Origin of the sequence: Algoriphagus antarcticus (assembly GCF_002150685.1) — a bacterium.
GTDB classification, from domain to species: domain Bacteria; phylum Bacteroidota; class Bacteroidia; order Cytophagales; family Cyclobacteriaceae; genus Algoriphagus; species Algoriphagus antarcticus.
In genome coordinates this window covers 1-57,253 of record NZ_MSSW01000032.1, presented here as the reverse complement: position 1 = coordinate 57,253, position 57,253 = coordinate 1, and the positions used below count along the sequence as shown (strand labels likewise).

Here is a 57,253-nt window from a genome sequence, read left to right as displayed (position 1 = left end):
CTTTTATTTCAGTCCAAAATAGATCCGAAGGATTGAAACAATTCATAACCCTCGGCAGATCCGGGGGTAAAGCAAATAAAACAAAAAAGAAGCCCTGAAAGGGCGAAACTTCACAATTTCACCCTTTCAGGGCTATACGGCCGCGATTTGTTCTCTTCCCTGCATTGCGCAAAGGGTTATAAATGGTTTGGCTTCTTCGGAACTATCTATAAGGGGGGTTTTGAAATTTTATAGAAAAATCTAGTTTTGCCAAATTTTATACTGGTTCCATCTCAATACTGCTACCATTGAGGGTGAATCTACTGAAGTAGAATTTTAAGAGACAAAGAGTTATTCATCTCCTTCATTACTGAACTTGAGCTTTTAGTTTTTCCTACCAATAATCTTCCAGAGGAAACTCTAATTAAAGAATTGATTGATAATTACCGTATCATTTAATTTAATCATGAAATCAAAAAACCAGCTATTGAAATCAGAAGAAGCACTAAGTTGAAATTACCTGACTCCTTTGTTGCAGCTACTTCAGTTTTTTTTAAATATACCGCTGGTATCATCAGATAAAGGTTTTAATAAACTCAAATTAGCGAATACGCTACTAATGGATCTTGAGTAATCGAACTTTCTATATCATTTTTACAGCTTAACATTCATTTCTACTTGCCTCAATATCCTATTTATTTCCTTGATAATTTTTTTAAGCTATCTTAAAGAGTTCTTAAATCTTTTTATAAATGAGCTTTCAAATTAAATCTTCCGGAGATTCTTACGATGTTATAATTGTAGGATCTGGAGCAGGCGGCGGAATGGCCTCCAAAATCCTTTCAGAGGCCGGACTCTCAGTTGCAATAGTAGAAGCTGGCGGGGATTTTGACCCTGCCAAAGAAGCCGATCGCACCCAACTCAGGCCACCTTGGGAATCTCCACGAAGAGGAGCTGGAACTCAAATCCGTCCTTTTGGAGATTTTGACGCAGCAATTGGTGGCTGGGAAATCGAAGGAGAACCGTATACACGAAAGGACGGCTCCGAGTTCGACTGGTTCCGATCCAGAATGGTCGGCGGCAGAACCAATCACTGGGGAAGAATTTCTCTTCGCTTTGGCCCCAATGATTTTAAGAGAGCAAGCATAGACGGTTTGGGAGACGACTGGCCAATTGGCTATGACGATGTCAAGCCATACTATGATAAAGTAGATAAATTGATCGGTGTTTACGGCTCCAAAGAAGGAATTTACAATGAACCTGATGGTTTTTTCCTCCCTCCTCCCAAACCTAGACTTCACGAACTATACCTGAAAAAAGGAGCTACCAGCGCCAGCATCCCAATGATTCCGTCTAGGCTTTCCATACTCACGAGGCCAATCAATAAAGATCGTGGGGTTTGTTTTTTCTGCCGTCAATGCAACAGAGCATGTCAGGTTTACGCGGATTTCTCGGCTGGAACATGTCTTGTCCATCCAGCCATGAAGCAGGGAAAAGTAGATCTTTTCACCCACAGTATGGTTAGAAAAGTCACCACGGATGATTCTGGCAAAGCAACAGGTGTTTCTTTTGTCAATGTAAAAGACATGAAGGAATACAAACTGCAGTCCAGCGTAGTCGTACTTGGTGCATCAGCCTGTGAGACTTCACGGATCATGCTGAACTCCAAGTCAAAGACACATCCAAACGGAATCGGCAATAGCTCAGGTGTATTGGGGCATTTCCTGCATGATTCTACAGGAGCAAGCAGATCAGGAATCATCCCAGACATGATGGGACGCGAGCGCTACAATGAAGACGGCACAGGTGGAATGCACATGTACACGCCTTGGTGGCTGGATAATAAGAAACTTGATTTTGCGAGAGGCTATCACATAGAATATGGTGGGGGCATGGGCCAGCCTGGCTATGGCGCTGGCGGTAATATGGAGTCCATGAGAAAATACATCACGGATGAATTTGGCAAACCAAGTCCGAATGGTGGCTATGGTCAAGGATTGAAAAAGGACATTCGCCAAATCTATGGCTCCACTGTGGGTATGTCTGGTCGGGGAGAAAGCGTACCAAGATTTGACAACTATTGCGAAATTGATCCTGCTGTCGTAGACAAATTTGGTATTCCTGTTCTTCGATTCAATTACAAATGGACGGATCAGGAAATCAACCAAGCCAAGCACATGCAGGACACTTTTGAAGAAATCCTGACCGGATCCGGAGCACAATTATTAGGAACCAAACCTGGAGCCGATTCGCTCTATGGACTTGCCGCTCCCGGAAGAATCATTCACGAAGTTGGGACGGCCAGAATGGGCAACGACCCAAAAACCTCGGTGCTCAATTCCAATTCCCAAGCGCATGACTGCAAAAACCTATTTGTGGTGGATGCAGGATCATTTGTGTCCCAAGCGGATAAAAACCCGACCTGGACAATCTTAGCCTTGAGTTGGAGAACTTCAGATTTCATCGTCTCAGAACTCAAAAAGAAAAACATTTAAGCCATGAACAGAAGAGAAAACCTCAAATTACTCTTTACCGGCACATTCAGTACGGGATTAATACTTACCGGGTGTTCACCTGAAGAGCAGGCTTCACCAGAAAATGCACTGTTATCCGGCGGCACAATTGGCGGTAGAACTGACGAAGAAATCCAACGTGACAAAGAATTGTTTTCTGAAACCTTTTTCACTGATACAGAGCGAAAAAAGCTAAGCACATTGGTGGATATCATTATGCCAAAAGACGATGAATCACCTGCTGCGTCTGAAATCGGCGTGGTGGATTTCATGGAGTTTATGATGAAAGATCAGCCGGGAAATCAAACCCGTATGCGTGGTGGACTGATGTGGCTGGATTACGAGGCAGACGAGAAATTTGGCAAAGCATTCAATGAACTAAGTGAATCAGAAGTGATGGGGATTGTGGATGAGGTAGCTTGGCCAGACACTGCAAAACCTGATTATGAAGGTGGCGTTCGCTGGTTCAACGCGCTCAGAAATCTAACCTGCTCAGGTTATTTCTCTACGGAAGCCGGCTGGAAATACATGGGCTATGTAGGCAACACCCCAAATGCTTGGGATGGAGTTCCTCAGGAAGTGATGGATAAGCATGGATTCCAGCTGGAAAAAAAATATCTGCCGGTATATCTCAAGCCTGAAGATCGGGGCCGGGTAGCCGAATGGGATGCAGACGGAAATCTGACTTAACTCTACCAATCTCCAGACCATAAGCACCTTCAATAATTATTTTTGGAGGTGCTTTTTTTTAACAAAATTTTAGTTTTTAAAGAGTGGCGCAGCCGCATTCTTGATAGGTTTTTTTTATCTTGATAGAAAATCGCATCCATGAAAAAATACCTTCCACTCTGTTTCGCTTTGATTTTTGCGGGTTTTGGTTGTTCAGCGCCTGAAAAATCCACTGATTCAAAAATACCGGCACTCCATCTGGAAATCTTAGACTCTCTGGACTTGCAGATGCTTGGAGATCCTTTGATCACGTCCGTGAGTGAGTCGGGAGATTCATTTTTATTCTATGATTTCGCTTCGGGAGATATTATACTCACTGATAAGGATGGAAAAGTTCAGAGTCAATTCAACAAAAGCGAGGATACGCCAGATTCCTACGAATTTATGGTGGAAGCACCTGGATTTGTGGGTGAAGATCAATTAGCGATTGTAGGTATGGCTGGAATCTTCCTTTACGATAAGGCTGGAAATATGATCAAAAAAATCAACCACCCTGAGTCTCTTGGTGGAGGTGGTTTTATGGCTTTCCCAGGCAAATCTGTGGAAACAATTGCTCTGAATGGCCAAACCTACTTGGTGACGCGATCCCTGCGCTCAAGAGACACCTATCCCGGTGAACAGAAATACTATGATACTTTTAAGCATTTGGAGCTTGTGGATATAGAACAGGAAAGTTCCATCGAAATCATTCCTTTTGAGCAAAATAGTCGCTTTTTGGATGGAATGGGTTATTATGAAAGTGATTTTTGGCCAGCCTTGGAAGCAAATGACGACAAACTTTACCTCGCGCTGGCAGGCGAGCCTACCCTGTATCGGTACAGTTTGAGTCCTGAAGGAGCAACCTTAGATACCCTTATCAACCTTACTATTCCTGGTTTTGCAGGGATTGAAGGCACATCCAGAGCTGAGTTTGCAGAAGGCACCGTTATGCTCAATGGCAGCACTTCTTCCATCCAAAACATTCATGTTTTAGGAGACAAACTGATTCTCAATTATTATGGAGGAATCTCCACAGAAGACAATGAGGCGCTCTCGAAGCTTTACGATGAGAACAAAATGGAAGAAGCGGAGGAATTATATGTCAAATTGGATAGCCAAGTATCAAGAGGGATGTTGGTTTTTGATCTGGATAGCTTGACCTTCTTGGGAAATCTGTCACTTCCCGAAAATGCTGATCTGGAGTCTTTTGCTTCCGGAGGAGGATATTTATGGATGCAGAAAAACAGAAGTGTGGAAGAGGAGGAGGATTTTTTGAGGATTTATAAAGTGAAATTGATTGAGAAATGAAATACATCCAATTTTTAGCCGTGGGGGCAATTGCGAGCTTTTTTGCCTGCTCATCTTCGGAAAACACCAAAGAAGAAGTATCAGCAGGCTCCAATGAATGGGAACTTCAAATCGTTGACTCTATTCAGGTGGATTATTTGGGAAGTGTAAATGGAGGTGAATTCAGGAATGGTAAAGGTGTAATTTTTGATTTCAAGACAAATGGACTAATTGAATTCGATAAAACTGGAAAAATCTTAAATCAGCATACTTATCCTAAGGAAGGTCCCGGGGCAGTACTTTATCCTACAAGCCAACGGTACTCAGATTCTGGCAAGCTATTCGGGATGAGTTTTATGAGTTGGCTGTACGAATTCAACTCAGACCTAACTTTAAAACGTGAGATAACGCTACCCTTTCCAACAGAGTCACATGATGGTTCAAGTTTTGCCCGCACATTAGAACTGTATAAAGACGACTTGATTCTGTGGTATCCAGGCAGAGATGGAGTAAATCCTTATGACCCTTTCTTTTTCAGAGACAACTATTTATTGGAAAAGGTCAACCTCAAAACAGGAGAGGCAGAGCCAATTATACGTATTGCCCCCACCTCCCGCTATGCATCAGACAAGTATTATGAGCGCGCTAGAGTCATTTTTGGTATAGTTGGTGACAACCTCTATTTAACCTTAACCAAGGAACCAAAAATCTACAGTTATGATCTATCTAAAAATGGGGCATATGTGAAAACGCTTGAATTCAATCCTAGTAAGTTTTTGGATAACGGTGAGCATTCTAAAGAAAATGAATCCGTTTCTGGGGTTAAAATGATAGATGGTCGTATAGATAGCTTTTACCCTTGCGAAGATGGCTTTGCTGTAATCTATACGGAAGGCATTGAAGAAGATATTTTTGCTCAATACGAATTAAAAAAACCCGAAAACTTCCCATTATATCCTGAGCATCAGCGGAGAATTATCAAAATAATGAACACTGATTCTGTCTGGTCAAACGAGATCGTCATCCCTAACCGCATTAGTCATATCCTGAATATAGAATCAATCTCAAAACCCTTTTACGCACTCAGAAATGATGAATACATAGGCGAAGAACAGGATTATCTTACTTTTTATAAACTTCAATTGGTACATAAATGAAAGCTATTTCAGCACTTCCAGGCGCAATTTGTATTGTATTCTTCTCCTGTTCGTCTGAAAAAAATTCAGACGCAGTCCACCTTCCTGATTACGAGTTTGTAATTGTGGATTCTTTACAAGTGGATCACTTAGGCTCACTCGCTTTATTGGATATACACGAAGAAAAAGAGCTTTTTTTATTTTCATCAGGAGATGACAACAGGCTATTTCTCACCAATCAATCTGGAGAAATAATTAGCACATTTGAAGAGCCTGGAGATTCACCTACAGCGTTTGGAAGCAAAACAGGCTCAGGAACATTTGTCGGAGACCAGATCGTGATCATGGGAAGGACGCGGTTTGCTATTTATGATCTTGATTTCAATTTCCAACACGGATTCAAGTTAGGCTACCCGAGTTCTGGAATGTTTTATTTAAGTTTTGACCATTTGCAGCCTGCCATTCAAAATGGAAAGGCTAAGCTAGTTGCCTTCACAGGTGGAGCACAGACAGAAGCTTCTTCCAATCAACCCGAATATTACAGCGAGTACAACACCTTTGATCTCATAGATTTGGATAGCGGCACATTCACGCCGGTCTTACCATTTCATCCCAAAAGTCGCTTTCTATCTGGAAAGGCTTTTGACTTCATCGCTCCTATCTATCAAGTCAATGGAAATGAAGTCTCATTTGTACATAAGCGAGACAGCTTACTTTACACCTATAATCTAGACCAACCTGATTCATTTACTGCTACCAGAATCCCTTTTGATGATTTCATTATGAAGGAAGGCTATCCCATGAAGGGGAAAATAGATTACGAGACACCTAGCGGCAGAGAAGGTATGATCCAATCCTATTTCAAAGTTGGCGATCTAAATCTCGTCATCTACTACTCAGGTATCAAACTCGAAAACATGCCCGATATGACGTTGGAAATAGATTCTCTTGTTAAGGTGTTTGGAAAGCTCAATCCTGAGAAATGGCTAGTGTTGGATGATGCTGGTCATAGTTCAGCTCCCCGAGCTACCTATGATAAGTTTAGGCCATCCCGAGTTGACTCAGAGGGAAATCTCTGGGCAATGCAGAACACTTACATTCTCGATGAAGAACCGGACCTAGTGACCTATTATAAACTGAAACTTGTTCAAAAATGAGATATATAACTCGCCTATTCTTTTTCACCTTTACGCTCAGCATCCTAGCCTGCTCAGGTGAGAAAGAAGAAACCAAAGCCGCCACTCCTATTGCTGAGCAGAGCTTTGAATTCGAAATCTATGATTCGCTCGTGGTGGACTACCTCGGGAATTTAGCCTTGATGGACATCAGTCCTGATGGAAATACTTTTTTACTTCAAGATGGCAATACCAATACATTTCTGCTAAGTAACGAGTCCGGAGAACTTCTCAATCAATACAAATTAAGAGGCGCGGGGCCAAATGAGTATAATGAAAACCCGTTGGGAAAAGCCAAATTCCTCAACGACCGAGAGTTTCTGATTCCCACCACAGGAGGTATTTACAGTTATGACATTGACGGTAAACTTGAAAAAAAATATGATCTTGATTTCAAGTGTGCTCCACAGTTATTGATTGGTGGTGCAGATAATTTAATGGTTAATGGAAATCAGATTTACACCACTACTCCAGGTCGTGGCACCGATGAATATGGTTCACTGGGTATCGAATTCCAAGAAAAATCTCAGCAAATTGAAATCCTCAATCTTGAAAATGAGAAATATTCTCCTGCAATTCCGTTTCCTACAACTTCCAAATTTAACAGCAAAGAAAAAGCTTATCCCGGACTATCTTTTTACACCAATATTAGCCTAAGGGCAGACACACTTTACCTTAGTTTTCGCAATGAGCCTAAAATCTTTGCTTACCACATTTCAGATCTTGAAAAATTGGCGTCAACGAAAACCATTCCTTTCCCAACATTTCGAGAGGATGAGCCCAAGGATGACAAGACACCAGATTCATTTGACATCAAAGATATCTTCGTAGGAACTATAAATCGAGTAATTCCCATGTAAGACCATCATTTTCTAGTGGATTACCTTTCTGGCTTGACGGACGAGCAATATAACCAAGCCAATGCTAATGCAGGAGAAGAAATGAGCAAGCTTTGGGGTGAAACAGAAAAATTGAATGAGGGCGGTACTGTGCTATTCGATGGAAAAGAAATAAGTCAACTGATTACCAAACCCGAAATTCTGGGGAATTTAAACAAGTACATTTCCAAAGACGAAATCTGGTTTTCGCTTAATTTCTCTGAAGCTGAAAAAGACTACTCGGTGATTTATAAAACAAGACTGGTCGCTAAATAAATGTAATATCATTACTAAAAACATTCGTTACGCAAAGTGAGAGTAGTATGGATCAAGTCCAGTTTCTGGAAGAGCAGGATAACTAAAACTTCCAATACTAAGCTTTGTCCTCTTTGTTACTTTGTGGTGAAAAATCGTAGCTATTGGAATTTCAGCATAAAGTCATAAAGGAAACAAAGAATCCGGTCTGCGTTCAATGAGAATTCATATGTAGGATAAAACTGTTATGTGATTCAATTTTTTCTACCTAAACATTCTAATAACTCACTTTTAAGTCCTGCTTCTGGAGAAGCAGGACAAGTAAAAGACCTGCGCCCTCTGCGAAAAACTCCGTGTCCTTCGTGGTAAAAACCCCATAAAAAAGCCCGACTGAAATCATCAATCGGGCTTTTTTAAACTACCTAAAATCGCTTAGAACAATCTAAAACCTACCGAAAGAATCCACTGATTCATCCGCTGATCTGTTTTGAAGTTCCCGACATTTCCAGAGAATTTATCCAAAGAGCTCTCGTATTTAGCATCAATAATCAGATTGCCTATATCCAATCCCAGCCCAGCTTGATAGCCTAAAGTTGCGCTCTTAAAGTCAACGTCCTGCACAGTTTCGGCAGCATCTCTGATCTCCGAGTTCACATTAATACTCGCTATTGGTCCAGCCTGAATCCTAAGAAAATTGAACATCTTAAAACCCAGCATCACCGGGATGTCCACTCGATTGAAATCCGCATCATATTCCTTGATAGGCTGATCATCTCCATCAAAAGTAAATTGCCCTTGGGTCTGAGTGTACAGAACTTCAGGTTGAAGATACAATCCGCCCAAGTCTATGCGGGCAAAAATACCCACATGATAACCGTATTTGGATTCTCCGTTTTTGAATTGATCACTTTTGAGATCCAGTTCGGTTTGGCTTAGCCCTACTTTTGGACCTAAAGAAAAACCTTGTGAGTAACTTGTCAACGCAAATGCCAACAGAGCAAAAGATAAAATGAGTTTTTTCATGGTTATTGGTTTAGTAAACTTTGTAACGACAGATTTTAAGAAAAATTAGCAATTCCTTTGCCAATAGGGAAAATTAGGAACTACATAGAAGGCTTAATGTGAAAGTAAAAAGTCAGAAGTGATCAGTCTAAGGAACCAATCCACAGTACGATGGCCTAATCCATACGGTAGATCCCATTTATAAAAGTTGGAATTGAGCTGTGCCCAGCTGTCCAGCTGTTCGAGATTTGCAATCTCAAACCCCTATCATAGGATTTGTAATCCCTCTTCCACTTGATAAGCCATCAGTCAAAAAATAGCATCACACCTTTTTGACGAAGCGTTATATCTTTGCTTGACATTGATCCTGCCAAAATAAAAAACAATGAAAACCTTATTTAAAGGGTTCAAACCTCAGGCTATAGATGAAGCGTTTCTAGGGGAAGCATGTCCGACGAGGTCAAATCTATATTAAAGCGATTTTGCTAACCTGGAATAGCTGCGTACTCTGCGTGAACTCCGCGGTTTACAAAAAACATTATACCGAGGAAATTCATAGCGCCGTACCTAAAGGCACGGCTCGAAACTATCTGATCATTCTATCTTTCTACCCATAGTTTGTCCCTAAAGGAACGCATAAACTTGGCCGTGGTCTTTGTATGAGAGAATACTCACCCCGCTGGGAAGAAAATCTTTATAGAATCGATTTGCTAAACTGAAATAGCTGCGTACTCTGCGTGAACTCCGCGGTTAAAACAGACTTCCTTTTCTATTCATTCACAACCAAGTAACTCTTAAGCAGCTTGGGCAGTACCAAACACACCCACCAAATTAAGAATTAGCAAAATAATCACGATTGGACAAATCCATTTTACAAAGAAAATCCAACCTACCCTGACAGGCCCCTTAAAACCTGGTGCTCCTAGTTTGAGTTCATCTGCATAATCTGAGATCTTGGAAGCCCAACCCGTATAAAGTGCAAGCATCAAACAAATGACAATCACGGCAAACGTACCAAATACAAAGTCCATTATCCCGAAGAACCCTTCGAGCTTATTTCCAAAGAAATTGATATGTAAATTGGCAAAGAAGGTACCGGGAATCTGAGATAAAGCGGAGGGAACAGAAAGTACCATTGCAGCCAGACCAATTGTCCATGTAGCGCGTTTTCTCCCCCACTTTCTATCATCGATCATATAAGCTACCGGTACTTCAAGCATGGAAATAGTGGAGGTCAACGCCGCAACCATCAGAAGTATAAAGAAAAGAGCTCCTACTATATGACCACCTGGCATCGCCGCAAAAACTTTTGGTAATACATCAAAAACCAAGGCTGGCCCAGCTGCAGGATCCTTGCCCGGAAGCAAAGCAAATAGGGCAGGAAACACCATCAATCCACCTAGTAAAGCGACTGAAGTATCCATCCCAGCAATCCATCCCGCAGATTGTCCAATGTTTGATTTTTTAGGCAAATAAGACCCAAAAGTGATCATCAAACCCCAACCTACAGACATAGAAAAGAAGGCTTGACCAAGTGCCTGAAGCACTACTGCTCCATTGATTTTGGAGAAATCTGGCTTCAAATAATATTCTATTCCAGCGCCTGCCCCTTCTAGCGTTACAGCTCTACCGGCAATGAAAATAATGATGATAAACAATACAGGCATCAGAAATTTTGATGCCTTCTCGATACCTCCAGATACTCCACCCAAGACAATCAGTATGGTCATCAAAATAAATAAGAACGTCAGAGGAATAACATACAATGGTGTCTGCACAAACTCTGCAAAATCTACCGGGACGTTGATTATTTCAGTAATAATATATCCTACTGTCCACCCTGCAATCACTGAATAGTAGCTAAAAACGAAGAAACAAACTAGCACACAAAGTACACCAGCAAGCTGCCAGAACTTATTCCCCCCTGTATCTCGGATCGCTCCAATCGGGTTTTTACCTGATTTTCTACCTAGGGCAATTTCATTTAATAATAATGGTAATGCGATAAGTACTACACAAACTATATAGACAAATACGAACGCACCGCCTCCATTCTGACCAACTAAATATGGGAATCTCCATATATTCCCAAGACCTACGGCAGATCCAGCTGCGGCCATGATGAATCCCAGACTAGAACCAAATTCGCCTCTTTCTTCGGTATCGTTGCTAACTGCCATAAATTATTCTAAAGTTAAGCTAAGGGTTTATAAACTACTTTTTAAGAGCGGGCTAAGATAATTTGTTTTGCTAAAATACCAATTGCCGCTCGGAAAGTTTTCGGCTCAAAACCAAGCTGTTCTCGAGCCTTGTTGATCACAAAACCAGTTATTAAGGGTCTTTTTGCTGGCTGAGAGAAAGTGCTGGAGTCAGCACGCTTGATTAATTCTTTGTTTAGCCCAAAAAAATCGGCGGTGATGTTTGCCATTTCATAAGCACTCAAATAGTCTGGCCCAGAAATATTAAAAATCCCCTCTGCTCCTTTCTCGGCTATCAATATACAACCTGCTGCCAAATCCTCAGCGAGCGTAGGCGTACGGAACTGATCATCTACTACTTGAATTTCTTTCCCGGCTTCCAGAGATGATTTCACCCATAGAACGATATTCGTTCGGCTCATATCATGGGCTATCCCAAAAACCAATACTGTTCGTGCAATTGCCCATTTAGTCTTAGAACCCATTACCAACTGCTCAGCTTCGAGCTTGGTTTCACCGTAATAATTGACAGGGGCAGCTTCTGCATTTTCATCCAGAGGGCCTTCTTCTCCTGAGAAAATAAAGTCGGTGGACAAAAAAATGAAATGTGATTCGCATGCCTCAGCTGCTTTGATCAAATAAGCTGTGGCGTTGACATTTGAATCGTAGCAATCCTCCTGATTCAGCTCACATTGATCGACATTAGTCATAGCTCCACCATGGATGATGATATCCGGATGGATACTAGCCAAAGATTTTTCTACTTCTGCCGCATTGGTGATATCCAGAGGCACATATTCGAATCCGTCACCCGGCAATCTGCATTCTCCTTTTCCGCTGGCAACTATCTGAAAATCTCCTTTTTCGACCAATTGGGCAACAAGTTTTTGCCCCAGCAAACCATTGGCACCAGTGATAAATATTTTTTTCTTACTTTTCATCTGAGTAGCTGTAGCCATATTCTTTTTCGATTTTCTTTCGGGACATTTTCTCCACTTTCACATTCATAAATACAGGCTCATTAGGCGTGTCTCTATTGCCAGTAGGAACATTGGATATCTCATCCGCCACTTCCAAACCTTGGATCACTTCTCCAAAAACCGTATACTCCTTGTCCAAATGAGGCACCCCGCCTACGGTCGTGTAAGCTTCTAGTTGTTCTTTGGTGAAGTCCTTGGTCAAATTAGTATTTAGCGAAGACTCCAGTTCTTCCCGCTTTGAAAGAAGCAGCGTAGTCAAGCTATCATACTTTTGCTCATTGTATAGGCGGATATAGGTATTCTTCACTTCTGCCTGACTTCCCAACTCCATATATTTCATAAAGGCCGTTTGAAGTGCCTTCATATCCGTAGTCAATTCAAGCTCATCGTAGACCTTCCCTATCACAATATAAAATTGCGATCCGTTGGATCTCCGCTCAGGATTGATGCCATCCCCTTGGCGGGCAGCTGCTATCATGCCTTTTCTGTGAAAGTGGTTCGGTCTAATTTCCGCAGGTAAAGTTGGCCACTCTTGCGGTGGAAGATCCTCTTTAGTGAAAACGTCCCCACCCTGAATCATGAAATCTTTCATCACACGCTGGAATTCGGTGGAATCAAATCTCCCTGCTTCTGCCAATTTGATGAAATTGGATTTGTGCTCTGGCGTATCGTCAAAGAGCACAGCCACAATATTCCCGTGACTGGTCTCTATTGTAATCACATAATCTTTCTCCCCAGCACAGGCAAATGAGCTGGCGCACAGGAAGACCAAAAGTAAGGTTCTTAGAAATCTCATTTATTCAGCGTTAATTTGATTTGATCTAATATCACTTTTCCGCCTGCGGCAAAAACTTTGGCAGCAAGCTCCTGTCCCAGTTTTTCGGGCTGATCAGCATTTCCTTCTACCAGAATGGAAATCCGTTCTTTGCCATCCAAGCTCACAATTCCGCCTTTTAGACTAAGCTGGTCCCCTGTGAGATTTGCTAGCGCAAAAACAGGAATGCTACACCCACCTTCCAATACTCTCAAATAAGCTCGCTCAGCACGTAGTCTCAACGAAGTCTCCAGGTTATTACAAGCTGATGTGATTTTAATCTTTAATTCCAAATCCAATTTTTTTGCCGCTTCGACGGCCACAGAACCCTGCCCAACTGCCGGCGTGAATTCATTCAAATCCAATTCCTCCACGATCATATGATCATACTCCATGCGATGCGCACCTGCGTATGCAAGCAATAACCCATCACAAAGACCTTCTTCCATCTTTCGAATTCGAGTTTGCAGATTTCCACGAACGTCCACTGTTTTCACATGTGGATAAAAATGCTTCAATGTAGAAACCCGACGCGTAGATGAAGTGCCTAAAACAATGTTGTTCTTCAGAGAAATAGATGTATCATGAGAAACAAGCACATCATTTTCCTTTTCTCGCTCGGTAAAGGCAATAATTTCAAAGCCTTCTGGCAAATTGGACTGCAAGTCCTTTGCACTGTGGACAGCAATATCAATTCGTCCATCCAGCAATTGATCTTCCAACTCCTGCGTAAAAACACCTTTGCTTCCAATCTTGGCTATGGAGACGTCAAGGATTTGATCTCCTTTGGTATCTATGATCACAATCTCTGTACTCAGCCCTGCTTTTTGCAAAAGTCCCTCCACATGATAAGCCTGCCAAAGCGCTAATTTGCTTCCGCGAGTACCTATTTTCACTAACTGACTCATTGACTTGAAATATTTAATGGGCGTTTGTTCATCCCATCTTCTATAAACTTTATGATCGCGCCAGCGACATCTATCCCGGTAGCTTTCTCTATGCCTTCCAGTCCTGGCGAGCTATTCACTTCCAAAATCAATGGCCCTCTCGCGGACTGAAGCATATCTACACCAGCTACATCCAGTCCAAGTGCTTTTGCCGCACCTAGAGCAGCTTGCTTTTCAGCCCGACTCAATTTGATAATTGTAGCTTTTCCTCCACGGTGAAGATTGGATCGGAATTCGCCCTCTGCACCTTGGCGCTTCATGGCTCCTACCACTTTTCCATTCACTATGAAAGCGCGTATATCAGCGCCTTTGGCTTCCTTGATAAATTCCTGAATAATAATTCTCGCCTTCAGCCCGTGAAAAGCTTCAATCACAGATTGACTGGCTTTTCGAGTTTCAGCCAAAACGACTCCAAGGCCCTGAGTTCCTTCAAGTAATTTTATTATCAAAGGCGCTCCGCCTACATGCTCAATAATTTGCTTTTCTCCGCCTTTGGAAAAGTTGGTAAAAGCGGTTTTGGGCATTCCCAATCCAGCACTGGATAAGATTTGCAAGCTTCTCAGTTTGTCTCTGCTCCGCACGATAGCCTGAGAATGAACCGCTGAAAAAGCACCCATCAACTCAAACTGACGAACTACAGCTGTACCGTAAAATGTAACTGACGCTCCGATTCTAGGAATAATCGCATCTACATCTGTAAGTTTTTCGCCTTTATAAATAATCGAAGGCCCTTCTTGCTCGATTATCAGATCACAAATACTGTGATTTACTATTATCGCTTCATGCCCGGCTTTCTGAATCGCTTCAAAAAGCCTCCTGGTAGAATATAAATATGGATTCCTGGAAAGTATTGCAATTTTCATGAGAAAATTATTAGATGGTTTAGGTCTCTTTTATGACCTCTATGGTCTCGGAGGTTATTTATTTATGTGATTATACGGAATCTTGCCAGTAGAAAATTTATAGGATCGAAGGTCCAAAGACACATTGAATTCTGGTTTACTTCGGTCTTACTTATTTCTGTATTGTCTAGCCAAATTGACTTTACAAACATTTACAAGAAAACGATTTCTTAGGATTTTTCGCCCGAGGAGAATAGCATTTCTCATACTCGACCGATCCGATAGCGTAAACTCCGCCGAATATATTTCATCAGCAAGTTCAAAGGTAGTCTCGATCAAATAGCGAACCTCTGTCTGACCGAAGGAATTTTTCACTTTCTTCTCTCTGAAGTGCTCAAAGGTAACCACTTCGCCTGTATATGATTTGTGTCCCGGAAGTAGAGCTTGGAATTGCAACATGCGTTTTCCGTTGATTTCGACTACATCCAAATTCTCAGCATGAATGCTGCTTGTGTAGGCACCTGTATCCACTTTCGCCCAGACCAACTTCAGCCCCAGATCCGGAAGAGACACCTTTTCTTTTCTACCAATAATTTTTTGATCCATATCAGCTGATTTTAGCCATCAATCTGGTCACATTCATAGACAGATCTGTAAAGATAAATTTAGCATTGCCATTTCTTTCCAAATGATAATGCGCCATGTTGAAATCACCATAGAGCTTACCGACATGCTCTTCCTTCAGGACCTTCCCACTGATTTTATTTACAAAATCACGATCCTCGTCATGGGTACGGAGAAGCTCATCCAAACCGGCATTCTTCAGAAGAATCTCCCTCAGTACATTCAATCCAGTCAATACAAGTGATTTTTGCGCCTCTTTATCTGATTTGTGAAAATCATCCGCTAGTCCAAAAATACTTTTGAAATCTGCTTTATAACAGGACAAAAACCACTCTCTGATTTTTTTGACCTGAAGATCTTCTACCCGATCCACTAATCTGTATGCTTCACGAAGATTCCCATCTGCCAGCATGGCTATCTGATCAGCGGACGCTTCGTCACAAAGTCCCTTTGCGATAAGATGATTTTTCACTTCCTCATCTGAAAAACCTCGAATCGTTACTTTCTGAGTTCTGGAAAGAATAGTAGTGAGTAACTGATCAGCATGACCAGTGACCAGGATGAAAAGAGTCTTAGGCTGAGGCTCTTCTAGAATTTTCAGCAGCGCATTTGCCGCAGAAGGGTGAAGAAATTCTGGTGCCCAGATCATCATGATTTTGTAGCCACCTTCGAAAGACATCAAAGAAAGTGCTTGAATGATTTTGCGTGCGGCTCCCTTGGAGATATTCAGTTGCTTCTTTTCGAAGCTGTTGAAATAGATAAAATCATGAACATTTCCGTATGGTTGCTCAGTTACAAATTTCCTCCAGCTCGTCAACACATCTACCTTTTCATCTTCTTCCTTATCATCTTCTTTTGCCTTGGCAATAGTCGGAAAAGCAAAGTTCAAATCAGGCAAAACCAACCGACTCATTCTCTGACATGTGGAGCAAATTCCACAAGAGTCTGTAGCACCTGGATTTTCGCAGTACAAATAGGTGCACAACGCCAGCGCCATTGTCAAATTAGCGGAACCTTCAGGCCCGTGAAATAGTAATGCATGCGCCAAATGATTATTTTTGACGGCATTGACAAGGTTTTCTTTAGTTTCGGGAAGCCCCGGTATCTCTGCGAATTGCATGAATTAATTGATCAGGATGTGGTTTCCCAAATTCTATAGTTTTTGGACATTTCGAAAATCGTACGCAAGATTTCCTGTTCTTCCGTATTCAATTCCAGTCCTCTTCGTGCCACTACGGCTTTTGCTGTCTCTAGAAATTTTGGAAACAAAAAGGTAGAGAATCCTTCTTCTCCACCCCAAGCAAAGGAAGGAATAAATTTACGTGGAAATCCTGGGCCAAAAACATTGGAGCCTATTCCGACCACCGTCCCGGTATTAAACATAGTATTGATACCACATTTAGCGTGATCACCCATCATAAGTCCACAGAATTGTAAACCCGTGTTGGAGTAATTCCCGACTGTATAATCCCAAAGTTTCACTTGCGAATAATTATTTTTCAGGTTACTGGTATTCGTATCAGCTCCCAAATTGCACCATTCTCCGATCACGGAATTGCCCAAAAAACCCTCATGACCTTTGTTGCTATAGCCGAAGATCACCGAGTTGGACAGTTCCCCTCCTACTTTAGAATGAGGGCCGACTGTGGTATCTCCTTTTATTTTGGCACCCATGTTTACCGTAGAGTTATCGCACAGTGCAAATGGCCCCCTTATTAATGCCCCTTCCTGGATCTCAGTATCTTTCCCTATGTAAATAGGCCCACCGTCTGCATTCAAAACTGCTGCGCGAATCACCGCACCCTCTTCGATGAAGATATTTTCGGGTGAATATAATTTGGAGTGAGGATCCGTGACATTCGCCGACTTTCTTCCTTGGGTGAGTAGATCAAAATCCTTTCTTATTTCAGCACCATTGAACTGGAAAATATTCCATGTTTTTAGCAGAAGTGTTGGCTCAGAATCCATCTGAACGATTTCTTTGCCCTTTACAGCGCCGAGATTCCTTTCCGTTTCGCCCATGTAAGTAGCGATCAGTGTTTTGCCGAAATAAAGTGCTTGATCTGAAGAAAGAGATTTTAATACGCTAAGACTTGCACTATCGGGTAGCCAAGCGCCATTTATTGCTAGCGTATTGCCTGACTTGCGAGGAAATTTCTTTTGGAGATAATCTTGAGTGAGAAAGGAAACCGAAGACCCGGTTATCTTTTGCCATTTCTCAGAAATCTTCAGAATTCCGACGCGGATATCCGCCACAGGTCTGGTAAAAGTAAAAGGGAGCAATGACCCACGAATGGCGGGATCATCAAACAACAAAATCGAGTCCATGTGGCAAAAATAAAAAAGTCTCCCGGAATCCATGCTCCGGAAGACTTTTTAGCCTGAGATAAGGAAGAATTACTTCTTCTGAGCGTATCTTCTGTTGAATTTCTCAACACGACCCGCAGTATCAAGCATCATTTTCTTACCAGTGTAGAACGGGTGAGACTGAGAGCTCACTTCCACTTTGAACAATGGGTATTCGTTGCCATCTTCCCAAGTGATTGTTTCGCTTGTTTCGATAGTTGACTTAGTAAGAAATTTAAACTCGCTAGAAGTGTCGTAGAAAACGACGTCTCTGTAGTTTGGATGGATATCAGCTTTCATATTATTGCTAGTTATATAGTACCTCTTTCAAATGAGGCACAAAGTTACCCTTTTTCAGAAAACCCACCAAATGTTTGCCAAGTATTTCTAAGTCAATTGATCAAAAGGATCCCAAAAGCGGATTTCAGAACACAAAAGAAGGGCTTTTTAAACAAAAATAATATAGGAATCAAAGCCTTTGGGATTCAAAAATGCTAATTCAGCTTATTGAAGCAGTGAATTGTCCTAGTTTCAAACCTCTTTATTAGTATTCCATTTTCAGGAATGTTTTCTAGATTTAGCCAATGCTAAGACCACCTTACTTTCGCCTGCTTATAGTTATAGGCATATTTTTACTTCCACTTTTTGCCTTTGCACAGGGAAGCTACATCCCATTCGATAGGGATTACTACCACAAAATCGAGCGGTATGAAATTCTTCAGGGAAAAAACAATCCGGTGTTTCATACGGGAACAAAACCCTATCGAAGGGATCATGTGTCCCAGTTCCTTGACAGTATTGCCAGTGACGCGGTTATCAGCACAAGTGTAGATCGCTTCAATCTGGCTTATTTAAGTCAGGACAATTGGGAATTTGTGAGCCGCGAAACCCCTGAGTCCAAAAAACCTTTCCTGAAAGGACTGTACAGAAGACCTGGGGATTTTGCACATTATTATAGTGAGGAATTTGACATACATGTGAGCCCAGTCTTGTATTTGAATGGCGGAATGGAACCAGACAATGTTCAAAACCCTAACCGTCTTTCTCGTGGTGTAGTTTTACGGGGTTCGATTGATAAGAAAGTAGGCTTTTACACTTACTTCACTACTTCAGAAGCATTTTTCCCTTCTTGGGTAAAAGGCTATGCTGAGCAAAATGGCGCTGTGCCCGGCGAAGGTTTTTGGAAAGAATATAATGCAGATGGCTACAGTTATTTCTCAGCTTTGGGACATGTGAGCTTCAATATCACCAAGCACATTCAAGTAGAAGTTGGTCACGACCGAAACTTAATAGGCGAAGGCTACAGATCATTCTTGCTGTCTGACTTTTCCAATCCTTACATGTTTGTGAAGTTCAATACGCAGGTATGGAAATTCCAACTGACCAATATCTGGACACAAATGACTGCCGATGTAGATTATAATCGTGGAAGGCCTACCGACGGCCGATATCCTCAGAAATGGTTCTCCTTTCACCGTCTAGGCTTTAATGTGGGCAAAAATCTAAACCTGGGATTATTCGAGTCAGTGATGACGGATAAAGTTGACTTCAACTATTTCAATCCAATCGTATTTTACCGATGGGTGGAGCAGTCGCTGGGAACGCCGGACAAAGTCATGCTGGGAATAGATTATAAGTGGAACCTCTATCCTTCCATGCAGCTTTATGGTCAGTTTGCACTGGATGAATTTGTGTTCTCCGAGTTTTTCGGTCAAGACGGGAAAGGTTCAAAGCGAAACAAATACGGTATCCAAGCTGGATTTAAATACATAGATCTTTTCAGCCTGTCAAATCTTGATTTGCAATTGGAGTACAATTCTGCAAGGCCCTATACATTTCAGGAGAAAATCGATTATCAATCGTATAGCAACTGGCGGACTCCACTCACTCATCCAAGAGGAGCTAATTTCCGTGAAATGCTGGGCATCATTCGATATCAACCTATCCCAAAGCTGAATCTTACTTTCCTCACCATGTACCAACTCTATGGTGCAGATCCAGATGAGGCCACCAACTGGGGTGGAGATGTTTTGAAAAATAGACTAGAGGGCAGTCCAACAGGCTTATTTGGAAATGAAATCGGACAAGGAATTGAGAACAAGGTAATTCAGACCAATCTGAATGCAAGCTATATGCTTCGTCACAACTTCTTCATTGACGCTTCCCACACTTTCCGAAGAAGAACTGCACAGGATCTGGACAGCCCTGCGACCACACAATACCTGCAATTAGCCTTCCGCTGGAATTTCATTCGACCTGATTACAACTATTAACCAGGAACCTCTGCTGCCATTTTTGCGTAACTTGCGAGATTATTCCACGAATATTAGTTTATGAAGACTTACCTGCGAATTCTTTCCTATGCCAAGCCATACGGGAAATTCGTGCCTACTTATATCATTTACGCATTTCTTTCCATTGTCTTTGGACTGCTGAATTTTACTCTTCTGAAGCCGCTCTTCGATGTGATCTTCGAGCAAGTAGATCCTGAGTCGCTGGCCAAATACATCGAAAAGCCTGAATTCAGTTTTTCTCTGGAGTATTTTTCACATCTTTTCAATTACAATTTCCTACAGGTCGCTGAAGAGCATGGCAAAATGGGGACGCTTTATTATGTCTGTGCTATCATTGTTGTTTCCGTTTTCCTCGCCAATTTGTTCACCTATTTAGCAGGAGTTGTTTTAGCAAAAGTGAGAGCTACCGTGATCAAACGCATGCGGATGGATATTTTCGGGCAGGTCAGCAAGCTTCACATTGGTTATTTTTCCAATGAGCGGAAAGGCGATCTGATGTCAAAAATGACTAATGATGTACAGGAGGTAGAAAATACGATTGTGCAATCGCTCCGAGTCGTATTTCGTGAGCCAATGACCATTATTCTATATTTTTCAGTACTCTTTTTTATGTCTCCTAAGCTGACGATTTTCACCATTTTGATCATTCCGATCACTGGAGCGATTATCGGTGGCATTACCAAAAGACTTAAGAAAAAAGCGGTGCAAAGTCAGGAATCCCTGGGCAGGATAGTGAATATTCTGGACGAGACGCTAGGCGGAATGCGAGTAATCAAGGCCTTCAATGCGGAGCTGTTTATGAGGGGGAAATTTGATCAGGAAACAGATTACTATGCTGGAGTGAACGTGAATATGGCTCGAAAGAATGAGCTTGCTTCTCCGATTTCCCAATTTCTCGGTGTATTTGTTGTAGCTGGGATTTTAGTCTATGGCGGTGGGCTTGTACTCAGCGGCAATTCTGATCTGGGTGCTTCGGACTTCATTACCTACATCATTATTTTCACCCAAGTTTTGAACCCTGCCAAAGAAATATCGCGAGCAGTGAGCAGCATTCAACGGGGAATTGCATCAGCAGAGCGGATTTTCACTGTGGTAGATACACCATCGCAAATCAGTTCACCAGTCAATCCAGCTGTATTGAGTTCTTTTGAAAAATCAGTCGAAGTCAAGAATGTAAGCTTTGCGTATCAGGATGCGATCGTACTGAAAAACATCAATTTCACGTTAAATAGAGGAAAAACTATTGCGCTTGTGGGGCCATCTGGGGGTGGCAAATCGACACTGGCAGATCTTGTACCACGCTTTTATGATCCCACTGAAGGTGATATTTTGCTCGATGGAAAAAATCTAAAAGACTTTAACCTCAAAGATTTGCGTAGCTTGATGGGAATAGTGACGCAAGAATCCATCTTATTCAATGACACAGTATTCAACAACATCGCCTTCGGAGTAGAAGGTGCTTCAGAGAAGCAAGTAGTAGAAGCTGCGAAAATCGCCAACGCGCATGAATTTATCGAAACTATGGAAGATGGCTACCAAACAAGCATAGGCGAGCGAGGCTCGAAGCTATCTGGCGGACAACGTCAGCGCTTGAGTATTGCGCGGGCAGTGTTGAAAAATCCCCCAATCTTAATCCTTGATGAGGCAACCTCCGCCTTGGATTCAGAATCAGAATTTTTAGTTCAGGAAGCTTTGACTAAATTAATGAGCAATAGAACCACACTTGTCATCGCACACAGACTGAGTACCATTCAGCATGCAGATGAGATTTTGGTCATTGAGCGCGGAGAAATCGTACAGAGAGGAACTCACTCTGATTTGAGTCAAATTGACGGCTTGTATCAGAAACTTTCTAGTATACAGTCGGTTTAGTATATTCGTTAAAACTAATTTCAAAACCCATGAAAAAACTTCACCAAATCCTTCAAATAGCCCTTTTGGTATATTTTGGTGCTTTTCTTATTTTCTTCGTTGCCTTCGATACCCTTGGTGGAATCTTTGGAATGGAAGAAATCACATCAGATTCCATGGTAAAAATCACTTTAATTGGCTTGATTCTTTTTCTTGCCGCTTGGGGAAGCAGCTATGCAGCATACAGCAGTCTAACCTCTCAAATCAAGAAGATGGAAAGTGAGACACATGCCCTTAAGGCAAAGATTTATGACTTTGAGCATCCAAGAGTTCCCTCTAATACTTCTACGAAACCAACATTACCATCTGACAAAGATCCAAGCAACATTGCACCGAGACAAAATTTTACTGATAAGTAAGATTTTAAGTTTGTCAAACTAGTATATTGAGGAGACCAATCAGGTCTCCTTTTTTAATATTATGGTAGCTAAAACTTTTGGAAGCGCAGTATCTGGAGTAGATGCAAACATCATCACGATAGAGGTGAATGTAGGGCAAGGGACCAGTTTTTTCATGGTGGGTCTTCCCGATTCTGCCGTGAAAGAATCCCAGCAAAGGGTAGAGAGTGCCCTGAAATACTTTGGTTATAGAATGCCTCGACAAAAAGTCGTGATTAATCTGGCTCCAGCGGACATTCGTAAAGAAGGTTCTGCCTATGATCTTCCTATTGCGATGGGGATTTTGCAGGCTTCCGAGCAGGTAGATTTTCCAGCATTAGGCGACTATGTCATCATGGGGGAGCTTTCTCTGGATGGGAATCTCAGACCTATCAAAGGCGTTCTACCCATCGCAATAGAAGCAAGAAAGAAAGGATTTAAGGGATTTATCCTTCCTGTAGAAAATGCCAAGGAAGCTTCGATTGTCAATAATTTGGATATTATCGCAGTAGAAACAATGCAGCAAGCCACAGATTTTTTGCTGGGCGAATTGGAAATTGTGCCTTTAGTAACGGATACTCGAGAGATTTTTTACCATTCGCTGGATGATATTGAGTTTGACTTCGCCGATGTGCAAGGTCAGGAAAACATCAAACGAGCAATGGAAATCGCAGCAGCCGGAGGGCATAACGTGATTATGATCGGTCCACCAGGTGCAGGCAAAACCATGCTTGCCAAACGACTTCCGTCCATTCTTCCTCCATTAAGTTTGGTAGAAGCATTGGAAACAACTAAGATTCACTCCGTCGCTGGCAAACTTGGTAAAAACGGATCATTGCTTGCAAATCGTCCTTTTCGCTCACCGCATCATACGATAAGCGATGTGGCGCTAGTTGGTGGTGGCGGAAATCCTCAGCCAGGAGAAATCTCTTTAGCGCATAATGGGGTTTTGTTTTTAGACGAATTACCGGAGTTCAAGCGAAGCGTCTTGGAAGTCATGCGCCAGCCGCTGGAAGAGCGACGGGTAACAATTTCCAGAGCGAAAGTTTCGGTGGATTTCCCTGCCAACTTTATGCTGATTGCCAGCATGAACCCATGCCCTTGCGGTTACTATAATCACCCAGAGAAAGAATGTGTTTGTGGGCCAGGAATCGTGCAGCGGTATTTGAACAAAGTTTCCGGGCCACTTCTGGATCGCATCGATCTGCACGTAGAAGTGACGCCGGTGAAGTTTGACGAAATGACCTCCACAAGAAAGACAGAATCGAGCAAAGAAATCCGAGAGCGTGTGATCAAAGGCCGCGAACGTCAAAAGGAGCGATTCAAAGACAATCCTGAAGTTTTTTGCAACGCCATGATGCCATCGCATTTAACAAAGCAAATCTGCCAAATCACCGACGCGGGGAAAATACTTTTAAAAACTGCCATGGAACGGTTGGGCCTATCAGCAAGAGCTTATGATAGAATTCTGAAAGTAGCCCGAACCATCGCTGACATCTCAGGAAGTGAGGACATCAAAGTCGAGCATTTGGCTGAGGCTATTCAGTATAGAAGTTTGGATAGAGAAGGCTGGGCGGGGTAGAAATTTAAAATGAAGGAATTGAAAATTTAAAATGAAGGAATTGAAAATTTAAAATTGAATAGGGCTGTACCTAAAGGCACAGCGGAAACATTTATTCAAATATATTCTACCCATAGCATGTCCCTAAAGGGGCGAATTGCCAGTAACAAAAAGTAAAATCGAAATATTTCTAAAGATTTTTCCGGTTTGCTCGAAAACGTAAATATTTATTGGCAGACATTTTAGACAACATAATTTCACAGAGCAAATAATGACCCCTGCGAATCGTCCCGTTAGGGACCTACTAAGGGACCTACTATGGGTAGAACTTTAAGCGATCGTGAACCATGCCGTGCCTTTAGCTACGGCGCTAATCCCTCATTTATGACCACCGAAATCCTACTTCGCTACCTTCATTTTATCAGCATTTTTGCAATTGTGGGTTCATTGGTTGCTGAGCATCTTTTGCTGAAAAAGGAGCTGACACGAATAGAAATAAAGCGAATTGCCGCAATAGACGGGCTTTACGGAATGGGAGCCTTGACGCTGTTAGGGGTTGGTCTCACGCTATGGCTTGGAAGCTATGGAAAGCCTGCAGAGTTTTATTCACAGAATTTCATCTTCCATATCAAAATCACACTTTTTGCTACAATTGGGATTTTATCCATTTACCCGACGGTATTTTTTATCAGAAATGCGAAAGGTAATCCTTTGGACATTATTCAAATCCCAAAAACAATCTTTATGCTTCTAAGGTTAGAACTCGTCATATTAGTTATCATTCCTCTTCTTGCTGGCTTGATGGCAAAAGGAATTGGGTATTTTGGGTAATTCGATTCAATTTCACATCGCCTCTCCTTTTCAATATACTATTCAATAAAATAAACGATCACTTTGCGACTATGAAATATTTCACTTTACTCATTCTATTCATCTCATTCAGCGCATTTTCACAGGATAAAATTCCTGCCAAAAATGGCGATATCACCATCAATCCAATTACACACGGAACGCTGGTTTTAGAACATAATGACCAAGTTATTTACGTGGATCCTTATGGAGGTGCTGATTCTTTCAAAGGACAGAAAAAACCGACTATGATTCTCATCACTGATATCCATGGTGATCATCACAATCAGGAAACCTTGGATGGTCTTGACCTATCTGCAGCCATTATCATCGTACCACAAGCTGTAGCTGACAAACTTACTGCAGGTATAGGAAAAGCGGTTGAAATCATTGGAAATGGCGAATCCAAAACTTTCAATGGAATGAAGATCGAAGCGATCCCGATGTATAATCTACCTGAAAGTGCGGATTCCCCTCATACCAAAGGACGTGGAAATGGCTACATTATCTCCTTAGGTGGAAAGCAAGTTTATATTTCTGGTGATACTGAAGACATCCCAGAAATGCGCTCTTTGAAGAAAATTGATGTGGCTTTTGTTTGCATGAACCTGCCTTACACTATGGAAGTGGATCAAGCAGCAAGTGCTGTTGCGGAGTTTAAACCAGCGATCGTATATCCCTATCATTACAGAGGAACGAACGGATTAAGTGATGTCGAAAAATTTAAAACGCTGGTAAACGAAGCTGCTCCAAAAGTGGAGGTTAGACTTAGAAATTGGTATCAATAAGAGTTACCTACAAAAGAATTTTGCCATTTTTCTATACCGGCCAATTTGCTTTTTTTGAACTTTAACTAATTAGTGAATTGTGCTAAAGCTCGAAAAGAATATAGCGTTATGGTCAAAATGTGGTTCTTAAATCATAATTAATAAGCATATGGCTGAGCCCGAAAATCTGATCTCACGAGTTGAACACTTTTTTCAAGGTCCTCACGAGAACATAAACTCCATGGATAACTTACTTATGGATGTGCAACAAGCAATTCAAACCACTCCTGATTTAAGCAAGACCCTTGGTCCTTACATTGGCAAAATAAAAAGCTTTCAAAAAATGATCGCCCAGATGGAGCTTGTTGAATGGATACAACTTGGAGGTGGTAGTTTATCGATCGGTCATCGACCAAGTATTAAATTAGTTTCTGATCTCAAAATGCAAGCGGCGACACATATTTTCACACTTCTTTCTGAGAAGGAAAACTGTCGAGCCATCGGAAAACTCACCAAAAATGCCGGATTGAATTGGCTATGGTTCCCTATGGAATCTGCCAGAAACCCAGACTTGGATCGCTACGCAGAGCTCAAAATGGTTTTTGAAGAAATAAAGGAAATACTAGAAAATGAAGGAAAAATCTACCTTCATTGCTCCGCTGGAATTCACCGCACCGGTATGATCTCCTTTGCTTTGCTCCGCTTTTTGGGCTTTGATCCTGAATCATGCGCCGCCAAATTAAAGTCATTGCGAATAGAGACTAGTGAAGGTGTAGGTAAGAATAGAATAGCTTGGGCAAATTCATTCATAACCAATACGCTCCAATAATATAGGCCTGCTCTTAAAATTATATTTTAGGATGAGATTATTTCGCTTAGCGCAGCGCCTGCTCCATGTCTTCCAGCAAATCATACAAATGCTCCAATCCTACCGACACTCGGATTAAATTTTGTGGAGTCAAAGTATCTGGGCCTTCTGATGCTGCTCTGCGCTCGATCAAACTTTCCACCCCTCCTAGGCTAGTTGCATTGGTGAAATACTTAAGTTTGGAAATCACACGATCCGCATCTTTTGCATCCCCTTTTACCTGAAATGACAATACTCCTCCAAAGCCTGTCATCTGATTGGCTGCAATCATATGTCCAGGATGAGTTTTCAAGCCTGGATAATAAACCTTTTCTACAGCATCATGAGTTGATAAAAAATTAGCCAAAACGACCGCGTGCTCAGCATGACCTTTCATGCGATAAGGCAAAGTTTTGATACTTCTACACAGATAATAACAATCCATTGGTGATGGCACTGCACCTCCACCAATTTGCACATTTTTTACTCTCTCCCAGAATTCATCTGCTTCTTTGGTAATCAAAGCTCCTCCCAAAATATCCGAGTGTCCCCCAAAATACTTGGTACTGGAATGCATGACGATATCCGCCCCCAATTCAATTGGATTCTGGAAAACAGGTGTCGCAAATGTATTGTCACAGGCTAGCAGTACTCCTTTTTCCTTAGCCAATTTTGCGACAGCACTGATATCTGTAATCTTCAAAAGAGGATTAGAGGGCGTTTCTGCCCACACCAACCTAGTATTGGATTTGAAGGAATTTTCTACCTTTTCCAAATCCGTCATATCCACAAAAGTGGCTTCCAGTACTCCTTTGAAAATGGAAAGAATCGCATTTTTCAACCCGTGATACATATCATCCGGAGCAATAATATGTGACCCTGGCTCTAACGCCAGAAATACCGCAACCCCCGCCGCATTACCAGAAGAGAAGGCTGCTGCATCAGCGCCTTTTTCCAAACCAGCCAACAGCTGCTCCAGCGCATGGCGATTCGGATTATTTGCCCTCGAATAGATCATAGACTCAGGCTGATGAACAAAAGTCGTACTGAGCGTGATCGGCTGAACCACTGGCTTTTCTGAATCAGTGACAATGTTTCCTCCGTGTATGGCGAGTGTTTCGAGTTTCATAGGTTGATTGTTAATACTTGCAAAAGGTAGAGCTTGAAATTACCAATATTTCGGTGGAGCCCGAAAAGAATTTGTAAAATGACTAGCTGTGTGTCAAAAACTTTTGTGCTCATTCCAACCTTTTCCAATGAATTGAACTCTTTTATATACAAACCAATTCTATGAGTCCTCAAAAGCTAGACACAAACCTGATATCAAAAGTCCTCAAAGGCGACAGGTCTGCTCAGTTTCAGCTTTTTGAATTGACGAAAGGAATACTTTTCTCGATTTGTTATCGAGTGATGAATGATGAGGACGAAGCCAATGACGTATTGCAGGATTCTTATGTGGAGATTTTCCAAAAAATACACACACTGAAGCATTCAGAAGCACTAATTGGTTGGATGAAAACAATCACAATTCGAAAGGCGATTTTGCATAGCCGGAAGAAAATCCATTTCGAACCGATCGAAGATGTGGAAATAGAATCGAGTGAGGACTTTGATTCTTGGTTTGATGCGGAGATGCTGGATCAGGCCATCCAAAGTCTTCCGAATGGTGCCCGGGCGGTATTTCTATTGATTGAGGTAGAAGGTTACTCGCACAAGGAGACGGCGGAATTACTGGGGATTGCCGAAAGCACTTCCAAATCACAGCTGCATTACGCAAAATCTCTACTAAAAAAAAGAATCACTAAACTACTCCAGGCATGACAAAGCTTCCAGAACATAGCCCAAAACCAGATCTGTGGAGTAAGATTCAACAGCGGAAGAATTTCGATTCGCAGGTAAATGCTCATGCAGCCAATCTTCCCGTGCAGATGCCGAAAGCTGATCTGTGGAGCGATATCGAAAGTAAACTTGATCAAAAGGCTCCAGTGATTCCTTTTTGGAAATATGCAATGGCCGCAGCATCGATTATGTTGATCCTGGCACTTTCAGGGATTGCTTATTTGCAGTTTGGGGAAAAAGAGGTGGATACTTCATTGATCACTGAAGTAATCACACAAGCTCCAGCACTCAACACAATAGGTGAAGATCAGGCCATCAAAACGGAACCAGCTTTTGTAGAGCCCGAGCAAATTGCCTTAGAAACGGCTGAACCCAAGATGACTCAAAAGCAAACAATCAATAGGGAAACGAGTGCTCCTATTGAGTTCCCAAAGCTGACTTTAGCAGAGTTGAGTGTTGAAAACACACTCATTTCGAAACTGAATATCCCGCCTGCACCTGAAAAGGAAGTGGCAAAAACCTTGCATCAAGTCAGTATTTCCTGGAGCAAAATCAAACCTAGAATACAGGTAAAAACTCAATTTGGGCAACAAGAATTAGAATTGGGACAAACATCTCAAGCTTCAGTCGATCATATCGGCCAAGTCACTATAGAAATAAACAATTAATCTTTATACGAAAACTCACCAAAAATGAAAAGATTTACGCTTCTCACTGGCATTGCCATGCTCTTTTGCCAGCTGGCAATGGCTCAGGAAATCGAAAATAAGCCCTTTGGCAGCTACTTAGAAAAACTCGACGAGGACTTTCCTGTCACCGATACCCTGGTTTTTGACTTCCCAAATGAGGGCAAGCTACTCCTACTTTTTAACAAAACAGCCTATGAGCTAAGTGATTTGAAAGAAAAATTTGGTCCTGTATTGAAGAAAACCACCAAATTCCCGGAATTCAAAACCTTGGTCTATCGCCTCAGTGAGGAATATCCTCAAACGAAAATAGATGCGGTCATTCTAGATCTGGAAAGAGACTATCTTCCTTACGTAGATCAACTGGAACTGAGTGCGGTGATTGGAATGGACTATACCGGAGGTGAATTTACACCGGAAGTCGGAGCAAGAATAATGTTCAATTTCCGGAAATTTGATATCGGAGCATCTTTCACCAACAAAGTTTTCTTTCCTGAAAGGATCGAAGGAAATATCAAAGTCAATAGCAATTGGTTTGCAAACCTTGAATATAGATGGGATCGAAGCGATCCGAAATCCAACAGTGCCAACATGGTTGGGGTGGGACTATTAGTAAATGATAGCAAAAGCCTACTTTTCTCCGGAACGACCATGCAAGCATTCTATAAGCGTGCAGTAAACAAGAATATCTCCATCCAAGTTGGTGTGATCAGCACGGAGAATTTCAGAACCTTTTACCCAACTGTGGGGATAAGGTTCTGGTAAAAATAATCGTGAATGAGATTGCTTCCCCTACTTATCGAGACAGGCTGTTCCTACCAATGACGCGGTCTGGAGGAGCCGCTTAAAAAAAACTCCTTTTACAAACAAATAAAGCCAGCGATTAGCTGGCTTTATTTGTTTGTAATCCATTTAGATTGCTTCCCCGACTCATCGGGGCAGGCCGTTCCTCGCAATGACGTAAACTTCGGTCTCCCGTCTCCCTGCTTCTAGCTCAACTTATCTAATTCTATCCACAGATTTAAGCAAAGCCACATCTTTTCTGATAAATCTATTGGCAAGCATATTACACACCATCGCTGCCAAAATCGCCCAAAAGCCAATTTGATACTCACCATTGTCGGCAGCAGCCATTTCCGTATTTACTCCTTTTGTGGTTAAAAATACAATAGCTACCAATGCTACCATCAACAGGGAATTGACCATATTGATCATCATCTGTCTGCCAAGATTTCTATATTGAAAGATCGAAATAATAGCCAAAAGGCCTGCAAATGAAGCCAAAGCTGCGATATACCAATTAGAAGAAGACTGAAGTATTTCGCCTGAAGCGTCAACCTGGTTCATGAATAAAGCATTGAGCTTCCAGATTTCGCCAGAATCTGCTACTACTTGTACCCAAAGGTCTAAGCCCAAAGTCAATCCCATGGCAACAGCCACTAGGAAAAGGAAAACTGATTGTAAGCGCTGGATCATTTCTTTCTAATTTTTTGGCAAAGAAAAGGTCTTATGACTTCATTACCAAGGAATGCATGTTTACTCACCGTGAATTGATTGGGAATAGTATCTTTGCAGCCGTATGAGTGAGAGCAAACGATATTTCTTGGATATAAGCTATAAAGGCACGCGCTATCATGGCTGGCAAATCCAGGAAAATGCATATACCGTTCAGGAAGCCCTTGAAACTGGACTTTCTACTTACTTCAGAAATCCAATCTCTGTGATGGGCAGTGGACGCACTGACACAGGAGTGCATGCAAGTATGCAGGTTTGCCATTTTGAGACTGAACAGGAAATAGATAGAGACAAATTTCTTAGGGCGATCAATGGTATTTTGCCAAAAGACATAGCCATCAACTCTATTCGTGAAGTCAAAGCCGATGCGCATGCTAGATTTAGTGCCAAAAACAGATCTTACACTTATCGGTTGATTTTGCAAAAAAGCCCTTTTATCGAAGACTTTGTCTGGAGACATTACTTCAATCCAGAAATAGGTAGAATGAATAAGGCGGCGAAAATCTTATTGGAACACAATGACTTTGAGTGCTTCAGCAAAGTGCACACAGCGGTAAAACATTTTCGTTGTGAAATAAAATCGGCTCATTGGGAACAAAAAGACGGTGAATTGCAATTTCATATAACTGCGAACCGATTTTTGCGTGGAATGGTAAGGGCAATCGTAGGAACGCTTGTTGCTATTGGCTTGGGGAAAATAGAACCCGAGGAAATGCATCAAATCATAGAATCACGCAATCGGAAGAAAGCGGGGAAATCAGCTCCTGCAAGCGGCCTGTTTTTCAGCAGAATTGAATATTCAGAAGACATTTATTTAGACTAGTTTACCTTGAGCTTAGAACAAGAAAAATCCTCCTCCGGCGAAATCGTCGATTCGAAAGTACTCAAGCAACTCTATGGCTTTGTAAAACCTTACAAGCCTCAGTTCTATTTTCTGATCTTTCTTACTATCGCTCTTGCTATTTTGGCTCCGACCCGGCCATATTTCATTCAGATAGCGATAGATGATTATATAGCTGTGGGTGATAGTGCCGGGCTTTTGAAAATCATTTACCTGCTAGTTGGGCTGATGATTGTTCAGGCTTTTGTACAGTGGGCACATACCTTTTATTCAGGCTGGATTGGTCAGGTAATTATCCGAGACATTCGAGTTAAGCTTTATAAGCATCTTCTCAAGCTCCGTTTAAAATTCTTTGACAATACGCCGATCGGAAGGTTGGTCACCCGAAATATTTCTGATATAGAAACGCTCGCGGATGTGTTCTCCGAAGGTTTGGCAGCAATTATCGGCGATCTTTTACAATTGGTGACTATCCTTGGCGTGATGTTTTACATCGATTGGAAGCTTACGCTGGTGAGTTTATGCACCTTGCCGCTGATGATTATTTCTACTTATGTATTTAAGGAAAAAATAAAAGTGACATTCAATGATGTACGAAATGCCGTTTCCAATTTGAATTCCTTTCTTCAGGAGCATATCACAGGTATGAACATCGTACAGATCTTTAATCGTGAAGAGCGGGAATTTGAAAAATTCAAAGCAATAAATAAAGAGCACAGAAGAGCTCACATACGCTCAGTATTGTACTATTCTATTTATTTCCCGGTAGCTGAAATCATCCAAGCAATTGGAATTGGTTTGGTGGTTTGGTATGGTGCGGTGGGTGTATTAGGAATGGAGATTGAGATTGGTGTGCTGATTTCTTTCATTATGTATTTGCAACTCTTCTTTAGACCAATACGACAGATTGCAGATAGATTCAATACACTACAAATGGGCGTGGTAAGCTCTTCCCGTATTTTCAAACTTCTTGAGAGCAAAGAGCATATCGCGAATGAAGGTGATTATAAACCCACCAAAGTCAAAGGAAATATCAAAGTAGAAAACGTCTGGTTTGCCTATGTGGACGAAGATTATGTGCTCAAAGACATCAGTTTTGAAGTAGAATCTGGCCAGACAGTGGCGCTAGTAGGTGCAACCGGCGCGGGCAAATCTTCCATTATTAATTTGATTACACGATTCTACGAAATCAGCAAGGGACACATTACAATCGACGGTCATGATATCCGAGAATTTGAACTTGATACGTTGCGCCAGCATATTGGCGTAGTTCTTCAGGATGTTTTCCTTTTTTCCAATACAATTTTCTACAATATCACGTTAGGTAATCCAGACATTACCCGTGAGCAAGTGATGTATGCAGCAGAGCTAGCTGGTGCAAAAACCTTTATTGAACGTCTCCCGGGTGGGCTTGACTACAACGTGATGGAGCGTGGGGCTACACTTTCTGTAGGCCAAAGACAGCTGATTTCTTTTGTCCGAGCGATGGTTTACAATCCTGAAATAATCATTTTGGATGAAGCAACTTCCTCTGTGGATACCGAAACGGAGGAATTGATCCAAGAATCTATAGAAACGATGATGACTGGAAGAACTTCCATTGTGATTGCCCATAGACTATCCACCATCCAGAGAGCAGACAAAATCATTGTCCTACACAAAGGCGAAATCGTAGAGACTGGAACGCATGATTCTTTGTTGGAATTAGGCGGTTTATATACCCAATTGCATCAGATGCAACTCAAGACCATGGCGATCTAGCCTGATTTTTGATTTTAATTACAAAAACCATATCTCAAGTGAAATACAGATTGATTATCCTGTTGGTATTATTACCATTTATTAGTTTTGCACAAGAAAGAGGAGTTGGAATCCGGCTTGGAGAACCCCTTTCTATTACTTATAAGGACTTCCTGAGCGAGTACATTTCCATCGAAGGGATGATCGGCGTAGCAGGAATAAACGGTGGGAGCTATTACCAGAAAGATTTCGAAAGCAACCTGCCAGAATCCAATGCATTCTATATTTCTCACCTTGCCCAAAAAGGCATTTCCTTCAATGTGCGCTCTGCCTATCATGAGGATATCACAGACGTATTTGGGATCACAGACGGATATCTACTTGCCTATGGCGGTGTAGGTATTCAACTGAGAACGACCAAAGTCACCTACGCTTACAGAGATGAACAAAATTCCGCACTTCTAAGAAATGACAATCGAACCAACGTAGATTTTGGGCCCGAGGTATTTATCGGAGCTGAATACTATTTTGATGATGTACCTATCTCAGTTTTCGCTGAAGCTGGCTTTTTCTTAGAATTAATAGATCGCATCGGTCATATCAAAGGCCAAGGCGGTATTGGTGTCCGATACATTTTCTAAGGATGAAAAAGAGATTCATTTTAGCCCTCGCAATGCTATTAATCCTGGCTATTGGGAGCTATTGGGGCTTCAAGAAATTAGGCGGAAATGCACCCATAGCTATTCAACTTGTGCAAAAAAAACCAGATAATCTTGCGGGAATAACCTACAGAGGAACGCCTGGAAATGAAGAATTAGGCCAAATTTTCATAAAGATGGAGACTCAAAAAGGGCTACATCCTGGAAGCCAACTGCATACAATCTATGAGGTGGAGCCAGCTGGAAAACTTGACACCATGATCGTTTTTGTAGGAATCAATCAAACCCTTCCAATTGCTGATCTAGAGTTTCGCTCTTTTGAATATGACAGCTACTTGCTTGCCAAAATCAAAAGTAACAAATGGGTAATGCCTGGTCCGGATACCGTGCAGGAAAAGCTGGCAGAATATGCCCAGGAAAATAACCTGGAGCTTAGTGGCGTTTACATCGACAAAATCATCTCTGAAAACGAAGTTCAGGTGATCGCTCCTATCAAGTAAAAAGTTGTTAAGGATTTTTAACCAACCATTTAATGGCACAATTCGTGGAAGAATCTTACTTAACTTAACAAACTACTCCTATGAAAAATATCAATAAATTAATTTTGGCTCTTTTTGGTCTGGTAATATTTCAAGCATGTGAAGGACCTGAAGGGCTTCAGGGAATTCCCGGTGAACCTGGGATAAATATCGTAGGTACCACATTCGAGGTCGACGTCAACTTCACAAGTGCCAATGACTACTCTGAGGTTTTTGACTTTACAGAGCCGTTGGTGGATGGAGATGCATTTCTGGTCTACATGCTAGAAGAGTCTCCAGTCTCTCAAGGAACATTTGCATGGAGACTAGTACCACAGACTTTCTATTTAGAAGAAGGAATCCTAGTTTATAACTTTGATTATACAATAAATGACTTCAGCATCTTTTTAGATAATTCCCCGATAGACTTCTCACAGTTAGACCCCTATTATACTACTGATCTGGTATTTAGAGCAGTGGTAGTTCCTTCGGATCTAATTGGAGCCCGAGTAGATTACACAGATTATGAAGCAACTATGAAACTTCTAAACATATCTGAAGATGACTTCGTAAGAATAGAATCTAATAAATAAAACATAAGACTAAGCCAACTGATTACCACAAGCTGGATCGATGTATTACATAGGTCCAGTTTTTTTATGTGGTTATTATACCTGCCAAAATTAATTTGGCGCTTATCTTTGCCCCATGCATTTTAAAAACGACCTCTTACTTCGAGCCGCGAAAGGCGAACCTACAGAACGAACTCCAGTTTGGCTGATGCGCCAAGCGGGCAGAATTCTGCCTGAATATCGAAAAGTGCGGGATAGCGTTAGTGGGTTCATTGAACTTGCTCAAACTCCAGAACTTGCTGCAGAAGTGACTATTCAGCCTGTTGATTTGCTGGGCGTGGATGCAGCAATTATTTTTTCAGACATTTTGGTGATCCCCGAAGCGATGGGACTGCCCTATGAAATGGTAGAAAAAAGAGGCCCCCTATTTCCCAACACTGTCAGATCAGAAGCTGCTTTGAAAAAGCTACATATCTCTGATGGCTCAGAACTTCGCTATGTGACGGATGCTATTCAAATCACTAAGAAGGCGCTTAATGGACGAGTGCCTTTGATTGGTTTTGCAGGTGCGCCATGGACTATTTTCTCTTATATGGTAGAAGGTCATGGAAGCAAAACATTCTCAGCGGCCAGAGAGATGCTTTACACCCAACCCTCATTTTCTCATAAGCTTCTCCAGATGATCACTGACAGCACTGTCAATTATCTAAAAGCTCAGATCGAAGCGGGCGCACAAGTAGTGCAGCTATTTGACAGTTGGGCGGGGATTTTGGGGCCAAAGCAATATGCTGAATTTTCCCTGCCATATATCGCTCAGATCTGTGATGCGATTACTACTGTGCCAAAAACTGTTTTTGCCAAAGGAGCATTCTTTGCCAGAGAAGAAATGGGCAAATTGAATTGTGAAACGATAGGCTTGGACTGGAACATGGGAATCGCCGAGTCAAGAAAGCTGATTGGGGACAATAAAACATTGCAAGGGAATCTAGATCCAGCGGCGCTTTACGGCACCGCCGATCAAGTGCGTGAAGCAACCATCGAAATGATGGAGCAATTCCGAGGAACTAGGCATATAGCCAACCTTGGGCATGGCGTATATCCAGACATTAATCCAGAAATGGTGAAAGTATTTATCCAGACTGTAAAAGATTTTAAGTAGGTGTTTTAGCCTCAGAGAAAACGAAGAGGATCACGCGGAGGCAGCGAAGTTGTCCTGCTTCTCCAGAAGCATGACTTCGCTTATTATTTCACCACTTATGAGATATCTTCATTAATGAATGCTTTTATGAAGCTATATTAACTTTAGCTCGTCTCCGACTTTAATGACTCCGCTGGACAACGCTACCATATTTTGGCCAAACAGTATTTTGTTTCCCACCTTTCTATAGGTGGCCAATGTTATCAGAGGTTCAGTTCCTTTGGTGCCAGAATCCTGATCCACAGTTGTCATCACACAGCGTGCGCATGGTTTTATTACCTGAAAACCTACTTCACCTATTTGTATTCTTTTCCACGAATCCTCAGCAAAAGGATCGCCACCTGAAAAGACAATATTTGGGCGAAAGCGATTCATCGGTAAAGGAGATTCCAAACGAGAATTAAGATCTATCAGGGACTTCTGACCTATGAGTAAGTACGGCATTCCATCTGCAAAACTTACTGACTCCTCATTTACAGCGTACTTTGGATCTACTTTGCGTTCAGTTGTATCAGGCATTTTCACCAGACGCACCTTCATCTTCAGTACGTCACTAAACCAAGCATCAATTTCTGCATTGACTAAACGTGCAGGCATCTCGTCATCCCAAACTGTTACGGAAGAGATTTCTTCTCCTACCGCCGTAAATGGAATACGAATCAATTCACCAGGTTTGGAAATATGGTAAACCGAAAGTGAATCAGCGCCGATTTCCACCTGCAGCATCGCCATTTGCGGAAACTTCCGCTGCGAGATAAACTGACCAGAATCATCAATCAGCATCCAACGTCGATCCAGTTCAAATCCTCTTTCTTCCACCTTAGCTTCAGACATGCGAATTCCCGCAAGAGATTTAATAGGATAGATGTATAAGTCTTGGATAATTAGGGAATCTGGCATGACTTAAAAATAAGTCTCCGCACTTAGAAATCACTGCTTCAGCCGAAAAAATTTCTAACAACAGAAATAAGTCCTTTCAGGTAAGCCCACGTCGAAGGCACAATTTCCAATTCTCTATTGACAGTAAGTATTGCTACTCCCAGCAAAATCACTAGGCACCATCGGCATCGTTCGTTCATATTTTCCCTAAAAAATAGTTTCATTCTACCGAGTAGATGCAAGTGCGGGTCAATTGGTTGCAATCACCAAGTGATTTTTCCAATAAAACTGTCAGTTTGGAGATTTCACTTAAACAGATAAATGACAAATCAGTGGCTTTTTCGTCAAATCTATGTCAACCTTTCTGCCAATGTGACACAAAATGATGCGAATTCTCACATGGCACATCCATTGAAGAAAGGGAGTAGAATCAATTTGAAAATAACTTAAAAACATATACTCATGGGAAAAATCATAGGCATTGACTTAGGAACAACCAACTCCTGCGTAGCAGTGATGGAAGGTAACGAGCCTGTAGTCATTCAAAACAGTGAGGGAAGAAGAACCACACCTTCTATTGTGGCTTTCCTTGACAATGGAAACGGTGAGCGCAAAGTAGGTGATCCTGCCAAGCGTCAGGCTATTACTAACCCAACCAACACCATTTCTTCAGTTAAAAGATTTATGGGCAAAAGATTCTCTGAAATTTCTGAGGAGAAAAAGCATGCTACATATAAAGTTGAAAAAGGGGCTAACGATACTGTCGTTGTAAAAATCGGTGACCGTTCTTATACACCACAGGAGCTTTCTGCGATGATCCTTCAGAAAATGAAGAGCACTGCTGAGGATTTTTTGGGACAAACAGTGACTGAAGCAGTTATAACAGTTCCTGCATACTTCAATGATTCCGAGCGTCAAGCAACTAAAGAAGCTGGACAGATCGCTGGTCTAGACGTTAAGCGTATCATTAACGAGCCAACGGCTGCGGCTTTGGCATACGGAATGGACAAGAAGCATCAGGACATGAAGATCGCTGTATATGACCTTGGCGGTGGTACATTCGATATATCAATATTGGAGCTAGGCGATGGAGTATTCGAAGTAAAATCAACCAATGGTGATGTGCACTTAGGTGGTGATGACTTTGATCAGGTGATCATGAACTGGCTAGCTGAAGAGTTCAAATCTGAGGAGCAAATAGATCTTAGACAAGATCCAATGGCACTTCAGAGATTGAAAGAAGCATCTGAAAAAGCTAAAATAGAGCTTTCCAGCTCTGCCTCTACTGAAATCAACTTGCCATATATCACTGCAACTCAAACAGGTCCTAAGCACTTGGTGAGAACTTTGAGCCGTGCGAAATTCGAACAACTTTCCGAAGATCTAGTAAGAAGATCTATGGAGCCTTGTAAGAAAGCTTTGGCTGATGCAGGTCTGAGTCCATCTGATATTGACGAAGTAATCTTGGTAGGCGGTTCTACTAGAATCCCTAAAATCCAAGAAGAAGTTGAAAAGTTCTTTGGCAAAAAGCCTTCTAAAGGTGTAAACCCAGATGAGGTAGTTGCTATCGGAGCAGCGATTCAAGGTGGAGTATTGACAGGTGAAGTGAAAGACGTTCTTCTTTTGGATGTGACTCCACTTTCTCTAGGTATTGAAACTATGGGTGGAGTATTGACCAAATTGATCGAGTCTAACACTACTATCCCTACCAAGAAGTCTGAGACATTCTCGACTGCTGCGGATAATCAGCCAGCTGTGGATATTCACGTATTGCAAGGTGAAAGACCAATGGCTAAGGATAACAGAAGTATTGGTAGATTCCAACTTTCTGATATTCCACCAGCACAAAGAGGTGTTCCTCAGATCGAAGTGACTTTCGATATCGATGCTAACGGTATATTAAATGTATCAGCAAAAGATAAAGGAACTGGTAAAGAGCAGAAGATCAAGATCGAAGCATCTTCAGGACTTTCTCAGGAAGAAATTGACAGAATGAAGTCTGAAGCTGAAGCAAATGCAGTTACTGATAAAGCTGAGAAAGAGAAAATTGACAAGTTGAACCAAGCTGATAGCTTAGTATTTCAAACTGAAAAGCAGTTGAAAGAATACGGAGACAAGCTTTCCGAAGGAAATAAAACTACAATCTCCGGAGCACTGGAAACTCTTAAAGCAGCACATCAAGCTCAAAATATCGAGGGAATTGATTCTGCAATGGAAGGATTGAACAAAGCTTGGGAAGCTGCTTCTACAGAAATGTACAATGCTGCAGGAGCTGAAGGCGCAGGAGCATCTGGAGCTGATCCAAATGCTGGTGCTAGTTCATCTGATGCAGGCGATGGAGTATCTGACGTCGATTATGAAGAAGTAAGCGAAGAAGAGAAAAAATAATAGCTACCTAAGCTAAACCAAATAAAAATGGCATCTGTGTAAAAGCAGGTGCCTTTTTAGTTACAAAGCCAAGTATTACGATTTTAAAATCAAGCCTCTTGGCTTTTACATCTTAAGTTTAGAAATCTATAGCCATGCAATTAACATCTGACAATAAACTAAAGAAACTCATAGTGGTGGGTGACCGAGTTTTAATCCGCTTGAAAAAACCAAATGGAAAGACAGGTTCAGGATTATACTTACCACCGGGAGTTCAGGAAAAAGAAAAGGTACAGCAAGGCTACATCATCAAAGCTGGCCCAGGATATCCAATACCTGTAGCTACGGATGATCCCGAACCATGGATGGATAATGAAGAAAAAGTGAAATATGTTCCCCTACAAGCTAAAGAAGGCGACTTAGCTATCTTCCTACTTTCAGGAGCACATGAAGTTGTTTATGAGGGTGAAAAATACTTTATCGTTTCTCAAGCCGCAATATTAATGTTAGAAAGAGAGCAAGATCTATAAACGCAAAAGCCCGGAATATTCCGGGCTTTTTGCATTTATATCTATCAGGAATCAATTTTAATCCTCCCAAACTTTTTTGTTTTTCGCTTTAGGACCTTTAAGCAAATCCAAATCTCTTCTAACGAAAACTATTTTTGTTCTAGTTTCAGGTCTTTCCCAGACACTGAGGTTTTTTGCCTCTGGCCCCTTAACATCTAGAGGAACTGAGTAAAATTTTAATGGTGAAGCATTTGCTGCAAGTTCTGCTGCAGATGCATTTTTGGCTTTCGGCCCTTTCAAGGTGGATTGTGAAAATCCCGCTGCCGATATCATCATAAGTGTGATTACTAATACCGATCTTTTCATAGCTTGTATAATTTAGATTGCTCTTACTAAACTATACTAATGTGGAGCAAAAAGGTTACACAAAATCAATATTTAATAACTGCTTTTTGACAAATGATAAAATTATATTTTTAAAATATTCAATAAACATTTTTTATATCGTTTTAAAATAAACTTATTATCTAATATTCAACATAATTATCAGCTAAATAAGGTCTGAAAGTAACCAGGTTTTCCTCTAGAATATGTCAAAAATAAAAGCCGGGATGAAATTCATCCCGGCTTTTAGATTAACACTAGACCCTGTTTATGTTTTTAGAAAGCAAAAACCGCAGCAAGCATAAACGAAGAAAGGTTTTTTGAATCATTTAAATCATTATCCTTAAAGAAATCATCACTCATCGCATCCATTCTCAATTCAGGGATAAGTGTCAAGTTCTTGTGAACTCTTAAATTGCCAGAAAGTGTCGCTGCAAATACGCTACCGTCTCCATCAGAATTAAGACCTACTACTCCGCCAAGTCCTCCATTAAATACGCTGAAGTATTCTCCACGAAGACCTATAGAAAACATCTCTGAAGTAGTAGCTTGCACATATCCAGCAAAACCATAGAATCCAGCACCATCGCCATCCAAGTCGCCAATGCTTGACCCATTGTATTGCTCACCTGCGGAAGTTGTATTATAAGTAGTGTTCAGACCTAAGTAGATCGATTCTGATAAATCAATGCCTGCCGTCAAATCAACTTGAAAAAGACTACCCAAGGATGATTGACCTGCTACCAAAGGTCCATCTATATCAAGCTTGCCATCCTGATCCCCATAGACGAAGTTCAAATAAGCTACTCCTGCATCGTAAGTATAACCCAACTGAGCCCCTAAAGTATATGTCCCTATCAGATTAAACTCAGTCATATCTGTAGGATTCATTACCGCAGCCATCAATGACCACTTATCAGAAAGTGCAAAATCAGCCTTCAAACCTGTATGGGAAAACGGACCATAAGAGAACATATAGGAAGTGGAGTAGTTGAAGTTAGCTGTAGGAGAAATCACCTCATAACCCAAGAATGTATTGAAGTTACCCATAGTCAAGGTCACCACATCATTCACATTCCAGTAAACATACAACTGATTCACAATCTGAGAACTTCCCGCCATACCTCCTGCATACAAAGGAGAACCAAACACTGCGTCTTCACCTCTAGGCCCGAAAACTAAGTCAGCGACAGCGCCAACTTTTTCACCTTGATAGGTTGCTATAATATTAGCCATACCTAACGAAAAGCCAGGGAGGTTTCCGAAGGATGTTGCAGGAGCCTGAAAACCCTCACCCTTGTTTGCGCCGTTGAAGTTCGTACGGAAGTAAGCATCCACAGATCCGGAGAATGTCAATCTAGAAGGCTCTTCTTCTTCAATTATAATGACCTCTTGGGCAAATGAGTTTGTTGCACCAACAATCAATAATGCTAGTATAAGTAGTTGAAATTTTTTCATGGTTTAAATAGGTATAGGTTTTAGATAGATTTTTAAAGTGAGAAAGACTGCCAAAGAATCAGAGTCTCCAATTCTTTGGTAGAAATGATTTTTACTATTCGTCGTAAACAATGGTGTAACCGCGTATCCCGTGTTCGTGTGAATCAAGTCCATTACGCTCATGCTCTTCAGAGACACGAATTCCAATGGTCTTTTTCAGGACAAAGAAGATCAGGAAAGCAGCAGAGAAAGCTGCCACTCCACAAATTGCTACTCCTGTCAGTTGAGTTAAGAAAGTATGTTCAGGATTGGTAGAAAAAATGCCAACTGCCAAAGTGCCCCAAATACCACAAGTAAGGTGAACGGAAACCGCACCGACTACGTCATCAAGTCTAAGCTTATCCAGCAGCACCGCAGAATACACTACTAATATTCCAGCTATAAAGCCTACCAATACTGCCGATGCGGGATTGATCACATCAGCGCCGGCGGTGATTCCGACAAGCCCAGCAAGCACACCATTAAGAATCATCCCAAGATCCAGACGCTTGAAGACTATATTCCCTGCAAGAAATCCACCGATTCCACCGGCACATGCAGCTAGACAAGTAGTAACTAATACAAAAGAAACTAAAGCAGGGTCAGCAGAAAGAACTGAACCTCCATTGAAGCCAAACCATCCTAACCAAAGCAGGAAAACACCAATAACTGCCAGCGGTACACTTGAGCCAGGCTTGTCAACAGTCTTTCCGTTAACATATTTACCGATCCTAGGACCAACCAATATTACACCCGCTAGAGCTCCCCATCCACCTACTGAGTGTACCAAAGTACTTCCTGCAAAGTCATAGAAACCCATTGCATCCAAAGCTCCTCCGCCCCATTTCCAGCTTCCAATTAACGGATAAACTAGGCCTACATAAAATAAGGTGAAAACCAGATATGCCCACAATTTCACTCGCTCTGCAATGGCTCCAGATACTATTGTAGCAGCAGTAGCAGCAAACATGGCTTGGAACAAGAAGTCTGTCCAATAAGTATAACCTCCATCTGCATACCCTACCGTAACATCTGCATCTGCGGGTGAAAACCAAAACATACTCCATCCTGAAGCATCAAAACCAAACCATCCCGGAGTTTCAAAACCAGGATACATGAGATAAAACCCAACAAAAGCATAGGATAGTATCCCAATGATCGGAGTGATTGTGTTTTTAAACAAGATGTTAACAGTGTTTTTGGCTTGCCCAAATCCTGCTTCTACTCCAGCAAAGCCCAAGTGCATAATAAACACCAAGGCGGTGGAGAGCATCATCCAAACATTGTTTGTGGTGAGGAGATTTTGTGCAATTTCTGCAGATAAATCCATTGAGGCGGCCCCATCTTGAGCCAGCAGTGTTACGAAATACTTCATAGGTTTGAGATAGTTAAAAGAACAACTTCAGAATTTACAATAGGTTTGAGATACTTTACTTGAATCGAATGTAATTATAATAATGCTAATAAAACAAATGTATTTTTATAAATAAGTCGTAAAAAAGTGATTTTTACTATCATTTTTAACCCAATTTTTTCCTTTTTGGCAAAATCTTAATGAAATCAAGTTAATTTATAAACTGATTAATAGAAAAATATTATTTGGTTAAGGTCTATAAAATTCTTCGAAATCGATTACGAAATAGGTAATTCAGAACATTACTAAAAAAAACACGACTCAAATGGAATATTATTTGCAAAAAATATAGAAAGCAGAATCTTCAACAAATTTTTTGATTTTATGAAAAACATAAATTTTGCTAAAAGCAGCTTTTATTTAATCCATCCCTAAAAAAAAATGCGATGATATTGTAAAAACAGATAAATTTTGAACTCGCGTAACAAAAAAAACCGGTCTATGCCGGTTTTTTACTCTACTATTGATTTATCGAATGCTATTTAACCAAACTTGCATATTCTTTGGCAAAATAGGTAAGAATCACCTTTGCTCCTGCTCGTTTAATGCTTAATAAAATCTCAAGCATTGCTCGGTCATTGTCAATCCACCCTCTTTGTGCCGAAGCCTTCACCATGCTATACTCACCTGACACATTATAAGCAGCTATCGGCAAAGGGAAGTTTTCTTTTAGAAGCATAATTACGTCCAAATAGGATAGCGCTGGCTTAACCATTAGAAAATCTGCTCCCTCTTCAGTATCCAAGTCTGCTTCGATCAATGCTTCTTGAGAATTTGCAGGATTCATCTGATAAGTCTTTTTATCTCCAAATTTCGGCGCAGAATCCAATGCATCTCTGAAAGGGCCATAAAATGCACTTGCATATTTCGCAGTGTATGACATAATAGATGTATCCGTAAAGCCACTTTCATCCAATAACTCTCGGATATAACCCACACGCCCATCCATCATGTCTGACGGGCCGATGATATCAACTCCTGCATCTGCTTGCGCCAAAGACATTCTAGCCAAAATCTCCAAAGTCTCATCATTTAAGATTTTCCCGTTTTTCACCAAACCGTCATGACCATCACTACTGTATGGATCCATAGCCACATCAGACATCAGACAAACTTCCGGGAATTCCTTTTTGATTTCGCGGAGCGCCTTCAAGTAAAAAGTCTCAGGATTATAGCTTTCTGAAGCTATAGCATCCTTTAAACTATCGGGGTATGCCGGAAACACATCAAAAGCTTGTATCCCCAACTTCAAACAGCTTTCGATTTCTCCAAGCATGTTATCGATAGAATACCTGTAAATTCCAGGCATTGAATTAACAGCTACTTTCTTATTCGCTCCATCTACAAGGAACATCGGAAAGATGAGATCTTTGACTGAGAGACTAGTCTCCTCTACAAGATTCCGTACAGCTTCTGATTTTCGGTTTCTTCTTGGTCTTCTTAGCATGATTTACTTGAAAATTTGTTGAATCTGAACAAGATCTAAGTTTTTGTAATCCTCTATATATAGATGACAAGTTGGTAATTCATCTTTTGTATGACTAGAAAGCACGCCAACAACTTTCATTCCTGCGTTCAAGCCAGCGCTTGCTCCAGAGAAAGAATCCTCAAAGACCAAACAATGAGCAGGGTCAACGCCAAGTTTAGCAGCAGATTTCATATAAACTTCTGGATCAGGCTTGTGCTTTGACACATCCTCTGACGCGAGCTTTGATTGCATTTGATTCCCGACCCCAAGTGTGCCTATGATCAAATCAAGATTTGCCCGGGGAGCTGAGGTCGCCACCGCTGTGAAAAGTCCCTGTGATTTGAGCATCGCAAAGAAGTCCATAAAACCTAAAATAGGATCTACTTCCGATTTGTATATCTCTCTGAACAGGCTTTCTTTTTCATCTTCCAGGAGCATGAGTTCTTCTCCTTCTATTTTTCTACCCAAAAAATGACTTAGGATATAACCATTATTCTTACCATACATATGCTCCTGATATTCAGCTTCGGTGGGATTAAGATTTCGCTTCGCAAAAAAATGCTGGAAGGCAATTGAATGAAATGGATTAGTATGACAAATCACTCCATCCATATCAAAAATGACAGCTTTTAACATGCGTTGGTTCAGTTTTTTAAAGATGCAAAATTAAGTATAAGACATTAAAAAACCCTCCCTAGTTCCAAAAACACGGGAGGGAATATCTAATCACGAGACAAAAGCCACTATCTACTTTTCAAATGCATTTATTGTATTCTCTATAATATCACAGCACTCATGAATCTGCTCTTCAGTCATCACCAATGGCGGAGCGAATCGGATAATGTTACCATGAGTAGGCTTCGCCAACAGACCATTATCTTTCAAGGCCACGCAAATATCCCAAGCAGTGCTGCTTTCTTCTGAATCATTAATGACCACTGCATTGAGGAGACCTTTCCCTCTCACGAGTTTAACAATTTCATACTTATCAACCAATGCTTGCATACGATCCCGGAAAATCTCCCCGAGCCTCCGTGCATTTTGTGCCAGATTTTCATCCGAAACCACCTCAAGCGCCGCAATTGCTACTTTAGCTCCAAGCGGATTGCCTCCAAAAGTAGACCCATGCTGTCCAGGTTTGATCACTTCCATTACATGATTATCGGCCAAAACAGCAGACACCGGATAGAAGCCTCCAGAGATCGCTTTTCCTAAGATCAGCATATCTGGCTTGGTGTAAGTAACCTGTTGCTCACAGGATTTTTCACAGGTACAATTCCCACAAACTGCCAAAAGCGAGCCTGTACGAGCAATTCCAGTTTGAATCTCATCCGCAATGAAAAGAACATTTTTCGCATTACATGCAGCCTTTGCTTCTTTGATGTAATCATCGGCAGGCACATACACGCCTGCTTCGCCTTGGATAGGCTCTACTAAAAATGCAACTACCTCTGGATCTTCCAGAACAGTTTTTAAAGCATAAATATCGTCATACGGAATCTTAACAAATCCTGCAGTATAGGGTCCAAAGTTTTTACGTGCATTTTCATCACTAGAAAAAGAGATGATAGTAGTGGTCCTTCCGTGGAAATTATTTTCAACTACAACTATCTTAGCTCGATTTTCATCTACACCCTTTTTTTCATAACCCCATTTTCGAGCAATTTTGATAGCCGTCTCCACTCCTTCGGCTCCGGTATTCATCGGAAGCACTTTATCAAAACCGAAGTATTCTGTAATGTATTTCTCAAAGGGGCCAAGAACATCATTATGAAAAGCCCTGGAAGTGAGAGTCAAGGTGCTGGCCTGCTCAATTAAAGCATCCTTAATACGCGGATGACAATGCCCTTGGTTGACGGCTGAGTAGGCGGATAAGAAATCATAATAGCGCTTTCCTTCCACATCCCAGAGAAAAACTCCTTCGCCCTTTGCTAGGACGACTGGTAATGGATGATAATTATGTGCGCCGTATTTATCTTCTAATTCTATCGCTTGCTTACTGGAGGTGATAGTCTGCATGTTTTTCGTAATTTTGTCTACTATAATAAGGACTTGCCAAGAGCAAATATAGCAATTGCCATTACCCTAACCATGGATGAACCGAATAAGCCTCTGCCAACTCCAGCATTAAGTACGGAAGACTTTTATTTTAATGATCAGGGAATGATGGTTTTCACAGAAAAATATCACCTAAAACGTGGCTATTGCTGTGGGAGCGGTTGCAAACACTGTCCCTACACAAAGCAGTGAGGAAAAGGAAATATTTTTGAAACCCATTGTTGCAAATCCCCGAAAACTTCCGATATTTGCAGACTCATTACAGAAACGGATACAATTTACTATACATTACCATGGCAAAAGTTTGTGACATCACCGGAAAAAGACCTCGAGTAGGTAACAACGTCTCCCATGCAAACAACAAAACTAAGCGTAGGTTCTACCCAAATCTTCACAAGAAGACGTTCTACGTTCCAGAAGAGGATGCATGGATCACTTTGAAAGTTTGTACTAAGGCATTGAAGACTATCAATAAGAAAGGTATCACTGCGGTTTTGAAAGAAGCTCAGGATAACGGGATGATTGTAATCAGATAATCAAGGTCACGACCCTAAAATCAATACAAAGATGGCTAAGAAAGGCAACAGAGTACAAGTGATTATGGAATGCACGGAGCATAAAGCTTCTGGCTTGCCAGGTACTTCAAGATATATCACTACCAAGAATAGAAAAAATACTACAGAAAGATTGGAATTGAAGAAGTTCAACCCAATCATGAAGAAAGTCACTGTTCATAAAGAAATTAAATAATTTAGCTCGGAAGAAATTCCGTTAAAACGACAAAACCATGGCTAAGAAAGTAGTAGCAACCCTTAAAAAAGAAGGTGGCGTATCTTACGCCAAAGTAATCAAAGCGGTAAGATCTGCAAAGACTGGCGCTTATACCTTCAGAGAAGAAATGGTTCCTTCCCCTCTGGTACAGGAAACCTTGAAAAAATAAGTTGCCAATAGCAACATAAGGCATTCTAGTCCCTCTGTCCATCGGTCAGCAGGGACTTTTTCGTTATATTCCACTTTTAAAACTCACAAGCATGGGAATCTTTGGTTTCTTTTCAAAAGACAAGAAAGAAAGCCTCAATCAAGGCCTTCAGAAATCAAGCGAAAATATTTTTACAAAACTCAGTAAAGCCGTTGTTGGCAAGTCCAAAGTGGACGATGAGGTGTTGGATGAATTGGAAGAAATCCTAATCACCTCTGATGTGGGTGTAGATACCACGATCAAAGTCATCCGAAGAATTGAAGAGCGAGTTGCTAGAGATAAGTATGTCAATACAGCTGAACTTGACGTCATTCTCAAAGAAGAAATTGAAAATCTTCTCAAAGAAAGTAACTCTCAAGATCTCCTAGACTTTGATCTACCTGAAGGCAAAAAACCTTATGTGATCATGGTAGTTGGCGTAAATGGGGTGGGGAAAACCACTACCATCGGAAAACTCGCTAACCTTTTTCAATCAGCTGGAAAGTCAGTAATCTTGGGAGCGGCCGATACTTTTAGAGCAGCTGCTGTAGATCAATTGATTCTCTGGGGAGAAAAAGTGGGGGTACCTGTAGTTTCTCATGGCATGAATACAGATCCGGCTTCCGTAGCATTTGATGCAGTAAAACAAGGAGTAGATACCAATGCCGATGTGGTAATCATCGATACTGCGGGGCGACTTCATACCAAAGTGAATCTGATGAATGAGCTGGGGAAAATCAAGCGTGTGATGCAAAAATTCATCCCTGATGCACCTCATGAAATCCTCCTTATATTGGATGGCTCCACAGGACAGAATGCTTTTATTCAAGCCAAAGAATTCACAAAGGTGACAGAAATCACAGCCCTGGCCATCACCAAACTGGATGGTACTGCAAAAGGAGGTGTAGTAATTGGCATTTCGGATCAATTCAAAATCCCTGTCAAATACATAGGTGTAGGCGAGAAAATGACCGACTTACAGATTTTCAATCGAAAGGAATTTGTCGATTCGCTCTTCACGAAGAAGTAAACAAAACTCGCATAAGTAGATACCCCGACCAAACTCGGGGTATTTTTTTTTACAAAAACTTGAATCTAATCTAAACTTTACCGTAATTTAATATGATATCATTTTAACATCATACTAATATGGAAAAGGTAACTAAACCTATGTCAGGGTATCTCATGATCCTGTTCGCTCTTGGGCTCATCATTTTTGCTGTAGCACTTTTTATTCAGCAAATCATGATCGTAGTCGGTATTTTATCGGTGGTGGCAGCTTTAATCTGTCTTGGTGGGTTCTTCATCGTAGAACCAAATAAATCAATGGTTCTCCTACTTTTTGGCGATTACAAAGGAAGCGTGAAAGCCAACGGATTCTATTGGGTTAATCCTTTTATGACCAAGAAGAAAATATCACTTCGAGTGAGAAACTTCGAGAATAAACCTGTAAAAGTGAACGACAAGATCGGTAATCCTGTAATGATCGGAACTATAGTAGTGTGGCAAGTAGAAGACACGTTCAAAGCCACTTTCGATGTAGATGATTATGAAAATTTTGTACACTTACAGTCTGATGCAGCTATTCGGAAAATGGCAGGACTTTATCCTTATGATAATTTTGAGGCAGAAGAAGCTGAAGTCACCTTGAGGTCTGGAGTCGAGGATGTAAATCATTCGTTGGAAAAAGAAATCGGTGAACGACTCCATCATGCCGGGATTAAGGTCATCGAAGCTAGAATATCCCACTTGGCTTATTCCTCCGAGATCGCATCGGCTATGCTCCAAAGGCAACAAGCCACAGCCATCGTAGCTGCACGTCAAAAGATAGTGGAAGGCGCAGTCGGAATGGTAGAGATGGCTTTAGCTGATCTAAAATTAAAAGGCATTATAGAATTTGATGATGAGAAAAAAGCGGTGATGGTCTCTAATTTGATGGTGGTGCTTTGCTCAGACAAAAGCGCCACGCCAGTATTGAATGTCGGTACACTAAATCAATAGCAATGGCTAACAGGATTTTCAAAGAAAGCCAAACCTATATCGGTTCTTGGGTCATGTATTTTATCATATTGGCCGAGGTGCCAATACTTATATTATTGACTGTATTATATGCCAATTCCGATGATAAGCAAGAAATGGCGATTGCCTTGGGAGTAATCCTTGGTACGATGATTTTGGTTTTCATTCTAATTTTCAACTTAAAGCTAGAAACCAGGATTGATGATAACAGCATTTCTTTCAGGTACTTCCCTTTCATCAGAAAATGGAGACAATTTCCAAAAGATACCATTAAATCCTATAAAGTGATCAAATACAGCCCAATTACAGATTACGGCGGCTGGGGATTTAAAGGCAATAAAACTACCAAAGCATATTCTGTTCTGGGTGATGAAGGCCTCCTTATGGATTTGGGAAAAAAGAAAAAATTATTGATAGGAACTATGAAGTCTAAAGAATTGACAGACTTCATGGAAAATTGGATGGAGGAATAACTTATGTCAAAGAAGAAAGCATTTGCACTACGGATGGATGAGAACATGATGAAAGCGATCGAGAAATGGTCAGCAGATGAGTTCCGTAGTACCAATGGCCAACTCGAATGGATCATCCGAGAATCGCTGAAGAAAGCAGGCCGCTTGCCTAAAGGAGATTCAAGCAATCCTGAGTTAGTATAAACCAGATCGATTGTAAATCAGTTGTATCTTTATAAAATGAAGCACTAAAAATTATGAAAAAACTAATGTTTGTATTTATACTTTTGGGTGGATTGATTTACCTATCTCCATCTGAAGTAATGGCACAAGAAGTAATCACAAATACAGTAGATGCAAAGACTCAGTCAAAAGTTGAGAAAGCTAAAGTAAAGCTCAAAAATTATCAAGAACATCATGTGAAAGCCGTAGAAAAAAGCCGGAATTTGCGAGCTAATTTTGAGAAAAAAAACTCAGCGGGCAAGCTTTCTCCGAATGCCGTAGAAAAGATGACCAAAAAAATGGAAAAGCAGTCTAAGTCTATTGAGAAGCTGGAAAAAAAGATGGACAAATTAAAAAAATATATCGAGAAGAACTCCTAATCCATTCTTGACGGTTTAATCAAGCTCTGGTATATAGAGCAATTCTTCCTTTTCAAAATCATACAAGGTGAGTGATCTCAACTCATAATATGCCACCCAGAAATCACGTAGTGATGAGTAAAAGGCTCTTTTATTAGAGTCTTTTTCATTTTGCGCAATAGTTAGATTGGTAATAGAAACATTCCCTGTCTGGTATCTTCTCAGTGCGATATCATATCGACGCTGGGCCACATCATCCGACACTTTCGTGACATTCAATCGCTCCTTGATCATTAAGAAATTTTTTACTTTGGTAAATATCTCCTGTTCAAATATGGTCAGATCCTGCTCTACTGTATAATTTACTAATTCCTGATTTGCTATAGCCATAGACATTCTAGCCTTATTTCTACCCCAATCCAAGATTGGAACCGAAAGCCCCAGACTTACCAGTGCTTGAGTATTTGGGTTTTGATAAATGTCTGGAAAATTAAAAGCGGCATTATTGTATCCATACCTAGCATTTAGCTGAACTTGGAATCGCTGCCCTTTTGCCTGCGCTACTTCGGACTCTGCTTCAGCCTTTTGTCTATCAAATCCAACTGCTTCAGCTCTGTTTCGAAATGCTAGCTCAATTGCCCGGTCAACATCGACTTCGAAATCAGGGATATTAACAGGAGAAATAAGATTTAACTTAGAGGATTGATTCAACCCAATAAAAGAATTCATCGCAAATGCGGCACTTTCCAGTGAAAGCTGAGCTTCAGCCATTGCCTGCTGAGCATTCAAAACCTGTAATTCTACCTGTAAAAGTTCATCTTCTGGAGTTACTCCCAGTTCGTTTCTCTTCTTTTCAATAGCAAAAATATTTTCTGTATTCTTGAGGTTGGTAGTGGCTATCTCCGAATTAACCTGGGCGGTCAAATAATCAAAATATAATTGAGTGACGTAAATAGAGACTTCTTCCATATCTTTTACGTACTCACGTTTACTTTCTTCAAACAACAGCGGTTCAATTTTTTTGTCCCATTTGAATCTGTTGTATGCAAAAATCGGCTGTTGCAATGCCACACTTATAGGGACCCCCGAATATCTGGTCTGCGGATCACCTGGATTTGAAAGGAAATTATCAAATCTATTTGTAGAAGTATTCACTGAAATAGTCCCACCAGTGGCACCTATCACCTGCTCCAATCCTAACCCTAAATCCATAAGGTTTTGCTTTACCTCAATAAACTCAATAGAGCCATCGGGCTGCGTGATATTGTTATACTCTTGGTAATATTGAGGAATCGTACCTGTCAGCCGTAACTGTGGATTATAGTTAGACTTGAATAGTCTGTAGCGCCAGTAGCGATTCTCTCTTCTAGTCTTTGCACGAAGTGCTACAGGTGAGTTATCCTTGGCCTGCTGCACCAGCTCTTTCAGGGTAAAAGTTGGCACATCTTGGGCTTTCGCAAAATTGAAAGTCCCTGCCAAAGCAAATAGTATTAAAAAGGACTTGAAAAAAAGGATTCTTTTGGTCTTCATAAAGGCAGATTTTTATTTTGAAAAGACAAACTATTCACATCAACTAAAATACTGATTGATTACCCAGAAACAAGAGCATTATTGTATTTGAATTCCTAAAAAATCTAAAAAAGTAAAACTTTCACATTCATCACCCTCCTTTTTGACCCTTTGCGTACCTTGCAGCTTGATTGAAATCAGCCATGAAGTCCATTATCAGTTTTGTTATTCGCTACGTTCCAAGGCCACTGCTACAGCGAGTAAGTCCATTAGTGATGAAAGTTTTTGCACAGATGAATTCTGGCAACGATGTCACCTGTCCAGTTTGCGATCATAGTTATAAAAAGTTTCTTCCTTACGGTCGGATCGCACGAGCAAATGCCCTATGCCCAAATTGCCTGTCACTTGAGCGTCATCGATTGATGTGGCTTTTCCTTAGGGAAAAAACGGACTTTTTCACCGCTCCGCTTCGAGTGCTACATGTAGCTCCTGAGCATTGTTTTATTGAGCGATTTGAAGGGTTGAAAAACCTAGATTACATCACAGCAGATATAGAATCTCCTCTGGCTAAAGTCAAAATGGATGTTCATGATATACCCTTTCCTGAAAACAGCTTTGACGTTGTCTTTTGCAATCATGTCCTAGAGCATGTGGAAGATGACTTAAGAGCCTGTGCTGAGTTCGACCGCGTATTGAAGCCAAGCGGATGGGGAATACTACAATCACCTGTTTACCCTATCGAAAAGACCTTAGAAGATAAAAATGTCACCGATCCTGCAGAACGCGAGCGCATATTTGGCCAGCGTGATCATGTGCGGAAGTTTGGAAAAGACTATGCTGAACGACTTAGGAAGTCTGGATTAAAAATCGAAGAAAATCATTTTGTCAAAGAGATCTCTCCAGAATTAGTTAAGCAAAATGCTCTTCCTTTTGAAGAAGTGATCTTTGTCTGTAGAAAAGGAAATTAAACTTTTACCGATTTTCTTAAAAGCTCCATGGGAAGTCCTAATCCATAGGAGAACAGCTGTGCGATAGAGGCTATCCAGCTTAATAAACCCACTTTTACAGAATGATTTTGTATCGTGGAAGAAACAACCACGCCAATACTCCAGAGTAGAAATACACTTAAGCTGAGTAGAAATAGAGATTTGTTCACAAAAAAAAGCAGAGGTAAAGTAAGGCAAAAGAGCAAAAAAGCCGTTGGTAGCCAGTGAACCAGCATGATAGCTTCTGGATGAAATCTTGAAACATTCACTCGATTTCTACCAAATGAAAAAGACTGTTTTGCAAATGAAAGTAGGGTGTTTTTGCGCTTATGATACACAAAAGCTTCTTGAACCAATTCTAGTCTGAATCCAGATTTTTTGATTCGAATACTCCATTCTATATCCTCTCCCTGATTCGGATCTACAAATCCACCTGTTGCTTCAAATACCTTTCGTGATATACCCATATTGAAACCTCGAGCCTGATATTTGGAAGGATCTTTCATTTTGCCACGAATACCTCCCGTAGTCCAAAAGGACGTCATCGCAAAATCCATTGCTTTTTGCAAAGCAGAAAAGTCAGCATCTGAGGCGTCCGGCCCACCAAAAGCATCAAGCCTCCTACTTTCGATGGCATTTGATAGCTTCTGTAAATAATCGGAAGGCAAGATTACATCGGAATCTAAAATGACAAAAAACTCACCTTTGGCGATTTTCATTCCCTCGTTTCTGGCAAAACCTTGCCCTGTATTGGGCTGTACCAAATATTGGATTTGAAATAGATCGCTGAAATGTGCAATAACACCACTAGAGCCATTCGTGGAGCCATCTTCTATCACTACGATTTCGAAATCTGAGAAAGTTTGCTGGGTAAGACTTTGTGCTAATTCGCGTAACTCTTCTGGTCGATTATAAACCGGTATGATTACCGAAAACTTCATCAAAAGTCGAAATTTATCTCTTCGTCAATTTTATACTCCATTTCTTTTGACTGATTGGAAGTCATCAACTCAGCGATGAATCCAGTTACAAATAACTGTACCCCAATAATCAAAGCTACCAAAGCCAAAAAGAAAAGAGGCTGTTCCGTGATTTCACGCACAGAAATACCCTTACTGATAGAATAAATTTTCTGGAAAATCAACCAGCAAGTAATAATGAATCCAGTTAAAAATGAAACACTACCGAGAAGACCAAAAAAATGCATGGGTTTCTTTTTATACCTGTGTACAAAAGAAACAGAAATCAAATCCAGAAAGCCATTCAAAAAACGCTCTATTCCAAACTTAGAATACCCGTATTTTCTAGCCTGATGCTGCACTACTTTTTCACCTATTTTCCCAAATCCATTCCATTTGGCAAGCAAAGGAATGTACCTATGCATCTCTCCATAGATCTGGATATTCTTCACTACTTTGAGTCGGTAAGCTTTCAGCCCACAATTAAAATCATGCAGTTTGATTCCAGAAATCCAGCGGGTCACTCCGTTAAAAAATCGAGATGGAATAGTCTTTCCTATTGGATCATGGCGCTCTTTTTTCCAGCCAGAAACCACATCAAACTTCCCTTCAGTGATCATCGCATACAAGCCTGGTATTTCGTCAGGGCTATCCTGAAGATCAGCATCCATAGTGATCACGACATCACCGCACACTTTTTTGAATCCAGCGTCCAGTGCAGCTGATTTACCATAATTCCTGGTGAAATTGATCCCTTTGACCACGGTGGATTCGAGGGAAAGTGAATTTATTATTTCCCACGAGTTGTCCGAACTACCATCATTAATATAAATCAACTCATAAGAAAAGCCGTGATCATGCATGACACGGCTAATCCATTGAGATAATTCAGGCAGTGACTCCTCTTCATTAAATACAGGGACTACTACTGAAATTTGAGGCATAATTTAATAATCGAGAGACGTATCTCTCTTCTTCAGGATTGCAGCCAAAATTAAGGCAATAATCGCATACACAATAAGTCCAAAACCAAAACTCATAAGTTGTCCCGTTAGGGTGAAACTTTTGGCGGTACTAGCTCTCATTTCTTCTAATACAGCAGGATCCAATGCATCAGGATCTTGACCGAAACTTTCCATCATACCTAGACTAGTTTCAAAAGCTTGATCTGCCAATACCCCTGCCAAAGAAGGGTCAATTACATGAAACAAAAGAATCTGGCCAATCAAGCCAACTAAACCTGAAATCACAATAGCTATAAAACTAAAGTTGAATGCAGTGCCAAAAGTCATAAAACCACCCAATTCAGATCTATATTGTTTACCAAAATACATGATCAGCACGATGAATACGACGATTGCCACTAAGCCAAACCAAGCAGAACCTAGCAGAGATGAATCAATAAAATAGGCTATAAAGGTAAGTGCCAAAGACACTAAGCCGATTGTTAATCCAGGCTTAATAGCTGCCTGAAAAGGAGATTGTTGTTCTTCCATAAGTTTTGTTAGTTAGGATTTTTCCTTAAAATAATAGATATAATAATAGTAAAAAACAGACCTGGGATGATTTTCCAAAGCGCATCGTTCAAAGCTATATCCCAAGGTACCATGTTTCGGATACTTTCTAATGTCAAATCAAATGAGCTTTCACCTACTTGAGCAACTATAGATCCCTTATTAGTTGCCAAAACATCCAGCTTTGATTCTTTAACTTGTTCAAACAAATCAGGATGTATTATCAATATTACCCATATTCCGCCCAAGGAGATTATCGCCTCCAGCATATAAGCAACAAATCCTACAGACATACCCTCTGAAAATGACAGATAGCCTTCATTGCTATAATCTTTAAAAAACTTAATTGCTAAAAATATAGCAATGGGTGTAATAACATAACCAAAAACCAGATTTAGATTCGTTGGATCCGGATATAAGAATGAGAGTGAGATAAACGACAGGATACTTAAAGCACCTGCAAAACCCCCAAACTTGTAAGCTGTACTAAAGTATTTATACATTCACCTCTATTAATTGCCCTTTTTGAATCACGTATTTGACCTGACCCTTTAGATCCTCTCCATACCAAGGAGAATTTGAAGAAAGTGATTTATTTGACCTTTCATTATAAGTCCATTCGGCTTCTGGATCAAATATGGTCCATGATTGAGTTAGTTCATAAGGTAGTATCCGTTTAGGGCCAGCTGTGATTTTTTGAATTAAAAGAGACCAGCCAAGTTCCTTTTCAAGTAAAACCAGTGCAGGAAGAAATGTTTGCAAACCTACCATTCCAAAATTAGCCAAGTCAAATTCCATAAACTTAGAATCACGATCTTCGGGCTGATGGTTACTTACCAGCGCATCTATCGTCCCATCCTCAATTCCTTCAATCAACGCTGCTCTGTCAGCATCTCCTCTGAATGGCGGCAATACCTTTAGATTTGGGTCAAAGTCCATCAAATCTCCATCAGCAAACAACAATTGATAGATCGATACATCAGCAGTTACATTCAGCCCTTCAGCTTTTGCAGCCCTAATTAGATTGACGCCTTTTGCTGTATTTATAGTCTGGAAATGAACTCGACCTCCTGCGTAGCGGATGATCTCAAGGTTTCTTTGAATCGCTACGTCTTCAGCAATATTTGGTATACCTTTCACGCCAAGCATAGTGGAATTATTTCCTTCATGCATGTGACCAAAAATGGCTAACAAAGGATCATAAGCGTGATCAAAGAGAACTCCATTAAACTTCTGGAGGTACTGAATAATCTTCATATAGCGATCTCCGTTGGCTAAAGGCTTTACACCTTCTCCGAAAACCGAAACTCCTGATTGGTGATGCATATCAAGAATCTCTGTCAGATTTTCACCATCAGTATCTTTCGTAACTGCCCCTTGGATCAAAAACTCTGGAGTATATCGTTTGGCTCGATTTAGAATGAAATCAACGTCTCCTTTGGACTGGATAACCGGGTCAGTATTTGGTAAAATCACAGCTGCAGAAAAACCGCTTGCTACTAATGATTCAGCGAGACTTTCTATAGATTCCTTATACTCATGCCCCGGCTCTCCCATGCCGCATCTGAGATCAATCCACCCCTCAGATAAAATCCAGCCAGTAGCATTGATTTCCTTGTGAAATTCTGGTGTATTGCTAGAAGATGAAAGAGTAAATTCTCCATTTTCAAAAACGTAATCCTTTGACTCTTCAGAACCATCAGGATGAATAATACAGAGACCTTTAAATAGAACAGACATTCAAATTTACTTTGATGCAAAACTGCAATAATATTCCAAAAATGAAAAATGGAATTAAAAATAGTATTACAAAAGAGAAATGATGAAAAACCAAAAAAGCCAGCTGCACTTGCTGGCTTTGG

60 protein-coding genes are annotated in these 57,253 nt (G+C 41.0%); 35 read left to right on the top strand and 25 right to left on the bottom strand.

The features are described from left to right. The first annotated feature begins 731 nt into the window (after positions 1–731). The 7 genes from BVH04_RS12500 (at position 732) to BVH04_RS12470 (ending at position 7,952) form a co-directional block, all read left to right on the top strand. Positions 732–2,474, top strand: a complete 1,743-nt coding sequence (locus tag BVH04_RS12500; protein WP_086541812.1) for a GMC oxidoreductase — start codon at positions 732–734, stop codon at positions 2,472–2,474. Positions 2,475–2,477: 3 nt separating this feature from the next. Then, a complete protein-coding gene (locus tag BVH04_RS12495; protein WP_086541811.1) occupies positions 2,478–3,182 on the top strand; it encodes a gluconate 2-dehydrogenase subunit 3 family protein in 705 nt (234 codons plus the stop codon). A gap of 138 nt (positions 3,183–3,320) precedes the next feature. After that, a complete protein-coding gene (locus BVH04_RS12490; protein ID WP_086541810.1) occupies positions 3,321–4,508 on the top strand; it encodes a hypothetical protein in 1,188 nt (395 codons plus the stop codon). Further along, entirely contained in the window at positions 4,505–5,644 is a 1,140-nt protein-coding gene (locus tag BVH04_RS12485) for a hypothetical protein (protein ID WP_086541809.1), read from the top strand. Before BVH04_RS12490 ends, BVH04_RS12485 begins: the two co-directional genes overlap by 4 nt. After that, the gene (locus BVH04_RS12480) at positions 5,641–6,780 is read left to right on the top strand and encodes a hypothetical protein (RefSeq protein WP_086541808.1); all 1,140 of its coding nucleotides are present in this window, start codon (positions 5,641–5,643) and stop codon (positions 6,778–6,780) included. The genes BVH04_RS12485 and BVH04_RS12480 overlap by 4 nt, the downstream gene beginning before the upstream one ends. Next, positions 6,777–7,658: a hypothetical protein gene (locus BVH04_RS12475; RefSeq protein ID WP_086541807.1), complete on the top strand. Its 882-nt coding sequence runs from the start codon at positions 6,777–6,779 to the stop codon at positions 7,656–7,658. Before BVH04_RS12480 ends, BVH04_RS12475 begins: the two co-directional genes overlap by 4 nt. Positions 7,659–7,673: 15 nt before the next feature. Next, a complete protein-coding gene (locus BVH04_RS12470) occupies positions 7,674–7,952 on the top strand; it encodes a hypothetical protein (RefSeq protein WP_086541806.1) in 279 nt (92 codons plus the stop codon). Positions 7,953–8,363: 411 nt separating this feature from the next. On the opposite strand, the gene BVH04_RS12465 is transcribed toward BVH04_RS12470, so the two are convergent. The 10 genes from BVH04_RS12465 to BVH04_RS12420 form a co-directional block, all read right to left on the bottom strand. After that, entirely contained in the window at positions 8,364–8,954 is a 591-nt protein-coding gene (locus BVH04_RS12465) for a porin family protein (protein WP_086541805.1), read from the bottom strand. A gap of 773 nt (positions 8,955–9,727) precedes the next feature. Continuing rightward, complete coding sequence (locus BVH04_RS12460; RefSeq protein ID WP_086541804.1) at positions 9,728–11,113, bottom strand: sodium-dependent transporter; 1,386 nt, start codon at positions 11,111–11,113, stop codon at positions 9,728–9,730. 41 nt (positions 11,114–11,154) lie between these two features. Next, the gene (locus tag BVH04_RS12455; RefSeq protein ID WP_240510913.1) at positions 11,155–12,090 is read right to left on the bottom strand and encodes an SDR family oxidoreductase; all 936 of its coding nucleotides are present in this window, start codon (positions 12,088–12,090) and stop codon (positions 11,155–11,157) included. After that, positions 12,062–12,907 carry a peptidylprolyl isomerase gene (locus tag BVH04_RS12450; protein ID WP_086541803.1) on the bottom strand — a complete coding sequence of 282 codons (846 nt, stop codon included), beginning with the start codon at positions 12,905–12,907 and terminating at the stop codon, positions 12,062–12,064. The genes BVH04_RS12455 and BVH04_RS12450 overlap by 29 nt, the downstream gene beginning before the upstream one ends. Next, complete coding sequence (gene hemC / locus BVH04_RS12445) at positions 12,904–13,833, bottom strand: hydroxymethylbilane synthase (RefSeq protein ID WP_086541802.1); 930 nt, start codon at positions 13,831–13,833, stop codon at positions 12,904–12,906. The genes BVH04_RS12450 and hemC overlap by 4 nt, the downstream gene beginning before the upstream one ends. Then, on the bottom strand, positions 13,830–14,735 hold the full coding sequence (gene rimK / locus BVH04_RS12440) for a 30S ribosomal protein S6--L-glutamate ligase (RefSeq protein ID WP_086541801.1): 906 nt from the start codon (positions 14,733–14,735) through the stop codon (positions 13,830–13,832). The genes hemC and rimK overlap by 4 nt, the downstream gene beginning before the upstream one ends. Positions 14,736–14,882: 147 nt before the next feature. Then, positions 14,883–15,320 (bottom strand): ATP-dependent zinc protease family protein, encoded by a 438-nt coding sequence (locus tag BVH04_RS12435; protein WP_086541800.1) that lies wholly within the window; start codon positions 15,318–15,320, stop codon positions 14,883–14,885. A 1-nt stretch (position 15,321) separates the two neighbouring features. Beyond that, positions 15,322–16,458 (bottom strand): DNA polymerase III subunit, encoded by a 1,137-nt coding sequence (locus BVH04_RS12430; RefSeq protein WP_086541799.1) that lies wholly within the window; start codon positions 16,456–16,458, stop codon positions 15,322–15,324. Between the two features lie 11 nt (positions 16,459–16,469). Beyond that, positions 16,470–17,666 carry a GlmU family protein gene (locus tag BVH04_RS12425; protein WP_086541798.1) on the bottom strand — a complete coding sequence of 399 codons (1,197 nt, stop codon included), beginning with the start codon at positions 17,664–17,666 and terminating at the stop codon, positions 16,470–16,472. A gap of 69 nt (positions 17,667–17,735) precedes the next feature. Beyond that, positions 17,736–17,984 carry a type B 50S ribosomal protein L31 gene (locus BVH04_RS12420; protein WP_057939325.1) on the bottom strand — a complete coding sequence of 83 codons (249 nt, stop codon included), beginning with the start codon at positions 17,982–17,984 and terminating at the stop codon, positions 17,736–17,738. Between the two features lie 284 nt (positions 17,985–18,268). On the opposite strand from BVH04_RS12420, the gene BVH04_RS12410 reads away from it, so the two are divergent. From BVH04_RS12410 to BVH04_RS12380, 7 genes are all read left to right on the top strand, one after another. Then, positions 18,269–19,957 carry a hypothetical protein gene (locus BVH04_RS12410; protein WP_240510912.1) on the top strand — a complete coding sequence of 563 codons (1,689 nt, stop codon included), beginning with the start codon at positions 18,269–18,271 and terminating at the stop codon, positions 19,955–19,957. A gap of 60 nt (positions 19,958–20,017) precedes the next feature. After that, positions 20,018–21,850, top strand: a complete 1,833-nt coding sequence (locus tag BVH04_RS12405) for an ABC transporter ATP-binding protein (RefSeq protein WP_086541796.1) — start codon at positions 20,018–20,020, stop codon at positions 21,848–21,850. Between the two features lie 29 nt (positions 21,851–21,879). Beyond that, positions 21,880–22,248, top strand: a complete 369-nt coding sequence (locus BVH04_RS12400; protein WP_086541795.1) for a hypothetical protein — start codon at positions 21,880–21,882, stop codon at positions 22,246–22,248. A gap of 61 nt (positions 22,249–22,309) precedes the next feature. Continuing rightward, a complete protein-coding gene (locus tag BVH04_RS12395) occupies positions 22,310–23,848 on the top strand; it encodes a YifB family Mg chelatase-like AAA ATPase (RefSeq protein ID WP_086541794.1) in 1,539 nt (512 codons plus the stop codon). A 363-nt stretch (positions 23,849–24,211) separates the two neighbouring features. Beyond that, positions 24,212–24,658, top strand: a complete 447-nt coding sequence (locus BVH04_RS12390) for a DUF2214 family protein (protein WP_086541793.1) — start codon at positions 24,212–24,214, stop codon at positions 24,656–24,658. A gap of 71 nt (positions 24,659–24,729) precedes the next feature. Further along, positions 24,730–25,464: an MBL fold metallo-hydrolase gene (locus BVH04_RS12385; RefSeq protein WP_086541792.1), complete on the top strand. Its 735-nt coding sequence runs from the start codon at positions 24,730–24,732 to the stop codon at positions 25,462–25,464. A 220-nt stretch (positions 25,465–25,684) separates the two neighbouring features. Then, on the top strand, positions 25,685–26,272 hold the full coding sequence (locus tag BVH04_RS12380) for a protein-tyrosine phosphatase family protein (RefSeq protein ID WP_169714424.1): 588 nt from the start codon (positions 25,685–25,687) through the stop codon (positions 26,270–26,272). Between the two features lie 46 nt (positions 26,273–26,318). On the opposite strand, the gene BVH04_RS12375 is transcribed toward BVH04_RS12380, so the two are convergent. After that, positions 26,319–27,419: a trans-sulfuration enzyme family protein gene (locus BVH04_RS12375; protein ID WP_086541790.1), complete on the bottom strand. Its 1,101-nt coding sequence runs from the start codon at positions 27,417–27,419 to the stop codon at positions 26,319–26,321. Between the two features lie 161 nt (positions 27,420–27,580). Between BVH04_RS12375 and BVH04_RS12370 the strand changes: the two genes are divergently transcribed. From BVH04_RS12370 to BVH04_RS12360, 3 genes are read left to right on the top strand one after another with little or no spacing between them, the layout of a single operon-like run. Further along, positions 27,581–28,111, top strand: a complete 531-nt coding sequence (locus tag BVH04_RS12370; RefSeq protein WP_086541789.1) for an RNA polymerase sigma factor — start codon at positions 27,581–27,583, stop codon at positions 28,109–28,111. Further along, positions 28,108–28,797 (top strand): hypothetical protein, encoded by a 690-nt coding sequence (locus BVH04_RS12365; RefSeq protein WP_086541788.1) that lies wholly within the window; start codon positions 28,108–28,110, stop codon positions 28,795–28,797. The genes BVH04_RS12370 and BVH04_RS12365 overlap by 4 nt, the downstream gene beginning before the upstream one ends. A gap of 24 nt (positions 28,798–28,821) precedes the next feature. Further along, positions 28,822–29,580, top strand: a complete 759-nt coding sequence (locus BVH04_RS12360) for a hypothetical protein (RefSeq protein WP_086541787.1) — start codon at positions 28,822–28,824, stop codon at positions 29,578–29,580. Between the two features lie 234 nt (positions 29,581–29,814). Here the strand turns inward: BVH04_RS12360 and BVH04_RS12355 are convergent, their stop codons facing one another. After that, positions 29,815–30,291, bottom strand: coding sequence for a DUF4293 domain-containing protein (locus BVH04_RS12355; RefSeq protein ID WP_086541786.1), 477 nt, complete (start codon positions 30,289–30,291; stop codon positions 29,815–29,817). A gap of 103 nt (positions 30,292–30,394) precedes the next feature. Here BVH04_RS12355 and truA point away from each other — a divergent pair, with 103 nt between their 5' ends. From truA to hemE, 6 genes are all read left to right on the top strand, one after another. Continuing rightward, positions 30,395–31,153, top strand: a complete 759-nt coding sequence (gene truA, locus BVH04_RS12350; protein WP_086541785.1) for a tRNA pseudouridine(38-40) synthase TruA — start codon at positions 30,395–30,397, stop codon at positions 31,151–31,153. Between the two features lie 6 nt (positions 31,154–31,159). After that, positions 31,160–32,932 carry an ABC transporter ATP-binding protein gene (locus BVH04_RS12345; RefSeq protein WP_086541784.1) on the top strand — a complete coding sequence of 591 codons (1,773 nt, stop codon included), beginning with the start codon at positions 31,160–31,162 and terminating at the stop codon, positions 32,930–32,932. 38 nt (positions 32,933–32,970) lie between these two features. Then, positions 32,971–33,552 (top strand): hypothetical protein, encoded by a 582-nt coding sequence (locus BVH04_RS12340; RefSeq protein WP_086541783.1) that lies wholly within the window; start codon positions 32,971–32,973, stop codon positions 33,550–33,552. A 2-nt stretch (positions 33,553–33,554) separates the two neighbouring features. Next, complete coding sequence (locus tag BVH04_RS12335; protein WP_086541782.1) at positions 33,555–34,070, top strand: hypothetical protein; 516 nt, start codon at positions 33,555–33,557, stop codon at positions 34,068–34,070. An 80-nt stretch (positions 34,071–34,150) separates the two neighbouring features. After that, positions 34,151–34,681: a hypothetical protein gene (locus BVH04_RS12330; protein ID WP_086541781.1), complete on the top strand. Its 531-nt coding sequence runs from the start codon at positions 34,151–34,153 to the stop codon at positions 34,679–34,681. 115 nt (positions 34,682–34,796) lie between these two features. Then, on the top strand, positions 34,797–35,819 hold the full coding sequence (gene hemE / locus BVH04_RS12325; RefSeq protein WP_086541780.1) for a uroporphyrinogen decarboxylase: 1,023 nt from the start codon (positions 34,797–34,799) through the stop codon (positions 35,817–35,819). Between the two features lie 132 nt (positions 35,820–35,951). Here hemE and BVH04_RS12320 read toward each other — a convergent pair whose 3' ends face one another. Next, complete coding sequence (locus BVH04_RS12320) at positions 35,952–36,758, bottom strand: MOSC domain-containing protein (RefSeq protein WP_086541779.1); 807 nt, start codon at positions 36,756–36,758, stop codon at positions 35,952–35,954. A 441-nt stretch (positions 36,759–37,199) separates the two neighbouring features. Here BVH04_RS12320 and dnaK point away from each other — a divergent pair, with 441 nt between their 5' ends. Both dnaK and BVH04_RS12310 read left to right on the top strand, forming a co-directional pair. Beyond that, a complete protein-coding gene (dnaK, locus tag BVH04_RS12315) occupies positions 37,200–39,125 on the top strand; it encodes a molecular chaperone DnaK (RefSeq protein ID WP_086541778.1) in 1,926 nt (641 codons plus the stop codon). 134 nt (positions 39,126–39,259) lie between these two features. After that, entirely contained in the window at positions 39,260–39,634 is a 375-nt protein-coding gene (locus BVH04_RS12310) for a co-chaperone GroES (RefSeq protein ID WP_086541777.1), read from the top strand. 57 nt (positions 39,635–39,691) lie between these two features. On the opposite strand, the gene BVH04_RS12305 is transcribed toward BVH04_RS12310, so the two are convergent. The 6 genes from BVH04_RS12305 to rocD form a co-directional block, all read right to left on the bottom strand. Next, positions 39,692–39,979 carry a hypothetical protein gene (locus BVH04_RS12305; RefSeq protein ID WP_086541776.1) on the bottom strand — a complete coding sequence of 96 codons (288 nt, stop codon included), beginning with the start codon at positions 39,977–39,979 and terminating at the stop codon, positions 39,692–39,694. A 294-nt stretch (positions 39,980–40,273) separates the two neighbouring features. Continuing rightward, positions 40,274–41,455 carry a porin gene (locus BVH04_RS12300; RefSeq protein WP_086541775.1) on the bottom strand — a complete coding sequence of 394 codons (1,182 nt, stop codon included), beginning with the start codon at positions 41,453–41,455 and terminating at the stop codon, positions 40,274–40,276. Positions 41,456–41,549: 94 nt separating this feature from the next. Further along, positions 41,550–42,848 (bottom strand): ammonium transporter, encoded by a 1,299-nt coding sequence (locus tag BVH04_RS12295; protein WP_086541774.1) that lies wholly within the window; start codon positions 42,846–42,848, stop codon positions 41,550–41,552. A 517-nt stretch (positions 42,849–43,365) separates the two neighbouring features. After that, a complete protein-coding gene (gene hemB, locus BVH04_RS12290; protein ID WP_086541773.1) occupies positions 43,366–44,334 on the bottom strand; it encodes a porphobilinogen synthase in 969 nt (322 codons plus the stop codon). Positions 44,335–44,337: 3 nt separating this feature from the next. Next, entirely contained in the window at positions 44,338–44,991 is a 654-nt protein-coding gene (locus BVH04_RS12285; protein ID WP_086541772.1) for an HAD family hydrolase, read from the bottom strand. 111 nt (positions 44,992–45,102) lie between these two features. Further along, entirely contained in the window at positions 45,103–46,374 is a 1,272-nt protein-coding gene (gene rocD, locus BVH04_RS12280) for an ornithine--oxo-acid transaminase (protein ID WP_086541771.1), read from the bottom strand. A gap of 72 nt (positions 46,375–46,446) precedes the next feature. Here rocD and BVH04_RS25460 point away from each other — a divergent pair, with 72 nt between their 5' ends. The 9 genes from BVH04_RS25460 (at position 46,447) to BVH04_RS12235 (ending at position 50,444) form a co-directional block, all read left to right on the top strand. Continuing rightward, positions 46,447–46,605: a DUF5522 domain-containing protein gene (locus tag BVH04_RS25460; protein ID WP_169714423.1), complete on the top strand. Its 159-nt coding sequence runs from the start codon at positions 46,447–46,449 to the stop codon at positions 46,603–46,605. Positions 46,606–46,706: 101 nt separating this feature from the next. Beyond that, positions 46,707–46,949, top strand: coding sequence for a 50S ribosomal protein L28 (gene rpmB / locus BVH04_RS12270; protein ID WP_057939354.1), 243 nt, complete (start codon positions 46,707–46,709; stop codon positions 46,947–46,949). A gap of 31 nt (positions 46,950–46,980) precedes the next feature. Further along, a complete protein-coding gene (rpmG, locus tag BVH04_RS12265) occupies positions 46,981–47,163 on the top strand; it encodes a 50S ribosomal protein L33 (protein ID WP_057939355.1) in 183 nt (60 codons plus the stop codon). 37 nt (positions 47,164–47,200) lie between these two features. Next, positions 47,201–47,353 (top strand): DUF4295 domain-containing protein, encoded by a 153-nt coding sequence (locus BVH04_RS12260; RefSeq protein WP_086541769.1) that lies wholly within the window; start codon positions 47,201–47,203, stop codon positions 47,351–47,353. Between the two features lie 91 nt (positions 47,354–47,444). Further along, positions 47,445–48,401 carry a signal recognition particle-docking protein FtsY gene (ftsY, locus tag BVH04_RS12255; RefSeq protein WP_086541768.1) on the top strand — a complete coding sequence of 319 codons (957 nt, stop codon included), beginning with the start codon at positions 47,445–47,447 and terminating at the stop codon, positions 48,399–48,401. 119 nt (positions 48,402–48,520) lie between these two features. Continuing rightward, positions 48,521–49,372 (top strand): SPFH domain-containing protein, encoded by an 852-nt coding sequence (locus BVH04_RS12250; protein ID WP_086541767.1) that lies wholly within the window; start codon positions 48,521–48,523, stop codon positions 49,370–49,372. Between the two features lie 2 nt (positions 49,373–49,374). Then, positions 49,375–49,863: a hypothetical protein gene (locus BVH04_RS12245; RefSeq protein ID WP_086541766.1), complete on the top strand. Its 489-nt coding sequence runs from the start codon at positions 49,375–49,377 to the stop codon at positions 49,861–49,863. Between the two features lie 3 nt (positions 49,864–49,866). Then, a complete protein-coding gene (locus tag BVH04_RS12240; protein ID WP_086541765.1) occupies positions 49,867–50,046 on the top strand; it encodes an Arc family DNA-binding protein in 180 nt (59 codons plus the stop codon). A 53-nt stretch (positions 50,047–50,099) separates the two neighbouring features. After that, positions 50,100–50,444 carry a hypothetical protein gene (locus BVH04_RS12235; RefSeq protein WP_086541764.1) on the top strand — a complete coding sequence of 115 codons (345 nt, stop codon included), beginning with the start codon at positions 50,100–50,102 and terminating at the stop codon, positions 50,442–50,444. Between the two features lie 15 nt (positions 50,445–50,459). Here the strand turns inward: BVH04_RS12235 and BVH04_RS12230 are convergent, their stop codons facing one another. After that, positions 50,460–51,953 carry a TolC family protein gene (locus BVH04_RS12230; protein WP_086541763.1) on the bottom strand — a complete coding sequence of 498 codons (1,494 nt, stop codon included), beginning with the start codon at positions 51,951–51,953 and terminating at the stop codon, positions 50,460–50,462. 182 nt (positions 51,954–52,135) lie between these two features. Between BVH04_RS12230 and BVH04_RS12225 the strand changes: the two genes are divergently transcribed. Next, positions 52,136–52,900, top strand: coding sequence for a class I SAM-dependent methyltransferase (locus BVH04_RS12225; RefSeq protein ID WP_086541762.1), 765 nt, complete (start codon positions 52,136–52,138; stop codon positions 52,898–52,900). Here BVH04_RS12225 and BVH04_RS12220 read toward each other — a convergent pair. Genes BVH04_RS12220 through BVH04_RS12200 form a run of 5 tightly spaced genes read right to left on the bottom strand, consistent with a single transcriptional unit; the run spans position 52,897 to position 57,131 of the window. Continuing rightward, on the bottom strand, positions 52,897–53,859 hold the full coding sequence (locus tag BVH04_RS12220) for a glycosyltransferase family 2 protein (RefSeq protein ID WP_086541761.1): 963 nt from the start codon (positions 53,857–53,859) through the stop codon (positions 52,897–52,899). The genes BVH04_RS12225 and BVH04_RS12220 overlap by 4 nt on opposite strands. Further along, positions 53,859–54,821, bottom strand: coding sequence for a glycosyltransferase family 2 protein (locus BVH04_RS12215; RefSeq protein ID WP_086541760.1), 963 nt, complete (start codon positions 54,819–54,821; stop codon positions 53,859–53,861). Before BVH04_RS12215 ends, BVH04_RS12220 begins: the two co-directional genes overlap by 1 nt. A gap of 3 nt (positions 54,822–54,824) precedes the next feature. After that, positions 54,825–55,373 carry a DUF4199 domain-containing protein gene (locus tag BVH04_RS12210; protein WP_086541759.1) on the bottom strand — a complete coding sequence of 183 codons (549 nt, stop codon included), beginning with the start codon at positions 55,371–55,373 and terminating at the stop codon, positions 54,825–54,827. Positions 55,374–55,381: 8 nt separating this feature from the next. Continuing rightward, a complete protein-coding gene (locus BVH04_RS12205) occupies positions 55,382–55,894 on the bottom strand; it encodes a DUF4199 domain-containing protein (RefSeq protein ID WP_086541758.1) in 513 nt (170 codons plus the stop codon). Beyond that, positions 55,887–57,131: a dihydroorotase gene (locus tag BVH04_RS12200; RefSeq protein WP_086541757.1), complete on the bottom strand. Its 1,245-nt coding sequence runs from the start codon at positions 57,129–57,131 to the stop codon at positions 55,887–55,889. The genes BVH04_RS12205 and BVH04_RS12200 overlap by 8 nt, the downstream gene beginning before the upstream one ends. Positions 57,132–57,253: the final 122 nt, after the last annotated feature.

What these genes read in the sequence shown, in the direction of transcription:
- BVH04_RS12500 (WP_086541812.1), top strand. Translation starts at nt 732, where the DNA reads ATGAGCTTTCAAATTAAATCTTCCGGAGATTCTTACGATGTTATAATT.
- BVH04_RS12495 (WP_086541811.1), top strand. Translation starts at nt 2,478, where the DNA reads ATGAACAGAAGAGAAAACCTCAAATTACTCTTTACCGGCACATTCAGT.
- BVH04_RS12490 (WP_086541810.1), top strand. Translation starts at nt 3,321, where the DNA reads ATGAAAAAATACCTTCCACTCTGTTTCGCTTTGATTTTTGCGGGTTTT.
- BVH04_RS12485 (WP_086541809.1), top strand. Translation starts at nt 4,505, where the DNA reads ATGAAATACATCCAATTTTTAGCCGTGGGGGCAATTGCGAGCTTTTTT.
- BVH04_RS12480 (WP_086541808.1), top strand. Translation starts at nt 5,641, where the DNA reads ATGAAAGCTATTTCAGCACTTCCAGGCGCAATTTGTATTGTATTCTTC.
- BVH04_RS12475 (WP_086541807.1), top strand. Translation starts at nt 6,777, where the DNA reads ATGAGATATATAACTCGCCTATTCTTTTTCACCTTTACGCTCAGCATC.
- BVH04_RS12465 (WP_086541805.1), bottom strand. Translation starts at nt 8,954, where the DNA reads ATGAAAAAACTCATTTTATCTTTTGCTCTGTTGGCATTTGCGTTGACA.
- BVH04_RS12460 (WP_086541804.1), bottom strand. Translation starts at nt 11,113, where the DNA reads ATGGCAGTTAGCAACGATACCGAAGAAAGAGGCGAATTTGGTTCTAGT.
- BVH04_RS12455 (WP_240510913.1), bottom strand. Translation starts at nt 12,090, where the DNA reads ATGGCTACAGCTACTCAGATGAAAAGTAAGAAAAAAATATTTATCACT.
- BVH04_RS12450 (WP_086541803.1), bottom strand. Translation starts at nt 12,907, where the DNA reads ATGAGATTTCTAAGAACCTTACTTTTGGTCTTCCTGTGCGCCAGCTCA.
- hemC (WP_086541802.1), bottom strand. Translation starts at nt 13,833, where the DNA reads ATGAGTCAGTTAGTGAAAATAGGTACTCGCGGAAGCAAATTAGCGCTT.
- rimK (WP_086541801.1), bottom strand. Translation starts at nt 14,735, where the DNA reads ATGAAAATTGCAATACTTTCCAGGAATCCATATTTATATTCTACCAGG.
- BVH04_RS12435 (WP_086541800.1), bottom strand. Translation starts at nt 15,320, where the DNA reads ATGGATCAAAAAATTATTGGTAGAAAAGAAAAGGTGTCTCTTCCGGAT.
- BVH04_RS12430 (WP_086541799.1), bottom strand. Translation starts at nt 16,458, where the DNA reads ATGCAATTCGCAGAGATACCGGGGCTTCCCGAAACTAAAGAAAACCTT.
- BVH04_RS12425 (WP_086541798.1), bottom strand. Translation starts at nt 17,666, where the DNA reads ATGGACTCGATTTTGTTGTTTGATGATCCCGCCATTCGTGGGTCATTG.
- BVH04_RS12420 (WP_057939325.1), bottom strand. Translation starts at nt 17,984, where the DNA reads ATGAAAGCTGATATCCATCCAAACTACAGAGACGTCGTTTTCTACGAC.
- BVH04_RS12410 (WP_240510912.1), top strand. Translation starts at nt 18,269, where the DNA reads ATGCTAAGACCACCTTACTTTCGCCTGCTTATAGTTATAGGCATATTT.
- BVH04_RS12405 (WP_086541796.1), top strand. Translation starts at nt 20,018, where the DNA reads ATGAAGACTTACCTGCGAATTCTTTCCTATGCCAAGCCATACGGGAAA.
- BVH04_RS12400 (WP_086541795.1), top strand. Translation starts at nt 21,880, where the DNA reads ATGAAAAAACTTCACCAAATCCTTCAAATAGCCCTTTTGGTATATTTT.
- BVH04_RS12395 (WP_086541794.1), top strand. Translation starts at nt 22,310, where the DNA reads ATGGTAGCTAAAACTTTTGGAAGCGCAGTATCTGGAGTAGATGCAAAC.
- BVH04_RS12390 (WP_086541793.1), top strand. Translation starts at nt 24,212, where the DNA reads ATGACCACCGAAATCCTACTTCGCTACCTTCATTTTATCAGCATTTTT.
- BVH04_RS12385 (WP_086541792.1), top strand. Translation starts at nt 24,730, where the DNA reads ATGAAATATTTCACTTTACTCATTCTATTCATCTCATTCAGCGCATTT.
- BVH04_RS12380 (WP_169714424.1), top strand. Translation starts at nt 25,685, where the DNA reads ATGGATAACTTACTTATGGATGTGCAACAAGCAATTCAAACCACTCCT.
- BVH04_RS12375 (WP_086541790.1), bottom strand. Translation starts at nt 27,419, where the DNA reads ATGAAACTCGAAACACTCGCCATACACGGAGGAAACATTGTCACTGAT.
- BVH04_RS12370 (WP_086541789.1), top strand. Translation starts at nt 27,581, where the DNA reads ATGAGTCCTCAAAAGCTAGACACAAACCTGATATCAAAAGTCCTCAAA.
- BVH04_RS12365 (WP_086541788.1), top strand. Translation starts at nt 28,108, where the DNA reads ATGACAAAGCTTCCAGAACATAGCCCAAAACCAGATCTGTGGAGTAAG.
- BVH04_RS12360 (WP_086541787.1), top strand. Translation starts at nt 28,822, where the DNA reads ATGAAAAGATTTACGCTTCTCACTGGCATTGCCATGCTCTTTTGCCAG.
- BVH04_RS12355 (WP_086541786.1), bottom strand. Translation starts at nt 30,291, where the DNA reads ATGATCCAGCGCTTACAATCAGTTTTCCTTTTCCTAGTGGCTGTTGCC.
- truA (WP_086541785.1), top strand. Translation starts at nt 30,395, where the DNA reads ATGAGTGAGAGCAAACGATATTTCTTGGATATAAGCTATAAAGGCACG.
- BVH04_RS12335 (WP_086541782.1), top strand. Translation starts at nt 33,555, where the DNA reads ATGAAAAAGAGATTCATTTTAGCCCTCGCAATGCTATTAATCCTGGCT.
- BVH04_RS12330 (WP_086541781.1), top strand. Translation starts at nt 34,151, where the DNA reads ATGAAAAATATCAATAAATTAATTTTGGCTCTTTTTGGTCTGGTAATA.
- hemE (WP_086541780.1), top strand. Translation starts at nt 34,797, where the DNA reads ATGCATTTTAAAAACGACCTCTTACTTCGAGCCGCGAAAGGCGAACCT.
- BVH04_RS12320 (WP_086541779.1), bottom strand. Translation starts at nt 36,758, where the DNA reads ATGCCAGATTCCCTAATTATCCAAGACTTATACATCTATCCTATTAAA.
- dnaK (WP_086541778.1), top strand. Translation starts at nt 37,200, where the DNA reads ATGGGAAAAATCATAGGCATTGACTTAGGAACAACCAACTCCTGCGTA.
- BVH04_RS12310 (WP_086541777.1), top strand. Translation starts at nt 39,260, where the DNA reads ATGCAATTAACATCTGACAATAAACTAAAGAAACTCATAGTGGTGGGT.
- BVH04_RS12305 (WP_086541776.1), bottom strand. Translation starts at nt 39,979, where the DNA reads ATGAAAAGATCGGTATTAGTAATCACACTTATGATGATATCGGCAGCG.
- BVH04_RS12300 (WP_086541775.1), bottom strand. Translation starts at nt 41,455, where the DNA reads ATGAAAAAATTTCAACTACTTATACTAGCATTATTGATTGTTGGTGCA.
- BVH04_RS12295 (WP_086541774.1), bottom strand. Translation starts at nt 42,848, where the DNA reads ATGAAGTATTTCGTAACACTGCTGGCTCAAGATGGGGCCGCCTCAATG.
- hemB (WP_086541773.1), bottom strand. Translation starts at nt 44,334, where the DNA reads ATGCTAAGAAGACCAAGAAGAAACCGAAAATCAGAAGCTGTACGGAAT.
- BVH04_RS12285 (WP_086541772.1), bottom strand. Translation starts at nt 44,991, where the DNA reads ATGTTAAAAGCTGTCATTTTTGATATGGATGGAGTGATTTGTCATACT.
- rocD (WP_086541771.1), bottom strand. Translation starts at nt 46,374, where the DNA reads ATGCAGACTATCACCTCCAGTAAGCAAGCGATAGAATTAGAAGATAAA.
- BVH04_RS25460 (WP_169714423.1), top strand. Translation starts at nt 46,447, where the DNA reads ATGGATGAACCGAATAAGCCTCTGCCAACTCCAGCATTAAGTACGGAA.
- rpmB (WP_057939354.1), top strand. Translation starts at nt 46,707, where the DNA reads ATGGCAAAAGTTTGTGACATCACCGGAAAAAGACCTCGAGTAGGTAAC.
- rpmG (WP_057939355.1), top strand. Translation starts at nt 46,981, where the DNA reads ATGGCTAAGAAAGGCAACAGAGTACAAGTGATTATGGAATGCACGGAG.
- BVH04_RS12260 (WP_086541769.1), top strand. Translation starts at nt 47,201, where the DNA reads ATGGCTAAGAAAGTAGTAGCAACCCTTAAAAAAGAAGGTGGCGTATCT.
- ftsY (WP_086541768.1), top strand. Translation starts at nt 47,445, where the DNA reads ATGGGAATCTTTGGTTTCTTTTCAAAAGACAAGAAAGAAAGCCTCAAT.
- BVH04_RS12250 (WP_086541767.1), top strand. Translation starts at nt 48,521, where the DNA reads ATGGAAAAGGTAACTAAACCTATGTCAGGGTATCTCATGATCCTGTTC.
- BVH04_RS12245 (WP_086541766.1), top strand. Translation starts at nt 49,375, where the DNA reads ATGGCTAACAGGATTTTCAAAGAAAGCCAAACCTATATCGGTTCTTGG.
- BVH04_RS12240 (WP_086541765.1), top strand. Translation starts at nt 49,867, where the DNA reads ATGTCAAAGAAGAAAGCATTTGCACTACGGATGGATGAGAACATGATG.
- BVH04_RS12235 (WP_086541764.1), top strand. Translation starts at nt 50,100, where the DNA reads ATGAAAAAACTAATGTTTGTATTTATACTTTTGGGTGGATTGATTTAC.
- BVH04_RS12230 (WP_086541763.1), bottom strand. Translation starts at nt 51,953, where the DNA reads ATGAAGACCAAAAGAATCCTTTTTTTCAAGTCCTTTTTAATACTATTT.
- BVH04_RS12225 (WP_086541762.1), top strand. Translation starts at nt 52,136, where the DNA reads ATGAAGTCCATTATCAGTTTTGTTATTCGCTACGTTCCAAGGCCACTG.
- BVH04_RS12220 (WP_086541761.1), bottom strand. Translation starts at nt 53,859, where the DNA reads ATGAAGTTTTCGGTAATCATACCGGTTTATAATCGACCAGAAGAGTTA.
- BVH04_RS12215 (WP_086541760.1), bottom strand. Translation starts at nt 54,821, where the DNA reads ATGCCTCAAATTTCAGTAGTAGTCCCTGTATTTAATGAAGAGGAGTCA.
- BVH04_RS12210 (WP_086541759.1), bottom strand. Translation starts at nt 55,373, where the DNA reads ATGGAAGAACAACAATCTCCTTTTCAGGCAGCTATTAAGCCTGGATTA.
- BVH04_RS12205 (WP_086541758.1), bottom strand. Translation starts at nt 55,894, where the DNA reads ATGTATAAATACTTTAGTACAGCTTACAAGTTTGGGGGTTTTGCAGGT.
- BVH04_RS12200 (WP_086541757.1), bottom strand. Translation starts at nt 57,131, where the DNA reads ATGTCTGTTCTATTTAAAGGTCTCTGTATTATTCATCCTGATGGTTCT.